Below are 57,671 nucleotides of genomic sequence, written 5' to 3' on the forward strand. Positions count from 1 at the left end.
CTGGCGTTCAAGAGGATGAGCACCTCCGAAGGAGGTTTGAGCCGAGCGTAGCGAGACAACGTTGCTTTAGCAACGGCCCGCAGGGCGGCATCGCAGATGCAAGTAATCCTCTCTCGCCGACCACATTCAAGAAAACCCGCTTTGACGTAGGCAAATCGATATTTATAGTTATGAGTACTGCCGTTAACCGGGGGCTCACATGCAAAATAACCAATTGTATAAATTCAATGTCTGTTAGTTGGATTTTGTCCTGATAGATCAGTTGAGAAGGCACTTCCGTCTCCTTCATGTTGTTTAAAATAACGGCACATTTAGAGTGTTGTTAATGGTGACAACACCTTGTTGCATGACAAATATTTATCCTTTCCCTGTATTTAATTCACTATCCTTATTCCCACTGCTGCGGATTATCCATTATTAAATTAATTCATTGTTGCTCAATAAAACCCGGTTAATAGCGCTATTGTTTTAATGATTATTTTATCTATAGTCTGAATACACGATATGGGAATGATAGATTTTCATCTCGTGGGAAAGATTAATGCTTATTTGTTCATTTTAATCGGCCATGATTATTGCGGAATTGTTTTGCTCTGACAACCGGTGGCCGCCATTAAATATTTTATGTTTATCCTCTCGGAATAAAGGAATCAGTTATGCGCAAATTTAATAAACCGCTGTTGGCGTTGCTGATCGGCAGCACGCTGTGTTCTGCGGCGCAGGCCGCAGTACCGGGCAAGCCTACGCTGGCCTGGGGCAATACCAAGTTCGCCATTGTCGAAGTCGATCAGGCTGCAACGGCTTATAATAATCTGGTGAAGGTTAAAGATGCCGCCGACGTTTCTGTTTCATGGAATTTATGGAATGGCGATACCGGTACCACGGCAAAAGTATTATTAAATGGCAAAGAAGTCTGGAGCGGTGCCTCAACCGGCGCTTCGGGCACGGCAAACTTTAAGGTTAATAAAGGTGGCCGTTATCAAATGCAGGTGGCGTTATGTAATGCCGACGGTTGTACCGCCAGCGATGCCACCGAAATTGTAGTGGCAGATACCGATGGTAGCCATTTGGCACCGTTAAAAGAGCCGCTGCTGGAAAAAAATAAGCCTTATAAACAAGATTCCGGCAAAGTGGTCGGCTCTTATTTTGTTGAATGGGGTGTTTATGGCCGTAATTTCACCGTCGATAAACTGCCGGCGCAGAACCTGACGCATCTGCTGTACGGTTTTATTCCGATCTGCGGCGGTGACGGCATCAACGACAGCCTGAAAGAGATCGAAGGCAGCTTCCAGGCACTGCAGCGCTCCTGCCAGGGCCGCGAAGACTTTAAGGTGTCGATCCACGATCCGTTCGCCGCGCTGCAGAAAGGGCAGAAGGGTGTTACCGCCTGGGACGACCCTTACAAAGGTAACTTCGGTCAGTTGATGGCGCTGAAGCAGGCGCGTCCGGACCTGAAAATCCTGCCGTCGATTGGTGGCTGGACGCTGTCTGACCCGTTCTTCTTTATGGGCGACAAAGTGAAGCGCGATCGTTTCGTCGGTTCAGTGAAAGAATTCCTGCAAACCTGGAAGTTCTTTGACGGCGTTGATATCGACTGGGAATTCCCGGGCGGGCAGGGCGCTAACCCGAAACTGGGCAGTGCGCAGGATGGGGCAACCTATGTGCAACTGATGAAAGAGCTGCGGGCGATGCTGGATCAGCTTTCAGCACAAACCGGTCGCAAGTATGAACTGACCTCCGCGATCAGCGCCGGTAAGGATAAGATCGACAAGGTGGATTACAACACCGCGCAGAACTCGATGGACCACATTTTCCTGATGAGCTACGACTTTTATGGCGCGTTCGATCTGAAAAATCTGGGTCACCAGACCGCGCTGAAAGCGCCTTCCTGGAAACCGGATACGGCGTATACCACGGTGAATGGCGTTAACGCGCTGCTGACGCAGGGGGTGAAGCCGGGCAAAATCGTGGTGGGTACCGCCATGTACGGCCGCGGCTGGACCGGGGTGAACGGCTACCAGAACAACATTCCGTTCACCGGCACCGCGACCGGCCCGGTTAAAGGTACCTGGGAAAATGGCATCGTGGATTACCGCCAAATCGCCAATGAGTTTATGAGCGGCGAATGGCAGTACAGCTATGACGCCACCGCCGAAGCGCCTTATGTGTTCAAGCCTTCGACTGGTGATCTGATTACCTTCGACGATGCACGCTCGGTGCAGGCCAAGGGCAAGTATGTGCTGGATAAGCAGTTGGGCGGGTTGTTCTCCTGGGAGATTGACGCCGATAACGGGGATATTCTGAACAATATGAATACCAGTTTAGGCAACAGCGCCGGCACGCAATAAATCGGTTGTAGCACGTTGCCGGGGGATATCCTTTTGCCCCCGGCTTTTTGACAGACGAAAGTTTTTTCACGGCGAATAGATTGTGGCTCCACTCGGCAAAAAAAAGACGCCAACACCTCACCCTTTCGGGTAAGAGGGCAGCATTTCATCCTGTCTTTTACCTAGATCACAAAAATAACCGTTCAGATATTCATCATTCAGCAATAAACTTTTTTAGTTTTTTATCGGAGTTAAACACCAGTAACTTTCTGTAACACAGCCTATTGAGCTAAAAATGACCGCATAGCATAAGTTTTCATGCTACAACTGTTAAAGAAAGGTTTTTTTTATGTTTGTTTGCTGTTTCTCACAGTCTGTGTAAATCCCCACTGGTTATATTGACGACACCCCAAACAGTTGGCAATTTGGTAGCCTCAGGGGTAAGAGCGAGAGTTGTTTGAGTGAATCCCACAGGCTCAGACGTCCCCACCGGGAGGCGTTCCATCCGGCTCTCTTGCGACTATCCCCCAGCCTTCGGGCACGACTGCACAGGCCGCGCAATAAAAAATACAGGCTCTGGCGGTAATACACACATCACATCACATAATGGAGCACAAACGATGACAAGTTCCTTGGGAAAAACGGGGATTCTGAAATTCGGTATTGGGCTGATTGCGCTGACCGTTGCGGCCAGCGTGCAAGCCAAGACTCTGGTTTACTGTTCTGAAGGTTCCCCGGAAGGGTTCAACCCACAGTTGTTCACCTCGGGTACCACCTACGACGCCAGCTCGGTCCCTATTTACAACCGTCTGGTCGAATTCAAAATCGGCACCACCGAGCTTCAGCCGGGCCTGGCTGAAAAGTGGGATGTTAGCGAAGACGGCAAAATCTACACCTTCCACCTGCGTAAAGGCGTGAAGTGGCAGAGCAGCAAAGACTTCAAACCGACTCGTGATTTCAACGCCGACGACGTGGTGTTCTCCTTCGAACGCCAGCTGGACGCAAATAATGCCTATCACAAAGTCTCCGGTGGCAGCTATGAGTACTTTGAAGGCATGGACATGCCGAAGCTGATTGCCAAAATCGAAAAAGTGGACGACTACACCGTACGCTTTGTGCTGACCCGTCCGGAAGCCCCATTTGTGGCTGACCTGGGCATGGACTTCGCTTCTATTCTGTCTGCCGAATATGCCGACGTGATGATGAAAGCCGGCACCCCGGAAAAAGTTGACCTGAATCCTATCGGTACCGGTCCGTTCCAACTGCTGCAATACCAGAAAGACTCCAAAATTCTCTACAAGGCATTTGACGGTTTCTGGGGCACCAAGCCGAAGATCGACCGTTTAGTGTTCTCCATCACGCCGGACGCTTCAGTGCGTTATGCCAAGCTGCAGAAAAACGAATGTCAGGTGATGCCGTACCCGAACCCGGCCGACATCGCGCGCATGAAGCAGGACAAAACCATCAACCTGATGGAACAACCTGGGCTGAACGTCGGCTACCTGTCGTTCAACGTTGAGAAAAAGCCGCTGGATAACCTGAAGGTGCGTCAGGCGTTGACCATGGCGGTCAACAAGCAGGCGATCATCGACGCGGTGTATCAGGGTGCAGGCCAGGCGGCCAAGAACCTGATCCCACCGACTATGTGGGGCTATAACGATGCGGTGAAAGACTACACCTACGATCCGGTCAAGGCCAAAGAACTGTTGAAAGAAGCGGGCATGGCGGACGGTTTCTCCATCGACCTGTGGGCGATGCCGGTACAACGCCCGTATAACCCGAACGCACGCCGTATGGCGGAAATGATCCAGTCTGACTGGGCGAAAATCGGCGTGAAAGCCAAAATCGTAACCTATGAGTGGGGCGAATACCTCAAGCGCGCCAAAGCGGGCGAGCACCAGACGGTGATGATGGGCTGGACCGGTGACAATGGGGATCCGGACAACTTCTTCGCCACGCTGTTTAGCTGTGCCGCAGCCAAAGACGGTTCCAACTACTCTCGCTGGTGCTACAAGCCGTTTGAAGATCTTATTCAACCGGCACGCGCCGAATCGAACCACGACAAACGCGTAGAACTGTACAAACAGGCTCAGGTAGTGATGCACGATCAGGCTCCGGCACTGATTGTTGCCCACTCCACCGTTTACGAGCCAGTGCGTAAAGAAGTGAAGGGCTACGTCGTGGATCCGCTTGGTAAGCATCACTTTGAGAATGTCTCTCTGGATTAATTCCACTACCGGTTAAGTCAACGCCCTCTCTCCCCAAAGGAGGGGGGGCGTTGTTGCCCGTAGGCAGAGAAACACCAGAAGTGTGTGAGCTTTAATAAGCCTGGCGGACGATGAGCTGCCGGGCATTGATACAGAGAGTTCGGGATATGTTGCAGTTCATACTCCGACGTTTGGGGTTAGTTATCCCAACGTTTATCGGCATTACTTTGCTGACTTTTGCATTCGTCCATATGATCCCCGGTGACCCGGTGACCATCATGGCCGGGGAACGCGGGATCTCCGCAGAACGCCATGCACACCTGATGGCGGAAATGGGGCTGGATAAACCGCTCTATCAACAATATTTCACCTACGTATCCAACGTGTTGCATGGCGATCTGGGTACTTCCCTTAAAAGCCGTATCTCCGTGTGGGAAGAGTTTGTTCCCCGCTTCAAGGCCACTCTGGAACTGGGCCTCTGCGCGATGATTTTCGCCGTGCTGGTGGGCATTCCGGTTGGGGTGCTGGCGGCGGTCAGGCGAGGCTCAGTCTTCGATCATACCGCGGTCGGCATTTCACTGACCGGCTATTCGATGCCGATCTTCTGGTGGGGCATGATGCTGATCATGCTGGTCTCGGTGCAGCTCAATCTGACGCCAGTCTCGGGGCGGGTCAGCGATACGGTATTCCTCGACGATAGTCTGCCGCTGACCGGTTTTATGCTGATCGACACCCTGATCTGGGGCGAACCGGGCGACTTCATCGATGCGGTGATGCATATGATCCTGCCGGCCATCGTGCTAGGTACCATCCCGTTGGCGGTGATCGTGCGTATGACGCGCTCCTCGATGCTGGAAGTGTTGGGCGAAGATTACATCCGTACTGCGCGCGCCAAGGGCGTGAGCCGCATGCGGGTGATTGTTGTGCATGCGTTGCGTAACGCTTTGCTGCCGGTCGTCACGGTGATCGGCCTGCAGGTCGGCACCATGCTGGCCGGTGCGATCCTGACCGAAACCATCTTCTCCTGGCCGGGCCTGGGGCGCTGGCTGATGGACGCGCTGCAACGTCGTGACTATCCGGTTGTTCAGGGCGGCGTGTTGCTGGTCGCCTGTATGATTATTCTGGTTAACCTGCTGGTAGACGTGCTCTACGGCGTGGTCAACCCGCGTATTCGCCACAAGAAATAAGGGGCGCTCTAATGTCTCAAGTCACTGAGTCTGTTGTTAAAGGTGCGCCGAAGCCAATGAGCCCATTCCAGGAGTTCTGGCACTATTTCAAGCGCAATAAAGGGGCCGTTGTTGGCCTGGTATATATCGTTCTGATGTTTGTGATTGCCATCGGGGCCGGGGTGCTGGCACCGCATGCACCGGCGGATCAGTTCCGCGACGCGCTGCTCAGGCCACCGGTCTGGCAGGAAGGCGGCAGTTGGCAATATCTGCTGGGTACCGATGACGTTGGCCGCGATGTTCTGTCGCGCCTGATGTACGGTGCGCGGCTGTCGCTGTTGGTGGGTTGTCTGGTGGTGGTGCTGTCGCTGATCATGGGCGTGGTACTGGGCCTGCTGGCCGGTTACTTCGGCGGTGTGGTGGATGCGATCATCATGCGTATCGTTGATATCATGCTGGCGTTGCCAAGTCTGTTGTTGGCGTTGGTATTGGTGGCGATTTTCGGTCCGTCGATCGTCAATGCTTCCCTGGCGCTAACCTTCGTTGCCTTGCCGCACTATGTGCGTCTGACCCGTGCCGCAGTCCTGGTGGAAGTGAACCGCGACTACGTCACCGCTTCACGCGTGGCCGGTGCCGGTGCGATGCGCCAAATGTTTATCAACATCCTGCCAAACTGCCTGGCACCGCTGATCGTCCAGGCTTCTCTTGGCTTCTCGAACGCTATCCTGGATATGGCCGCTCTCGGCTTCCTGGGTATGGGTGCACAGCCGCCTACGCCGGAGTGGGGCACCATGCTCTCCGACGTGTTGCAGTTCGCACAAAGCGCCTGGTGGGTTGTGACCTTCCCCGGCGTGGCGATCCTGCTGACGGTGCTGGCATTTAACCTGATGGGGGACGGCTTGCGTGATGCTCTCGACCCCAAACTCAAGCAGTAACAGAGGACGAGAGAGATGGCGTTATTAAATGTAGACAAGCTTTCGGTGCACTTCGGTGACGAAGGCACCCCTTTCCGCGCGGTAGACCGAATCAGTTACAGCGTGGAGCAGGGCCAGGTAGTGGGTATCGTCGGTGAATCCGGCTCCGGGAAATCCGTCAGCTCGTTGGCGATCATGGGCCTGATCGACTTCCCCGGTAAGGTGATGGCCGACAAGCTGGAGTTTAACGGCCAGGATCTGCGCAAAATTTCCGAAAAAGAGCGCCGCCAACTGGTGGGCTCAGAAGTGGCGATGATTTTCCAGGATCCGATGACCAGCCTGAACCCGTGTTACACCGTCGGTTTCCAGATTATGGAAGCGCTGAAGGTGCATCAGGGCGGCAACCGCCGTACTCGTCGTCAGCGGGCTATCGATCTGCTGACGCAGGTGGGCATCCCCGATCCGGCCTCGCGGCTGGATGTATATCCACACCAGCTGTCCGGTGGTATGAGCCAACGCGTGATGATCGCCATGGCGATTGCCTGTCGACCAAAGCTGTTGATTGCCGATGAGCCGACCACCGCGCTCGACGTGACCATCCAGGCGCAAATTATCGAACTGCTGCTGGAGTTACAGCAGCGGGAAAATATGGCGCTGCTGCTGATCACCCACGATCTGGCGCTGGTGTCCGAGGCGGCGCATCACATCATCGTGATGTATGCCGGTCAGGTGGTGGAATCCGGCAAGGCATCGGAAATCTTCCGTGCGCCACGTCACCCTTATACTCAGGCGTTACTGCGTGCGCTGCCCGAATTCGCTGCCGACAAGGCGCGCCTGGCCTCGCTGCCGGGCGTGGTGCCGGGCAAATATGACCGCCCAAGCGGTTGTTTGCTCAACCCGCGTTGTCCGTATGCCAATGAGCGCTGCCGTACTGAAGAGCCGGAATTACGCACTATTCCCGGCCGCCAGGTTAAATGTCACACACCGCTGGATGATGCGGGGAGGCCGACCGTATGAGCCAGAACCAACCCTTATTGCAGGCGATTGACCTGAAGAAACACTACCCGGTCAAGAAGGGCATTTTTGCCCCGGAACGGCTGGTTAAAGCACTGGATGGCGTCTCTTTCACCCTTGAGCGTGGCAAAACGCTGGCGGTGGTGGGCGAGTCCGGCTGCGGCAAGTCGACGCTGGGCCGCCTGCTGACAATGATTGAAGTGCCGACCGGCGGTGAGTTGTACTACCAGGGGCAAGATTTGCTGAAGCCGGATGTCACCGCTGAGAAGCTGCGGCGTCAGAAGATCCAGATTGTGTTCCAGAATCCTTACGGATCGCTCAACCCACGTAAAAAGGTCGGGCAGATCCTCGAGGAGCCGTTGCAGATCAATACCGAGTTGAACAGTGCACAGCGTCGTGAGAAAGCGTTGGAAATGATGGCCAAAGTCGGCCTGAAAACCGAACATTACGATCGCTATCCGCATATGTTTTCTGGCGGTCAACGCCAGCGTATCGCTATCGCCCGTGGCCTGATGCTCAACCCGGACGTGGTGATTGCCGATGAACCTGTCTCCGCCCTCGATGTCTCGGTGCGGGCGCAGGTACTGAATCTGATGATGGATCTGCAGCAGGATCTGGGGCTGTCCTATGTGTTCATCTCGCATGATTTGTCGGTGGTGGAGCATATCGCCGACGAAGTGATGGTGATGTACCTCGGCCGCTGCGTGGAGAAGGGCAGTAAAGACGCGATTTTCAACAATCCGCGTCATCCGTATACCCAGGCGCTGTTGTCCGCGACGCCGCGTCTGAATCCGGATATGCGCCGTGAACGTATCAAGCTGACCGGCGAGCTGCCGAGCCCGATGAACCCGCCGCCGGGCTGTGCATTCAATGCCCGCTGCCGTCGTGCTTTTGGGCCATGCACCCAGTTGCAGCCTCAGTTGAAGCAATACGGCGACCAGATGGTGGCCTGCTTTGCGGTCGATCAGGATGAAAATCCTGCGGCATAACTTTGTTATCAATGACTATTACTATCAATGCCGGCATCTACGCCGGCATTTTTTTTGATTTAACCCAAGGGATTATTAATTAGATTATTTAGATAAAAATTAATTTGTATTAATGGCACTTATTTCTCTTAACGAAATCCTGACGAAATAATCGTTAGTTAGGAATCTTCGCACGATCATAATAATTGAATCGCTTAAGTTTAACTTTGCCTGATATCGGCTATAAAAAAGCACGCCCGAAGGCGTGCTTAATAATAACGGGCCAGACTCTTAGCTGCATTTACTGGGGGTAAGGCACCCAATCACCGCCGTTCAAGCGGATGTACGGTTTACCCTGGTATTGCATCACGATGGCGTTGTCATTCTCCGAAATGACCGCCGTCTGCGGCAGGTTCTGCGTCAGCGCCTGCCAGTCGACGCTTGGGGCGGTGAACGCTTTACCGTCGACCAGGCGGGCGACCAACTCGGAAAGCGCCAGGTAGCTGCTCGGCGTCTTAATCTGCAGCGGGCTACCCTGATGTGGCGCTTTCATGCCTACCAGTTTGATGCCCACCGGGGTATGGGTAATGTTCGGGCTTGGGATATCCCGCAGGCCGGACATCTGCATTTTGTCACCCACCAGGGCTGCGCCGTGCTCCGGCACAATTACCACCATCACCTTGCGCCCGGACTTCTCCAACTGATCAAGGAAGGTATTCAACTGGTCGAACAGCTTCTGCGCCCGTGGCTGATAGTCCGCACTCTTGTTTGAACCAACGAAACGGTTACCGTCATGCAACGGAATGATGTTGAAGAAGGTGGCGCTGCGGGTATCACCGCCCTTCTGCTGCTGGCTCAGCCAGCGGGTGAGCAGTTCCAGATCGTTGTAGATCGGCTCGCCGTCAAACGACGCCAGTTCATTGCCGATACCGGCCTGAGACATCAGCGGTGCCTGTATATCACCCTGTTCGCGCAGCTCTTTCAGGAAGTTACCGAACACGCCGGAGTGATCCAGCATCAGCTGTTCTTTGAAGCCCAGCTTGGCCAGATTATCAAACAGATAGCACTGCTGATTCACCGGTTGATACAGGTCGTGGTGCGAGGGCTGGCCGCAGCTGGCGCGCAGCAGACGGATGGCCGCCGGGCCGCTGTAGGCGGTCGCCGAGTTGAAGTTGTCGAACATGATGTCCATCTTCGACCACAGCGGGTGGTTTTCCAGTTTCACCGCATCCATGTCGGCCCAGGCCAGCGAACAGATATTGATCACCAGCAGGTCGAACGGCTGAGCATCGGCAGGCAGGCTGGCCGGGAAGGCGGTGGCGCGGGATTTTTCCTTATCGTAGAACTGGTTCAGATAGGCCGTCAGGTTGGCGCTGGTGGGCGGCGCGCTGTCCGCCGGAGCGCTATCACCGCCAGCCGCCGGGGCTGTCGTTGCCGGCGTGCTGGTGGAGGCGGTGGTGCTGGCCGGCAGCAGTGACACCGCCGGACCGGCAATATTGACCAGGTTCAGCCACACCAACGCGGCGACGGTGAACACCGTCACCCGCACCCACTGGGCCAAAAACAGATAGGCAATCAGCATCACAAAGGCGGCGCCGATCATCTGCCAGTTGATAAAGCGGTTGGTCAGCTCCAGCAGATACTGGGCACTGAAGCCGGTCAGTTGCGAACCCTGACTCATAATGCTGTTGATACCGGGCAGCCAGGTGTCGTGATAGAACAGCGCGATACCTATCGGGATCGCTAGGTAATGGCGCCAACGGTGCACGCGCAGTGCCGGTATCGGCATCAACAGAAACGCCATGAACACCAGGTTTGGCAGCGCATGGAAGTTCAGGTAACCGAACCACAGCAGGGCAAACTTGACCAGGAAGTAGTAGTTCCAGCCGCCCAGCCCACGCCAGTAGCGCCACAGGGAGTTGTCGGATTGCGGGGTGTTTGTTGGCTTCATGGCTGCTTCTTACGTTTAATCTGAGATGAAGAACCTTCGCGCACCCATAATCCGACGGATTTTAAATAGCGCGGTGATAACAACAGATTTTGCCAGTATTGACGCCAGCGCGGGAAACGCCGGTGAAAGGCATAGCCCAGTGGAATGAAAATAAGCGCGCACAGGATAATCAACTGCACAATATCGTTAAGATTCAGCATGCTTGCTATCCTGCGTCGCGGTGGTGAGCGTGAAGGCCACAGGCTGACGGCGCTCCGGCGGGCTGTCGGCCTCGGCGGCGGTCTGGCGTGGCGTCGACGGGGCGGTTGCTGCCGCCAACGGAACCGGGGCGTTGTGCGCCAGCCGTTTGATTTCTGAAATAATGTCCACGTCCTGGTGCCACACCACCCGATTACTGAAGGCTTCGTCCACCGGCAGGCGGAAGATGAATTTCAGGGCGGTATCCAGATCGTTAATCCGGCAGGTAGAAAGGAACAGCACCAGCCGGCCTTGCACCACGGTCATCACGTCGCCAAAGCGGCGCAAAAAACACAGGGTCATCGCCTGTTCGGCACGCAGTCCTGGAGCCGGGCGCAGTGCGACCATCACGCCTTTGCCGTCTTCCGGCAGCAGCGTGTTACCCATCAGCGAAATGACCGCCTGGCTGAAATCCTCCGGCCGCATATAGCCCTTCAGTTGCAACGGCCGCAGCCCGGCCAGCAGGGTATCGATATCTGCCGGGACATGGCGTGAGAAGCGTTGTCCCTGGATGCCTTCAAGCATGGTCAGAAAGCGCGACAGCGGCGCCACGTGCGGCACAATCAGGTTGGCACCACAGGCCAGCAGCAGGCGTTCGTCGCTGTAACGCAGGCTGGCGCTCATCTCGCGCACGACGATTTTCAGTCCGTTACCGCGCTGGCGGCGCAGGCTGTGAATTTGGTGGGCCAGTGCATCGATTTCGTCGCTTTGGTACAGCGCAAAAATCAACGTTGCCGAGAGTGTCAGCATGCCATGCTGCGCCAGCAGTGCGTTGCTTTCCAGCAGTTGCCAGTTGGCCGACAGCGGGGGGGCGCCTTCCAGAATGCTCTGCTGGGCCAGATAAAGGCCCTCGTCGCTGCGGATAGCGGTCGGGGAGGGTTTGTTGTCATCGTCACCCTGCCAGCCGTGCTCACCGACATACAGCGTCAGCAGTTGGTTGGCGTTGATGCCGTTTTCGGTACTCCACCAATTGACCAGATACTGGGCGCTGTCCTGTTGCCATTGCAGGCTGGACAGGCCGTTAAGGATCCGGTGTTGGGCGCTGAGCTGCCCCTTGAGTTTGTTGACGCCGCTGCCGTGGCTGAGGATCAGCAGCGTGCAGCCTTGTCGGCGCAACCAGGCACCGGTAGTGCGGGTCCAGTCACGCAGTTCTTCGCTGGTGAAGGTTTGCCACAGGCTGGCGTGGGCCAACAGGATTAACAAGCGGTTTTGCGGTTTTAAGGCGCGCATCAGGTCGTCGCTGAAATGGGTCAGCGCGGCTTTTTTTTCCGGCAACTGATACAGCGGAATTTTTTTCAGGGCAGGGGAGGCAAGCTCAGCCAGCAGCCGATCGGGTTTTTCTCCGCTGCAAATCAAAGCGACCTGGCTGGTTGCGGCCTGGGCAGCTAAAGTTTGTTGGCAGAGCAGGTTAGCATCGGTCTGACGGTCGATATTCACCCAATACAGACCCGGAGCCTGCATGACAGACAGTTCTTCCCAAATCTGCCGAATACCTAATGAGAAAGATTGCGCCATAGGTTATGTTTCTACTTTCGTTGAAAGTGTCGTCGCGGCCAACTGAGTCTTGCTATTCAGTTATACTATCATTGGGATCAATAATAACAAATCTTACATTCTGTGTAATAATATCTCTTAGGAATCATCTTATTGGCCATGTCTTTTTATTACGTTGCTATAGTTAATTAACATTAGCCTATTTTTAAAGGCGGCAGAATGAATAATCAATTAACGCGCTTTCATGCAGTAGTACCGCCAGAAACACAGGATGATCTACTGGCCCTCAGCCATGCCTTTTCTTTACCAAAATTAAGTTATATCGATATTTCGCGTCAGGAGCGTTTAACGCAGATGATGACGCGCTGGCCGCTGCTGGCCGAACTGGTGCAGACCACGGGGAGTCGCTAATTTATGCCGGTGATTGCGCTGCAGGGTTTGCGAGGCGGAATGGGCGCGACGTCGGTCACTGCGGCGCTGGCGTGGGCATTACAGCAGTTGGGCGAGTCGGTGCTGGCGATAGATTTCGCGCCGGATAACTTACTGCGCCTGCATTTTAATACGCCGTTTGAGCTGGCGCGCGGCTGGGCCCGGGCAGAGCAAGACGGCGGCGATTGGCGGCAGGGCGCGATGCGCTACTGCGAAAACCTCGACTTTCTGCCTTTTGGCCGACTCACTGCGCCGGAACGGTTAAATTTACAACAGCATTGTCAGCAACATCCCGCCCGCTGGCAGGATAATCTGATGCAGCTAAGCGCCAGTACCCAGTACAACTGGATCCTGCTGGATCTGCCTGCGGATGGTGAGGTGCTGGCCCAACAGGCGCTGCCGCTGGCGGATTGTGTGTTTATGCTGATCGCGCCGGATGCCAATTGCCAGGTGCGGCTGCATCAACAGGCGTTACCGGACGACTGCCATTTCCTGATTAACCACTACTTCGCCGCCAGCCAGCTACAGCAGGATTTGCATCAGCTGTGGTTGCAAACGCTGGGCGGGTTATTGCCGGTGGTTATACACCGCGATGAGGCGATGGCCGAAGCATTGGCGGTGAAGCAACCCCTGGGCGAGTACCGACCGGAAAGCCTGGCGGCGGATGAAGTGCTGACGCTGGCCAACTGGTGTTTGATCAATCTGAAGGATACGGCACCATGAGCCGGGTGATGAGCCTGCTGCTGGTACCGCCGGTCCAACAGGCGGTGCAGACGCGTTATCGCGCCTACCGTCGCCATGGCTCATCGGCATTTACCGCCTTTTTCACCACGCTGCTGGTGGCGTTGGGCTGGATTTTCCTGCGCTTTGAATCTCCGGGTTGGCAACGGCTGCGAGCCGGTCGCGCCTATTGGTTCCCGCATCTGTCGTTTAGTCGCCCACGCCCGGCGGATGCGCTGCGCTATCTGGTGCAGGGGGTGTGGCTGTTGGTGTTCCGTACCGACCGCGAACCTCTGGGCCGCAATTATTTCGCCGGCTGGCAGCGCCTGCAATTGCGCTATGCCAACTGGCTGAAAACGGTGCCGCAGCGGCTGGAAAGCGCCGGGCTGGAGCAGCATTCGGTGGCGCGACTGAGCCGGATGAACCGACGCCTGCGTCGCGTACTGTTTATTATTGTCGGTGTTCTGGCGGCGATCCTGGCGATCCTGTGTATTTCGCAGCCGTTCGACCTGTCGGCGCAGTTTGTGTTTGTGCTGTTGCTGTGGGGCATCGCGATGGTGGTGCGTCGGGTGCCGGGCCGTCTGCCGGCGCTGATGTTGATTGTGCTGTCGCTGACCGTCTCCTGCCGCTATTTGTGGTGGCGTTATACCGCCACCCTGAACTGGGACGACCCGCTCAGCCTGACCTGCGGCCTGCTGCTGCTGGTGGCGGAAACCTATGCCTGGGTGGTGCTGGTGCTGGGCTATTTCCAGACCGTCTGGCCGCTTAACCGCCAACCGGTACCGATGCCCGCCGACAGCACGACCTGGCCGACCATTGATCTGCTTGTGCCCACCTACAACGAAGACCTCGGGGTGGTGAAACCCACCATCTATGCCGCGTTGGGTATCGACTGGCCGAAAGAGAAGGTGACCATTTACATCCTCGACGACGGCAACCGACCTGAATTCAAGGCTTTCGCCGAAGAGGTGGGGGTGAAATATATCGCCAGGCCTACCCATGAGCACGCCAAGGCCGGTAACATCAATAACGCGCTGAAACAGGCGACCGGCGAGTTTGTGGCGATTTTCGACTGCGACCACGTACCGACGCGTTCCTTCCTGCAACTGACCATGGGCTGGTTCTTCAAAGACAAAAAGCTGGCGATGCTGCAGACCCCGCATCACTTCTTCTCGCCGGATCCGTTTGAACGCAACCTCGGGCGTTTTCGTCAGACACCGAACGAAGGCACGCTGTTCTATGGGTTGGTGCAGGACGGCAATGACATGTGGGATGCGACCTTTTTCTGCGGCTCCTGCGCCATTCTGCGCCGCAGCGCGCTGGATGAAATTGGCGGTATTGCGGTGGAAACCGTCACCGAAGATGCCCACACCTCACTGCGTTTACACCGTCGCGGCCACACCTCGGCCTATATTCGTATCCCACAGGCCGCGGGGCTGGCGACCGAAAGCCTGTCGGCGCACATTGGCCAGCGCATTCGCTGGGCTCGCGGCATGGTGCAGATCTTCCGGCTGGATAACCCGCTGTTTGGCAAGGGATTGAAGCTGGCGCAGCGGTTGTGTTACGCCAACGCCATGCTGCACTTTCTGTCCGGTATTCCGCGGCTGATCTTCCTCACCGCGCCATTGGCCTTCCTGTTGCTGCACGCCTATATCATCTTTGCTCCGGCGCTGGCGATCGCGCTGTATGTGCTGCCGCATATGATCCACGCCAGCCTGACCAACTCACGCATTCAGGGTAAATACCGCCACTCTTTCTGGAGCGAAATCTACGAGACGGTGCTGGCCTGGTACATCGCCCGTCCGACCACGGTGGCGTTGTTCAATCCGCACAAAGGCAAATTCAACGTGACCGCCAAAGGTGGGCTGGTGGAGGAGGAGCATGTCGACTGGGTGATTACCCGGCCCTATATGTTCCTGGTGATCTTGAATCTGGCCGGGTTGGTCTTCGGCGTCTGGCGGCTGGGCTACGGCCCGGCGGATGAAGTCATGACGGTAGTCATCAGCCTGGTATGGGTGTTGTACAACATGACCATCCTCGGTGGCGCAGTGGCGGTGGCGGTAGAGGCCAAGCAGGTTCGCCAGGCGCACCGGGTGGAGATTGCCATGCCGGCGGCGATCGCTCGCGCCGACGGGCATCTGTTCCCCTGCACGTTACGCGATTATTCCGACGGTGGGGTGGGGATTGAGATGCGCGTAGCGGATGCATTGAAAGACGGTGACAAGGTGTCGCTGTTGCTCAAACGCGGTCAGCAGGAATACAGCTTCCCGTGTGTGGTGACGCGTGCCTTCGGCAGCAAGGTGGGGATCCGCATGGTCGGTCTCAGCACCCGTGAACATATTGATTTTATTCAGTGCACCTTTGCCCGCGCCGATACCTGGGCGTTGTGGCAGGACGGGTTCCCTGAAGATAAACCGATCGAAAGCTTACGTGACGTTCTGGCACTGGGCTTCCGGGGTTATATACGTATGGCGGATTACGCACCGCCGATGGTGCGCCGCCTGCTGGTCGGAACCACGACGCTGATTGGGTGGGTAGTGTCATTTATCCCGCACGGCGTCGGCAGGGCTCCGGCCTTCAGCCAAAAAGAGACAGTGGTATAGGCAAACCGCCCGCTTACTCGCCTGGCCCCCAGGCTCTAACATTGATGATGATACGATGACGAGAAAAATAACCTGGTTTACCGCCCTGGCCTTAGGCATCAGCACCCTGTCTCAGGCTGAAACAGCCACCGCGCCGACCGTTGCCGCACAACCGCCGGTGACGGTGCCTGCCGATGGGCCGGTCACCACGCCGATGGAATCGGCCGCACCCCAGGATCCGAATGCCCCGGTGCGTGACGTGCAATTGCCGTTTGCCAAGATTGCGCCGCCGCCGGGGACTTTCACCCTGCGCGGTACCCGGCCGGATGGTCAGGTCGAGTTTGGCGTGCGCAGCGATGAAGTGGTGTCGCAGGCGATGCTCGATCTTGAGTTCACTCCGTCACCCTCTTTGATCCCGGTGGAATCACAGGTCAAGGTGTACCTCAATGACGAACTGATGGGCGTGACTGCCCTGGCCAAAGAGCAGCTCGGCAAGCCCAATCGCATCCAGATGGCGATCGATCCCCGCTATATCACCGATTTTAACCGTGTGCGGCTGGTATTCGTCGGTCATTACCAGAACATTTGTGAAAACCCGGCCAGCACCACGCTGTGGCTCGAAGTCAGTAAATCCAGCTCGTTGAATTTGCGCTACCAAACCCTGCCGGTGAAGAACGAACTGTCGCATTTCCCGGAGCCGTTCTTTGACAGCCGCGACAATCGGCCGCTGACCTTGCCGATGGTGTTTGCCGGCCAGCCGGATATCACCCAGCAGCGTGCCGCAGGTATTCTGGCCTCGTGGTTCGGCAGTAAAGCCCAGTGGCGTGGCCAGTCGTTCCCGGCGTTGTATAACCAGCTGCCGGAACAGCATGCTATCGTCTTCGCCACCAATAAGCAGCGCCCGGACTTCCTGCGTGATTACCCGCCGGTCAATGGCCCGACGGTGGAGATGATCAGCCATCCGGATAACCCGTACATCAAACTGCTGTTGGTACAGGGCCGCGATGACAACGATTTGATCACCGCGGTGAAAGGCATTGCGCAGGGCAACATCCTGTTCCGTGGTCAGAATGTCACGGTCGACAAAGTGGAACAACTGGCTCCGCGCCAGCCCTACGACGCGCCTAACTGGGTGCGAACCGACCGGCCGATGACCTTTGCCGAGCTGCAACAATACGCTGAACAACTGCAGACCAGCGGCATCGAGCCTGGACCGATCTCGCTGAACATGAACCTGCCGCCGGACCTGTTCCTGATCCGCAGTACCGGCATTGATATGCATCTGAAATATCGCTACACCGCGCCGCGCATTCAGGACGGTTCGCGCCTGAGCGTCAGCCTGAACAACCAGTTTGTTCAGGCCTATTCGCTGGTGCCGGAGCACGAACAGGGCGCGCAATTGCTGCGTTTGCCGCTGACCCAGGGGCTGATCGACTCGGACAAGAGCGTCAATATCCCGGCGCTGCGGCTGGGAGCCACCAACCAACTGCGTTTCGACTTTGACTACACCACCTTGCTCGCCAGCGGTGCCGAAGGACGCTGTGAAACCTATTCCTTCACCGCCAACCATGCGGTGATCGACGGTTCATCGACCATCGATTTTTCCGGTTACCGCCACTTTATGGCGATGCCGGATCTGCGTGCCTTTGCCAACGCCGGTTTCCCTTTCAGCCGTTTGGCCGATCTTTCGCAGACCCTGGTGCTGGTGAACAAACAACCGCAGCCACCGCAGGTCAGCGCATTGCTGAACGCGATGGGCGTTGTTGGCGCCCAGACCGGTTATCCGGCGCTGGCGGTGACGGTGAGTGATGACTGGTCTCAGGCTAAGGAACGCGATGCTGATATTCTGATGATCGGCACTATTCCGCCGGAACTGCGGGACGACAAAAAAATCAACCTGCTGGTCGATGCCACCCAGAGCTGGGTGAAACAGCCGACGCGGCAGTTGCCGCTGCCGACCATGGACGTGCTGGCGGAAGACACCAGGGCGGACAGCAAAACCACCATCAGTTCAGAAGGGGCCATGTCGGCGATTGTCGGCGTGCAGTCACCGTTTAACAATCAGCGCAGCATTGTGGCGTTACTGGCCGACAGCCCGCGTGGCTACGACCTGCTGAACAACGCGCTGCTGGACAGCGGCAAGCGTGCGGCGGTGTTTGGTTCGGTCGCGGTGATCCGGGAATCAGGGGTGAACAGCCTGCGCGTGGGCGACGTTTATTATGTCGGTCACCTGCCGTGGTGGGAGCGTATCTGGCATGCGCTGTCGACCCACCCGGTGTTGCTGGCAGTGATTGCGGTAGTGGTGGTGGTGATCCTGGCGCTGATGTTGTGGCGTGGTTTGAAAGCCTTCAGCCGTCGTCGCCTGTCGCCTGAAGATCGGGATTAATCGCTATGCCTGCGGCATTGAAGCGTCTGACATTCGGCATGTTGCTACTGTGTTCATTCAGCGCGGTAGCCACCTGTGAGTGGCCGGCCTGGCAACAGTACAAACAGTTTTATGTCAGCGAGCAGGGGCGGGTGATCGACCCGAGTAGCCCGAATCGAATCACCACCTCGGAAGGCCAGAGTTATGGCCTGTTCTTCGCGCTGGTGGCCAACGATCGACCTGCTTTCGACCAACTGCTGACGTGGACGGAAAATAATCTGGCGGCGGGCGATCTCAGCGCCCATTTGCCGGCCTGGCTATGGGGTGAGGACGATAAAAAGCAGTGGACGGTGCTGGACAGCAATTCGGCCTCCGATGCCGATCTGTGGATTGCCTATAACCTGCTGGAGGCGGGCCGCCTGTGGAAAAGCCGTCGCTATCAAACTCTCGGTACCTTGCTGTTGCAGCGTATTGCCCGTGAAGAAGTGGCGGATATTCCCGGTCTGGGGCTGATGTTGTTACCGGGTAAGGTGGGGTTTGTGGCGGAAGATCGCTGGCGGCTCAACCCAAGCTACCTGCCGCCGCAACTGCTGGCGCGTTTTGCCGCGTTGAATGGCCCATGGCGTGCGATGCAGCAGACCAATCAGCGATTGTGGCTGGAAACGGCCCCTCACGGCTTCTCGCCGGACTGGGTGGTGTGGCAGGTTGGCAAAGGCTGGCAGCCGGACACCGTCAAACCGAATATCGGCAGTTATGATGCTATCCGGGTTTATTTGTGGGCCGGCATGCTGGCGGAGGACGATCAACACAAGGCGGCGCTGCTCAAGCAGTTGCAGCCGATGGCGCAGCTCACCGTTCAGCAGGGGGTACCGCCGGAGAAAACCGACACCGCCAACGGTAAAACCACGGGTGACGGCCCGGTGGGCTTCTCCGCCGCAATGCTGCCGATGCTGGCGAATCAACCCGAGGCGTTGCAGGTGCAGCGCCAACGCATTAAGCAAAACCCGCCGGGCGACGATGCCTATTTCAACGCCTCGCTGGCGCTGTTTGGCCAGGGATGGGATCAACAACGTTATCGTTTTAATCGGCAGGGTGAACTTCAACCCGCCTGGGGCGGCCAATGCGTAACTTCCGAATAAACTGGCTGGGCCTGGTGCCTTTAAGTCTGGCAATGTTGCCGCAGGCGCAGGGGGCAGAAACCGTCGCGCCGGAGCAATGGCTGTTGGAGCAGGTGCGCGTCGGTGAGGCCAGTAATAAGGATGAACTGGTTCGCCAGTCGCTCTACCGGCTTGAACTGATGGATCCGAACAACCCGGATGTGATTTCGGCGCGCATGCGGCTGGCCTTGCGTCAGGGGAATCAGGCATTGGCACAGCAGCAGTTGGATAAGCTGAAAAAGATTGCGCCGCAGTCCAGCGCCTATCGCCAGGCGGAAATGAACATGTTGCTGACCCAGCCGGAAACCCGGCAAAAGCTGCAGCAGGCGCGGCTGATGGCGACCGCCGGACGTTTGCCGGAGGCGAAGGCGCAGTATGACGCTCTGTTCCATGGGGATCCGCCGACGCTTGAGCTGGCGGTGGAATACTGGCGGCTGGTGGCTCGGCTGCCCGGGCAGGAAGCAGCGGCGCTGAAACAACTGCAGACGTTGGATCAGCAATATTCAGGCAACGTACCGCTGCGCATGTCGCTGGCGCGGATGCTGTTTAGTCAGGATCGCGATGCTCAGGCCTATGATTTACTGCAGAAAGTGGCCGCGGACCCGGCCGGTCGCGGGGATGCCGCCGATCTGTGGCTGGAAAAAGTCAAAGCCATGCCGGTCAGCCCGCAAAGCGTGGCGGCTCTGAACCGTTTTCTCGGGGTATTTGAGACCGGCGATCAGGCGGCCAGCGCCCGGCAGGAGCTGGCGCGACAGCAGGCGTTGTTGTCCGACCCGGCCTATCTGGCGCGGGTGCGCGGGCTGGCGCAGGTCGACAAGGGCGGCAGCCGCGCTGCGATCCCGGAACTGAAGAAAGCGCTGGCGGCTTCTCCCAATGACGCTGAAGTGCTGGGCGCGCTCGGGCAGGCTTATTCCCGAGCAGGTAATCGCCCGCAGGCGCTGAGCCTGTTCCGCCAGGCATTGCAGGCCGATAAAAGCGGCTACGGCAGCAGTAAGTGGCAGAGCCTGATCAAGAGCAACAGCTATTGGCTGGCGGTCGACGAAGGTGACAAGGCGTTGAAAGCCGGCAATTTGGCGCTGGCGCAGCAAAAATACCAACAGGCACGGCAGTTCGACAACACCGACAGCAGTGCGGTGATCGGCCTGGGCGACGTTGCGGTGGCGCGTAAAGATGATGCCGCCGCCGAGCGTTTCTATCAGCAGGCGCTACGGCTGGATCCGGGCAGCGGCAGTGCGGTGCGTGGCCTGGTGAATATCTATCAGCGTCAGTCGCCGGAAAAGGCGCTGGCCTATCTCAACAGCCTGTCGCGCAGCCAGCAAAACAAAATGCGCAGTACGCTCGAGGGTTTGCAGCTCGATATGCTCAAGCAGCAGGCCGAGCAGTTGGCACAGCAAAAGCAGTGGCATCAGGCGGCGGAAAAATATCGCCGTGCCCAGCAGATGGACCCCGATGACGTCTGGCTGACTTACCATTATGCGCAAACGCTGCGTCAGGCCGGGCAGCCACAACAGGCGGATTCCCTGTTCAAGCGACTGGCGCAAAAACAGCGCGGCAACCCGCAGCTGAGCTATGCCTATGCGCTGTACCTCTCCGGCAGCGATCGCGACCGGCAGGCACTGGCGGAGTTGAATTCTTTGCCCGCCGCGCAGTGGAACGACAATATGCGCGAACTGGCACAGCGACTGAAAATGCAGGCGACGCTGGAGCATGCCGAGCAGCTACGTGCCGCAGGTGACGAGCCGGGCGCGATGGCTTATCTGCGCCGACAGCCGGCGGATACCCGCATCGATCTTCAGTTGGCCGACTGGGCGCTGGCGCGGGGTGACTATGACGCCGCACTGGCGGACTATCAGCGGGTACGGACGCGTGAGCCGAATAACCCGGATGCGCGGCTGGGAGAAATTGAGGCCTATGTGGCTCAGGGCAGGCTGAGCGAGGCTCGCCAAGGTTTGCAAACCAAAGCGCCGGAACCGACGCCTTCAGGCAACCGTGAGCGGCGGGAAGCAAACGCCTGGTACGCCGTCGGCGAACCGCAGAAAGCCACCGATATCTTTACCCGGTTGAAAACGGCGGCCCAGCCGGAGCCGGCAAGCCAGTCGAAGGCGCTGATTTATCGCGATGCGGCAAGGCTGGAACGTGACCAATTACAACCGGAGCTGGCGCAACAGGATTATAAACAGGCGATGGTGGCCAGCGGCATTGCGCCGAGCGTACCGCAGGATAACGACAGCTACACCTATTTGACGCGCAATAACCCAGGCGACGACTGGCTCAAGCGCGGTATCCGCTCGGACGCAGCGGATTTGTACCGTCAGCAGGACCTTAACGTCACGCTCGATCACGATTACTGGGGCTCGAGCGGCACCGGCGGTATCTCCGATTACAAAGCGCACGACACCATGCTGCAGGTGGATATGCCGTTGTACGGCGGGCGGGCGTTTTTCCGTTCCGATACCGTGCAGTTGGATGCCGGCAGTTTCTCCACCGACAGCAGCGGCAAATATTACGAGACCTTCGGCACCTGTAATACTCAGGGGTGTAGCGGCGACGAGCATCAGAAAACCACCGGTACCAGCGTGGCGGTGGGTTGGCAGAACGACAGTTGGTCGGGGGATATCGGCACTACCCCGATGGGCTTCGACGTGGTCGACTGGGTCGGCGGGTTGGCCTACAGCAATGACTGGAACCACATTGGCTGGACGCTGGCGGCTTCGCGCCGACCGGTTTCCAGCTCATTACTGGCGTTTGGCGGTACCAAAGACCCGAATACCGGTACCACCTGGGGCGGCGTTCGCGCCACCGGGGTTAGTCTGAGCGGCAGCTACGATCGCGGCGAGGCGCACGGCGTCTGGGCCGATCTCAGTGCGCATCAGTTAACCGGTAAAAACGTTGAGGATAACCAGCGCGAGCGTTTCATGGCCGGTTATTACTACAAGCTGATCAATGAAGATAACCGCCGCGTCACCGTCGGGCTGAACACCATGCTGTGGCACTATCAGAAGGATTTGAGTGGATACTCTCTCGGCCAGGGCGGCTATTACAGCCCGCAGCAATATATGTCGCTGGCGGTGCCGGTCAATTATCGTCAGCGAACCGAGAACTGGTCATGGGAGCTGGGTGGGTCGGTGTCGTTGTCCCATTCGAAAACCAACAGTCAGCAACGTTATCCGCTGCAAGGGCTGATCCCGGACTCGCTGCCGGACAAGTTTGCGGTAGAAGACGGCAGTTCCTCTTCCGGTGTCGGTTATACCCTGCGGGCCATTGTCGAGCGACGCCTCAGCTCGCACTGGACGCTGGGTGCCGGGCTTGATATCCAGCAGGCGAAGGACTATACGCCAAGCCACGCGTTAATCTATCTGCGCTATTCGATGGCCGGTTGGCAAGGCGACCTGGATTTACCGCCGCAGCCGCTGACGCCATACGCCGATTTCAAGTAACCCAACTCAGGTAGATTCAGAGTGTCGGCACAGGGTAGTTTTGCTACCCTGTGTTTATTCCCATTAGGAAAAGACTGAAACCCGCGGTTTTCTTGGTTTTGTCCTGGGTATGGCCAGATAAAAACAGTCAACAATCGAGTATACTCAGACCGGTCCGAGGGATGGGTATTATTCATCCCTTTTTTATTTCAGCCCGAAGTAGCGGAGAGCAGGTTTGCGGGTCAGGCGTTCATTAACGATTAAACAGATGGCAACGGTATCCGGCGTAGCGCTGGTGACAATCTGTATCTTTATCGTGATCCAGTTATTCCATTTTGTGCAGCAGCGCAGGGATGACTATGCCCAGCAACTGGAAAATATTGCTCATTCCGTCCGTCAGCCGCTGGCGGAGGCCGTGTTGCGCATGGATGTGCCGGAAACCAAACGGGTGCTGAATACCCTGTTGCCGGTGGGCATCCTGAGTCGGGCGGATATCGTGTTGCCGAATGAATTCCAGGCGTTACACGCTAATTTCCCGCCGGAACGTCCGGTACCAACGCTGATCGCTCGCCTGTTCGAACTGCCGATCCAGATTTCCGTTCCGCTCTATTCGCTGGAGCGCGTGCCGGCCAACCCGCAGCCACTGGCTTATCTGGTGCTGCAGGCCGATTCGTTCCGCATGTACCAATTCATTCTCAGCATGCTGTCGACCATGTTATCGACCTATTTGCTGTTGGCGCTGATCCTGTCGGTCTCTATTAGCTGGTGTATGAATCGGTTGATGGTGCACCCGCTGCGCGCGATGGCTAAAGAACTGGATAATATTTCGCAGGAAGAAGCGCCTTATCATCAACTGATTCTGCCGGTGTTACACCAGGACGATGAGCTCGGGCTGCTGGTGCGCAACTACAACCGCAATCAACAGCGACTGGCCAAGGCCTATGCCGAGATGAGCCGTATGAGCACCCATCATCCGGTCACCGAGCTGCCCAATCAGGCGTTGTTTACCGCCCTGCTGGAGCAGCATATCGCTTCCAGTCTGCGGCCCGAGCGTTTTAATTTGCTGGTTATTGGCATTGAAACCTTGCACGAGGCCTCCGGCGTACTTAATCCGGCAATGCGTGAAGCGCTGTTGTTGACGCTGGCGAAGAAGCTGCGTGAGTGCATCGATGAAAACGGCGTGCTGGCGCAGCTGAGCAAAACCGAGTTTGCCATTCTGGCCAAAGGCGTAGAGCGTCCGTTCCATGCCATGCAGCTGGCGCGTCGCATCATGGCGCAGATTAACGCTCCACTGAGTTTGCAGGAAATGCCGTTGCGGCCAAGCGCCAGCATCGGTATTGCCCATTATCTTAATTCGGGGGAGAGCGCGGAACAGCTGTTGCGCAGTGCCACCTCGGCGATGATGACGGCACATCGCGAAGGCAAAAATCAGGTGCTGTTCTTCGAGCCAAGCCTGACGGAACGCACTCAGAAGCGACTGACGCAGGAAAGTGAAATCCTGCATGCCATCGAGCAGCGTCGCTTTACCCTGTTTTTACAGCCGCAGGTCGATATGCAGTCCAACGCGGTGATTGGTGCCGAGGCATTGCTGCGCTGGCAGCAGTATGACGGCAGCTTTATCCTGCCGGCAGACGTTATTCCGTTAGCGGAAGAACTCGGCGTGATCGTACCGCTCGGCAACTGGGTACTGGAAGAGGCCTGCCTGATCCTGGCGGATTGGCAGACCCGGGGTATTACGCTGCCGCTGGCAGTCAACGTGTCCCCGATCCAGATGAAGCACGAGGATTTTGTCCCGCACCTGAAGAGCCTGTTGGCGCAGCATCAGATTGACCCGCGCAAGCTGCTGTTGGAAATTACCGAAACGGTACGTATTGACGATCTCGATCGTGCGCTGGCGCTGTTGCGGGAGTTGCACGATTTGGGGCTTTCCATCGCACTGGATGACTTTGGCATGGGATATTCCAGCCTTAATTACCTTAACCGATTGAAATGTTTGCCAATCGACTTGATTAAAATCGACAAGAGCTTTATTCAGGGCCTGCCGACGGACGACGCCATGGTGCGCATCGTCAGTTCGATTTCCGAAGTATTGGCGTTGCCGGTGATGGCCGAAGGCGTCGAAAATGCCGAGCAGCGTGACTGGCTGCTGCAGCACGGTATTCATAGCGGCCAGGGGTTCCTGTTTGCTCGTCCTTTACCGCGCAGTGAGTTTGAAGCCGAGTTCTGCCAGCCTCCAGCCTGAGGTCCTTCCTTGCCTTTTGCCATGGGCGGCATCCGCGTCGCCCGTTAATCCCGTCCGAAAACCTTCACTGGGCATCTACCTCTTTTGCATTAGTGCAAACAAAGGCTTACGTAATTTACAGCCTTACATTCGGGCTGGCGCGTTTCAGCTCTTAAATTCGTATCAACATGTATCTAGTGGTGCAACAAATTATTTCCATGTTGTTAGGTGGGTGTTATTATCCGCGCAAGTGATGAACAGGCGAGATAACTAGACTACCGCCTGGTGTGTGTCTTCCCCCCCAAAGGATGTTCATATGAAACTCACTATCTTTAAGAGCCTCTATTTTCAGGTGCTGACAGCGATTACGCTGGGCGTCCTGCTTGGCCATTTCTACCCTGACATTGGCGCGCAGATGAAACCTCTGGGCGATGGATTCGTTAAGCTGATTAAAATGATCATCGCTCCGGTGATCTTCTGTACCGTGGTGACGGGTATCGCGGGTATGGAGAGCATGAAGGCCGTAGGCCGCACCGGTGCGATTGCACTGCTCTATTTTGAAATTGTCAGCACCATTGCGCTGCTGATTGGGTTGCTGATCGCCAACGTGGTACAGCCAGGGGCCGGGATGAACATCGACCCTGGCACGCTGGATGCCAAAGCGGTCGCGGTCTACGCCGAGCAGGCTCAGCAGCAAGGTATCATTCCGTTCTTGCTGGATATCATCCCTGGTAGCGTCATCGGCGCCTTCGCCAGCGGTAATATTCTGCAGGTGCTGCTGTTTGCCGTGCTGTTCGGTTTTGCCCTGCATCGTCTGGGTGACAAGGGCCAACTGATCTTTAATGTGATCGAAAGCTTCTCCCGCGTGATCTTCGGCATCATCAATATGATTATGCGTCTGGCGCCGTTGGGGGCATTCGGGGCGATGGCGTTTACCATAGGTAAGTACGGTGTGGGCTCGTTGCTACAACTCGGCCAACTGATTGCCTGCTTCTATCTCACCTGTGTGCTGTTTGTGGTGGTGGTGCTGGGCTCGATTGCCCGTGCCAACGGTTTCAGCATTTTCAAGTTTGTCCGCTATATAAAGGAAGAGCTGTTGATCGTACTCGGGACGTCTTCTTCCGAGTCGGTACTGCCACGCATGCTCGACAAGATGGAAAAACTGGGCTGCAAAAAATCGGTGGTGGGATTGGTTATTCCGACCGGCTATTCCTTTAACCTCGATGGTACCTCAATCTACCTGACCATGGCGGCGGTATTTATCGCGCAGGCAACCAACACCCATATGGATGTTATCCATCAGGTGACTCTGCTGGTGGTGCTGTTGCTATCCTCTAAAGGGGCTGCAGGGGTGACCGGCAGTGGCTTTATCGTGCTGGCGGCGACCATTTCCGCCGTGGGCCATCTGCCGCTGGCCGGTCTGGCGCTGATCCTGGGTATTGACCGCTTTATGTCTGAAGCCCGCGCCCTGACCAATCTGGTCGGTAACGGGGTGGCTACGGTGGTGGTGGCAAAATGGTGTAAACAGTTGGATGAAAAACAACTGCATGACACCCTGTCCAACAAGCACGGCTCAGGAGCCGATAAAACGCTGCCTTCAGCCTGATTTTATCGTCAAATCACCGGTTGCAGCCGCAGCCGGTGATGTTTTATCCCCCCGCGTAATGATTTCTTGCATTAAAAACTCGGTTATCCATTATTTTTCACACTAATGAGTGACATCCGCAAAGGCGCGCGGTCTAACTCGATGGTACACTTTCTGCTTTCCGCCCCACTGTGAAACTCAGGGCGTTTTGTAGGCTGTTCGTCGCAGCCTAATATTCCGGTGAATGGAATATCCGCATTTGCATAAAGAAATTGGATAGTCATTAAGTAGGGGTTCACATGCAGGGCACCAGAATTCATCTCATAGCAGGTGGGCTGCTGTTGGCTGCAGCCAACAGCAGCGTGCAGGCTGAAACACTACAACCCGATCCTGCCTGGCAGCAGGGGGCGTTGGCCAACGGGTTTTCATGGCAGATATTAGACACGCCGCAACGACCGAGCGATCGCGTCGAACTGCGGTTGATGGTCAACACCGGCTCGTTAGTGGAGTCTTCGCAACAGATTGGCTTTGCCCATCTGTTGCCGCGCCTGTCTTTGGCGCGTAGCGAAAGCTTTACGCCACCGCAGCTGCGTTCACTGTGGCAACAGAGTGTGGACAGCGAGCGACCTTTACCGCCGGCCATCAGCTCTTATGACTTCACCATTTATAATCTCAGCCTGCCGAATAACCGCCCAGATGTGCTGAAAGAAGCGCTGGCGTGGCTTTCCGACACTACTGGCAAGCTGGCGATCGACGAACATACGGTGCATGCGGTGGTTAATTCCAGCGTTGATCCGGTCGGTACCTTCCCGCCGAATCCGAAAGATGCCTGGTGGCGTTATCGCCTGAAAGGCTCGACGCTGTTGGCGCACGATCCAGCCCAGCCGCCGAAGCGTCCGGTGAATATCGATCAACTGAAAAAATTCTACCAACAATGGTACACCCCGGATGCGATGACGTTGTACGTCGTGGGTAAGGTAGACAGCCGCAGCCTGAGCGAGCAAATCAACAAAGCCTTTTCGCCGCTGCAAGGCAAGCGTGAAACGCCTGCCCTGATGCCAACGCTGACGCCACTGCCACCACAGCCGGTCAGCCTGATCAGCGAACAGGTGAAGCAGGATACGCTGTCGATCATGTGGGATGCCCCATGGCACCCGATCCGGGATTCACAGAATCTGAGCCGCTACTGGCGTGGTGATATGGCCCGCGAAGCCTTGTTCTGGCATCTCCAGCAGGTGCTGGAAAAGAGTGACCAGAAGAACCTGCATCTGGGCTTCGATTGCCGCGTGCAGTATCAACGTGCTCAATGTGCCATCCATCTCGACACGCCTAATAACAACCTGAACAACAGCCTGGGCTTTATTGCCCACGAGTTGGCTAATGTACGTAACAATGGGTTGTCGCAGGACGAGTTTAATGCCCTGCTGGCACAGAAAAACGATCAACTCAGCAAGCTGTTCGCCACCTATGCCCGTACCGATACGGATGTGCTGATGAGTCAGCGCTTGCGCTCGCAACAAAGCGGCGTAGTGGATATCGCGCCGGAGCAGTATCAAAAACTGCGTCAGGAGTTCCTGAGCGGATTGACGTTGGAGGTGCTGAATCAGGAGCTGAAGCTTCAGCTATCCCAGGATGCGACGTTGGTGTTGATGCAACCGAAAGGGGAGCCGGAGATGAGCATGAAGCAGTTACAGGAAACCTATAACGGCATTATGTCCCCAGCCCCGGCTGTGGTATCGGAAGAAGTTAAACCCACCGATACCGCACCCGCGCCAGAGACCAGCGCACAGTAACGAGAGAGGGGGCGCTCGCCCCCTCAGCTACGGTACAGTACTTTGATGATGTGGTAGCCGAACTGGGTCTTCACCGGGCCGTAGGGCTTCAGCAGCGGAATGCTGAACACCGCTTTATCAAAGGCCGCCACCATGGTGCCCTTGTTGAACTCGCCCAGAGAGCCGCCGTTGCGTTTTGATGGGCAAGTTGAGTATTTGCGCGCCAGGGTGTCAAAGCTGACACCGCGTTTAAGCTTGGCCAGCAGTTCGTCGGCCAGTTTTTCGTTATCTACCAGAATGTGCAGGGCGCACGCCGTCTTTGCCATGGTATTGCCTTTATCGATACAGAAATTGCGCTGATTATACCCGTTAAATCTCATCGGCGCTTTCTGCTACAATCCCTTCCCACGTTATAAATTCGAGCAATAAAGCGCCATGCGATTAAACCCCAGCCAACAACAAGCCGTCGAATTCGTTACCGGGCCCTGCCTGGTGCTGGCCGGTGCCGGTTCCGGCAAGACGCGCGTCATCACCAACAAAATCGCTCACCTGATCCACAACTGTGGTTATCAGGCGCGACACATCGCCGCCGTGACCTTTACCAATAAGGCCGCGCGTGAGATGAAAGAGCGTGTGGCGCAAACCATGGGGCGCAAAGAGGCGCGCGGGCTGTTGATTTCCACTTTCCACACGTTGGGGCTGGAGATCATCAAACGTGAATATGTTGCGCTGGGGATGAAGTCCAATTTTTCACTGTTCGACGACCAGGATCAGTTGGCACTGTTGAAAGAGCTGACCGAAAAATGGCTGGAGAATGATAAAACGCTGGTGGCGCAGCTGATTTCCACCATCTCCAACTGGAAGAATGACCTGGTCGATCCCCTGAAGGCGATGGAGCTGGCGCGTTCCGAACGCGACAAGTTGTTTGCCCATTGCTACGGTCTGTATCACGCGCATATGCGTGCCTGTAACGTGTTGGATTTCGACGATTTAATCCTGTTGCCAACTTTACTGCTGCAGCGCAATGAAGAAGTGCGTGAGCGCTGGCAAAACCGCATCCGCTACCTGTTGGTGGATGAATATCAGGATACCAACACCAGTCAGTACGAACTGGTGAAACTGTTGGTGGGGAACCGTGCGCGCTTTACCGTGGTCGGGGACGATGATCAGTCGATTTACTCCTGGCGTGGGGCGCGCCCACAGAACCTGGTGCTGTTGAATGAAGACTTTCCGGCACTGCAGGTGATTAAGCTGGAGCAGAACTACCGTTCCAGCGAGCGTATCCTGAAGGCGGCGAATATCTTGATCGCCAATAACCCGCACGTGTTTGAAAAGCGGCTGTTTTCCGAGCTGGGCTACGGCGAAGAGCTGAAAGTGGTGACCGCCAATAATGAGGATCATGAGGCTGAGCGCGTAGTGGGGGAACTGATTGCCCATCACTTCGTGAAGAAAACCAACTACGGCGATTATGCGATCCTCTATCGCGGCAACCATCAGTCGCGGCTGTTTGAAAAAATGCTGATGCAAAACCGCATCCCTTACAAAATCTCCGGTGGCACCTCGTTTTTCTCGCGGCCGGAAATCAAGGATCTGCTGGCCTATCTGCGCGTTCTGACCAACCAGGATGATGACAGCGCGTTCCTGCGTATCGTTAACACGCCAAAGCGTGAGATCGGCCCGGCGACGTTGCAAAAACTGGGTGAATGGGCAAACCAGCGTAACAAAAGCCTGTTCCGTGCCAGTTTCGATCTCGGCCTGAGCCAGCACCTGACTGGTCGCGGGTTAGAATCACTGCAGCGCTTCACTCACTGGCTGGACGGCATTGCCCAACTGGCGGAGCGTGAACCTATAGCCGCGGTGCGTGACCTGATCCACGGCGTCGATTACGAAAGTTGGCTGTTTGAGACCTCACCCAGCCCGAAAGCCGCCGAAATGAGGATGAAAAACGTCAATACTCTGTTCGGCTGGATGACGGAAATGCTGGAAGGCAGCGAGCTGGATGAGCCGATGACGCTGACCCAGGTGGTAACCCGCTTTACCCTGCGTGACATGATGGAACGTGGTGAGAGCGATGAAGAACTGGACCAGGTTCAGTTGATGACATTGCATGCCTCCAAAGGGCTGGAGTTTCCCTATGTGTTCCTGGTGGGGATGGAGGAGGGGTTACTGCCGCATCAGAGCAGCATTGACGAGGATAACGTCGATGAAGAGCGGCGTCTGGCCTATGTGGGGATCACCCGTGCCCAAAAAGAGCTGATTTTCACCCTGTGTCGCGAACGTCGCCAGTATGGCGAGCTGGTACGGCCGGAACCGAGCCGTTTCTTGCTGGAGTTGCCGCAGGATGATCTGGCGTGGGAAAGTGAACGCAAAGTGGTTAGCCCGCAAGAACGGATGCAAAAAGGGCAGAGCCACCTGGCCAATATTCGTGCTCAGTTGGCCAAGGCGAAAGGCGAAGGTTAAAAGAAAGGGCGCTATTAGCGCCCTTGTCATATCAACGTTGTTCTTCCAGTATCAACGGCCAGTGAACGTAGCTTTGCCAATGACTTTCCTGATCCAGCGCCTCCGCCCGAAGCGGGTGCTGTTCCAGCCAACCTGGCGGCAGGATCACCGTCAACTCGTCATCATTGTTAGCGCGCAGGCGTACCGCGGGCAGCGTGTCGTCGCGACGACGACTGGCAAAGATGATCGCCAGGCGTAAAAGTCGGCATAGACGTTGCGCCATACGCGGCGGCAGGGCGTTTTGCTGGCTCAGCAGTGGCAGATCGATAGTGTTGCTCTGATTTTGCAGCAGGGTGGCCAGCAGTTTTTTCTGTGCCGGAGTGAAACCGGGTAAATCCAGATGGCGAATCAGGTAGGCGGCGTGTTGCGGCGCCTGCTTGAAATCAACGCTGAGGCCAATTTCGTGGATCAGACAGGCGCTGTGCAATAACTCGCGACATCGCGCATCCAGTTGCCATTCATTGCTCACCTGCTGTGAGAAGTTGGCAGCCAACTGGCTGACGCGTTCGGCCTGCTCGGTATCCAACAGGTAACGCCGCTGCAGGTTGCGAATGGTGCGGCTGCGGATGTCCTGTTCAACCGGCAGATGCAGCATGCCATAGACCAGTCCTTCGCGCAGTGCGCCGCCGGCCAGCATCATGCTTTCAATGCCCAGTTCCTGGAAAATTGCCAGCAGGATCGACAGCCCGCTGGGAAACACCAGTGCGCGTTCCAGTGTCAGCCCTTCAATTTCCAACTCTTCCAGTTTGCCACACTGAATGGCACGCTGTTTCAATTGGCGTAGCTTGGACAGGGTGATACGTTCATCCATGCCCTGCGCCACCATGATTTCCTGCAGTGCCTGCACGGTGCCGGAAGCGCCGACGCAGATTTGCCAGCCGTGTTGACGCAGCTGTGGCGCAATAGGACGCACCATTTCACGTGCAGCCTGTTCGGCCCGCTCGAAATTCTCCAGCCCCAGATTACGATCGCTGAAGAACCGTTCCAGCCAGGTGACACAGCCCATCGACAGACTGTACAGCTGAGCCGCCTGTGCGCCGGTACCGGTGACCAGCTCGGTGCTGCCGCCGCCGATATCGACCACTAAACGCTGATCCGGCCCCCCAGTGGTATGGGCAACGCCGTGGTAGATCAGGCGCGCTTCTTCCTCGCCGCTGATCACCTGGATCGGGCAGCCGAGGATCTGCTCGGCGGTCTGCAGGAATTCGTCGGCATTGGATGCCAGACGCAGCGTGGCCGTGGCGACCACACGGATCTGTGCACGGGGAATGTCCTGCAGGCGTTCGGAGAACAGCTTCAGGCATTGCCAGCCGCGCTGCATGGCCTCATGCGAAAGGTGACTGTTCTGATCCAGCCCGGCGGCCAGACGCACTTTGCGCTTGATGCGCGCCAGGGTCTGAATACTGCCGGCCACCTCGCGTACCACCAACATATGGAAGCTGTTGGAGCCAAGGTCGATGGCGGCATAAAGTGCGCTGGAACTGAGCATTATCTATCAGCCTGAACGTTTACGGTTGCTGCGTGGCGCACCGCCACGACGTGGCGCGGAGTTACGGCGTGGGCCGTTGCCGCCGCGTGGGCGTGCCAGGCGTTTCGGCGCAGGCAGGTCACTCATTAACGCATCGCTGTTGTATTTGCTCACCGGAATGCTGTGACCGGTGTAGGTTTCGATCGCCGGCAGGTTGAGTGCGTACTCTTCACAAGCCAGGCTGATGGAATGACCGCTTTCGCCGGCACGACCGGTACGACCGATGCGGTGAACGTAATCTTCGCAGTCGTCAGGCAAGTCGTAGTTGAAGACGTGAGTCACCAACGGGATGTGCAGACCGCGGGCGGCGACGTCGGTGGCGACCAGAATATCGAGGTTGCCCTTGGTGAAGTCATCGAGAATACGCAGACGTTTTTTCTGTGCCACATCGCCGGTCAACAGGCCTACGCGGTGACCATCGGCCGCCAAATGGCCCCAAACGTCTTCACAGCGGTGCTTGGTGTTGGCGAAGATGATGCAGCGGTCTGGCCACTCTTCTTCGATCAACGTCTGCAACAGACGCATCTTTTCTTCGTTGGACGGGTAAAACAGTTCTTCTTTAATGCGGTGGCCGGTTTTTTGTTCCGGTTCCACTTCAACATATTCAGCGTTGTTCATCTGCTCGAAGGCCAACTCGCGTACGCGGTAGGACAGGGTGGCAGAGAACAGCATGTTCAGGCGTTGATCGACCGCAGGCATGCGGCGGAACAACCAGCGAATGTCTTTGATAAAGCCCAGATCGTACATGCGGTCGGCTTCATCCAGCACCACAACCTGGATCGCACCCAGGTCGATATAGTTCTGTTTGGCGTAATCGATTAAACGGCCGGTAGTCCCCACCAGGATATCTACGCCGCTTTCCAGCACTTTCAGCTGTTTGTCGTAGCCATCGCCGCCGTACGCCAGACCCATTTTCAGGCCGGTGAATTGGGAGAGGGCTTCCGCATCGGAGTGGATCTGCACCGCGAGTTCACGCGTTGGCGCCATGATCAAGGCGCGCGGCTGGTTGATCTTGCGATCCTGTTTCGCCGGGTGAGAAAGCAAATAGTGAAAAGTAGACGCTAAAAATGCCAACGTCTTTCCGGTACCGGTTTGCGCCTGACCTGCAACGTCACGCCCAGAGAGCGTGAGCGGCAATGCTAACGCCTGGATAGGCGTGCAATATTGAAACCCTTTCTTTTCAAGGGCTTCAATGACTAACGGGTGCAGGGCGAAGTCGGAAAACTTCTGTTCGGTCAAGTGTGTTTTGCTCATAGTGTGGTAGAATATCAGCTAACTATTGCTTTACGAAAGCGTATCCGGTGAAATAAAGTCACCTTAGGTTGGTTAATGCTACACCAACAAGGTAGACACAATCCTTTGGAGTAGAACATGAGCGATAAAATTATTCACCTGACTGACGGCAGCTTCGACACCGACGTGCTGAAAGCTGAAGGGCCAATCCTGGTCGATTTCTGGGCTGAATGGTGTGGGCCGTGCAAGATGATTGCTCCGATTCTGGATGAGATTGCCGATGAGTTTGAAGGCAAGCTGACCATCACCAAGCTGAATATCGACCAGAACCCGGCAACCGCACCCAAGTACGGTATCCGTGGTATCCCTACGCTGTTGCTGTTCAAGAACGGTGAAGTGGCCGCGACCAAGGTTGGTGCGCTGTCCAAAGGTCAGCTCAAAGATTTCCTTAACGCGAATCTGTAATCGGGCGGGAAGCCCTATACCCACTGGATGTGACGCTGCGGCCGAAAACGCCGCCGCGTGAGAGACAACGGGGATATACAGGCGTCTGGCGGGGATGTTCAATTCACCGCTAGACGCCTGCCAAGAAGCGTGTTAAGTTTAACCATACTGCATATAGAACTTGCCCGAAGTTGTAAATCTAAAGAGTCTAAATCTAAAGCTTTACTCTGTGTTGAACCGCTGGTTTTGAAAGAAAAAATGAACTCAGCCCGCGTTTTAGCAATCAAACAGTTTTGCAAAATCAATTTTAAGGTACCTTCGATCTTAAACCGTCAATGCGCGCGTCCTCTGTAAGCCATTTCTTACCGTGACAGCTCAGCGCCCGGTGATCGAACGTCCAGTAAACAGGCACGAATATCCAATGGATTTCAAGGTGTGGCCAGTCGGCAACCGAACACATCTCCGCAGCTTAGTCCGCTAAGCCCAGAGGTGAGCAAGGCAAGCCAACGCAACCACTAGAAAGACGAAAGATATATCCCGCTGCCATACCATTCACGATACAAGTTCGAGACATACCCCGAGTTTAAGAACCCACCACTATGAATCTTACCGAATTAAAGAATACGCCGGTTTCTGAGCTGATTACTCTCGGCGAAAATATGGGGCTGGAAAACCTTGCCCGCATGCGCAAGCAGGACATTATCTTCTCTATCCTTAAGCAACATGCGAAAAGTGGAGAAGATATCTTCGGCGATGGCGTGTTGGAGATATTGCAGGATGGATTTGGTTTTCTCCGCTCTGGAGACAGTTCCTACCTTGCAGGCCCCGACGACATCTACGTATCCCCTAGCCAAATCCGCCGTTTTAACCTCCGTACAGGTGACTCCGTTTCCGGTAAGATTCGTCCGCCAAAAGAAGGCGAGCGCTACTTTGCCCTGTTGAAAGTTAACGAAGTTAACTACGACAAACCGGAAAACGCCCGTAGCAAGATCCTGTTCGAAAACTTAACCCCACTGCATGCCAACTCCCGTCTGCGGATGGAACGCGGTAACGGCTCAACCGAAGACCTGACGGCACGCGTGCTGGATCTGGCTTCGCCGATTGGTCGTGGCCAGCGTGGTTTGATTGTAGCGCCGCCGAAAGCCGGTAAAACCATGCTGCTGCAGAACATTGCGCAGAGCATTGCTTACAACCACCCAGACTGCGTACTGATGGTGCTGCTGATCGACGAACGTCCGGAAGAAGTGACCGAGATGCAGCGTCTGGTGAAGGGCGAAGTTATCGCTTCTACCTTTGACGAACCGGCTTCTCGCCACGTTCAGGTTGCAGAAATGGTGATCGAGAAGGCCAAGCGCCTGGTTGAGCACAAGAAAGACGTGATCATCTTGCTCGACTCCATCACCCGTCTGGCACGTGCCTACAACACCGTAGTTCCGGCTTCCGGTAAAGTGTTGACCGGCGGTGTGGATGCTAATGCCCTGCATCGTCCTAAGCGTTTCTTCGGTGCGGCACGTAACGTTGAGGAAGGCGGTAGCCTGACCATCATCGCTACCGCGCTGGTTGATACCGGGTCGAAAATGGACGAGGTTATCTACGAAGAATTTAAAGGTACCGGCAACATGGAATTGCATCTGGCGCGTAAAATCGCCGAGAAGCGTGTATTCCCTGCGATCGACTACAACCGCTCTGGTACCCGTAAAGAAGAATTGCTCACCACTTCTGAAGAACTGCAGAAAATGTGGATCCTGCGTAAAATCATTCACCCGATGGGCGAGATTGATGCAATGGAATTCCTCATTAACAAGTTGGCCATGACCAAAACCAACGATGAATTCTTCGATATGATGAAGCGCTCATAATGACGATGCGCTCATAATTGAGTAAAAATTCAAAGAACGCCACGCCTAGTCGTGGCGTTTTTTGCTTTTGGCAGATACGATACGTAACAGAAATGGAAACGTAAGTTATTTTCGTGACTTACTGAGAATTCATCTTATTTGCGGTCGGCGCTTCGTCGTTCGCGCATTGCTACTGTCGAAACAGCAGACAGAGACATTGGAATAAGAATGAATGGCTGTTGTCATAGGAAATGACTGAAAGGTAGCGGGATACCATGGCGCAGCCTGTCGCCCGTGTTAAGCTGCCTTATCTTCTACAAAGATCTTGTTAACTGTGAACTTACTCACTATGAGTACTGAAATTCTATTTGTTTTCCTGTTTTCTTTGGCTTTTCTCTTTGTTGCCCGTAAAGCAGCAAAACGTATTGGTCTGGTTGATAAACCTAATTACCGCAAACGCCATCAGGGGCTGATCCCTCTGGTCGGGGGTATTTCTGTTTACGCCGGGCTGTGCTTTGCCTTCTTTATCTCTGACCAATCGATTGCGCATGGCAAACTCTACCTCGCTTGCGCGGGGATATTAGTGTTCGTTGGTGCTCTTGACGATCGTTTCGATATCAGCGTTAAAATTCGAGCGCTGGTTCAGGCTCTGGTCGGCATTGCGATGATGGTCTTCGCCGGGCTCTACCTGCGCAGTTTTGGCCATGTGCTGGGTGACTGGGAAATGCAGTTGGGGCCGTTCGGCTATCTGGTCACGTTGTTTGCCGTGTGGGCTGCGATCAACGCCTTTAACATGGTAGATGGCATCGACGGTCTGCTGGGGGGGCTCTCGTGCGTGTCTTTCGGTGCGCTGGGCGTGTTGCTGTACCTGAGCGGTCATTCTGACCTGGCTTTCTGGTGCTTCGCGATGATTGCCGCCATCGTTCCTTATATCCTGCTTAACCTCGGCATTCTCGGTCGCCGGTATAAAGTGTTTATGGGGGATGCCGGCAGTACGCTGATCGGTTTCACCGCCATTTGGTTGCTGCTGCAAAGCTCGCAGGGTAAAGCTCATTCCATCAACCCTGTAACCGCACTGTGGATTATCGCTATTCCTCTGATGGACATGATTGCGATCATGTACCGTCGTTTACGCAAAGGGATGAGCCCTTTCTCTCCAGATCGCCAACACATTCATCACCTGATTATGCGCGCGGGCTTTACGCCACGGCAGGCTTTCGTGTTGATTACCCTGGCGGCGGCACTGCTGGCGGCTATTGGCGTGCTCGGCGAACGTCTTACTTTTATCCCTGAGTGGGTAATGTTGGCATTATTCTTGCTTGCCTTCTTTTTATACGGTTACTGCATTAAGCGCGCCTGGCGTGTTGCACGTTACATTAAGCGTATCAAGCGCCGTCTGCGGCGTTCGAACGGCAATAAGCAAGTATCTTAACCAGAGGCTTTTGGGCAGTGATGAATCCAGAAACAATGTCTGACAAGAATATCCCGGCAGTGGATAACGAACTCGATATCCGCGGCCTGTGCTGCACCCTGTGGCGCGGTAAGCCATGGATTATCGGTATAGCGGCGTTATTTGCCGTGGTTGCGCTGATGGTTTCCTACCTGGTGAAACAGGAGTGGAGTGCGGCAGCAATTACCGATCGGCCAACAGTGAATGCGTTGGGGGGTTATTATTCCCAGCAGCAATTCCTGCGTAATCTGGATGTGCGGACGATGCCTGCCGCCAGCGCCGAGCAGCCGGGCATTGCTGACGAAGCCTATAATGAATTCATTATGCAGTTGGCAGCCTACGATACGCGTCGCGATTTCTGGCTGCAGAGCGATTATTACAAACAGCGCCAGGAAGGCGATGCCGCTGCCGATGCGGCATTGTTGGATGAACTGATTAACAACATTCAGTTTACTCCGCGCGATGATAAAAAAGTGCCGAACGACGGCGTGAAGCTGACGGCGGAAACGGCGGCGGATGCCAACCGTCTGTTACGTCAATATGTGGCGTTTGCCAGCCACCGTGCTGCTCAGCATCTGAACGAAGAGATCCAGGGCGCCTGGGCGGCCCGCACCACCTCGATGAAAGCGCAGGTCAAGCGCCAGGAAGCGGTGGCGGCGGCAGTGTATAAGCGTGAGTTGAACACCATTCAACAGGCGTTGAAAATTGCCGAGACGCAGGGTATCAGCCGGACTCAGACCGATACCCCGGCAGAACAACTGCCAGACTCTGACCTGTTCCTGCTGGGCAAACCTATGCTGCAGGCGCGTTTGGAAGGGCTGCAGGCTTCGGGACCGACCTTCGATCTGGATTATGATCAAAATCGTGCGATGCTGTCGACATTGAACGTCGGCCCGACGCTGGACGAGAAGTTTCAGACTTACCGCTATTTGCGGACCCCGGAAGAACCGGTAAAACGTGATAGCCCACGGCGGATATTCTGGTTGATCATGTGGGGCGCGATGGGCGCTTTGGTTGGCGCAGGTGTTGCCCTGGTGCGTCGGCCGCGTAATTAAAAATAATATAATAACTCGCTGATGGGCACGTAAGTGCCCAATTCGCAGGTACGCCTGCGGTTAACCGACCAAAAGAGATTCGCTGTGAAAGTGTTGACTGTTTTCGGCACCAGACCTGAAGCCATCAAAATGGCCCCGCTGGTACATGCCCTGGCTCAGGATGAAGCCTTTGAATCAAGAGTCTGCGTTACGGCACAGCATCGTGAGATGTTGGATCAGGTATTGCGGTTATTTGAGATAGTGCCTGATTACGACCTGAATATCATGAAGCCCGGTCAGGGATTGAGTGAGATCACCTGCCGTATTCTGGAGGGCCTGAAAGGCGTTCTTGAAGAGTTCAAACCGGACGTGGTGCTGGTTCACGGTGATACTACTACCACGCTGGCGACCAGTTTGGCGGCGTTTTACCAGCGTATCCCGGTTGGGCACGTAGAGGCGGGTCTGCGCACCGGCGATCTTTACTCGCCGTGGCCGGAAGAGGCTAACCGCAAACTGACCGGTCATCTGGCGATGTATCATTTTGCCCCGACGGAAAACTCGCGTCAGAACCTGTTGCGCGAACTGCTGCCGGACGATCATATCTTCGTCACCGGCAACACGGTGATTGACGCGCTGTTCTGGGTTCGCGATCGGGTGATGGGTGATGCTGCATTGCATGAAAGCCTGGCACAACGCTACCCGTTCCTGGATGCCAATAAAAAAATGATCCTGGTGACCGGCCACCGTCGTGAAAGCTTTGGTGGCGGGTTTGAGCGGATTTGCAGCGCGCTGGCAGAAATTGCCCGTTCGCATCCAGAGGTGCAGGTCGTGTACCCGGTGCATCTCAATCCCAACGTCAGCGAGCCGGTCAATCGCATTCTGAAAGGGATTGATAACATCATCCTGATCGACCCGCAGGATTACTTGCCCTTTGTCTACCTGATGGCTAACGCTTATATGATCCTGACCGACTCTGGTGGTATTCAGGAAGAAGCGCCGTCATTGGGCAAACCTGTGCTGGTGATGCGTGACACCACCGAACGACCGGAAGCGGTAGATTCGGGTACGGTGCGTCTGGTGGGAACCGACGTAGCCAAAATTGTTGATGCGGTTACCCGGTTGCTGACGGACGAAAACGAATATCACGCCATGAGCCGGGCGCATAACCCTTACGGTGACGGGCATGCCTGCCAACGTATTCTCGAAGCTTTGAAGAATCATCAGGTGACACTATGAGTTTTAACACTATTTCGGTTATCGGCCTGGGTTATATCGGTCTGCCAACGGCGGCGGCGTTTGCCTCCCGCAAGAAAAAGGTGGTGGGCGTAGATGTTAACCAACATGCGGTGGATACCATTAACCGTGGCGCGATCCATATCGTAGAACCCGATCTGGATAAAGTGGTGAAAGACGCGGTCGACGGCGGCTACCTGCAGGCGGTGACCAAACCCCTGGCTGCGGATGCTTTCCTGATCGCGGTGCCAACGCCGTTTAAAGGTGACCATGAGCCGGATCTGGCCTATGTCGAAGCGGCGGCAAAATCACTGGCGCCGGTGCTGAAAAAAGGCGACCTGGTCATTCTGGAGTCGACTTCTCCGGTGGGTGCCACCGAGCAGATGGCGCAGTGGCTGGCCGAGGCGCGTAGCGATCTCAGCTTCCCGCAGCAGGCGGGTGAAGCCGCAGATATCAACATTGCTTACTGCCCAGAGCGCGTGCTGCCGGGGCAGGTGATGGTGGAGCTAATTCAGAACGATCGCGTGATTGGTGGCATGACGCCAAAATGCTCGGAGCGTGCCAGCACGCTGTACAAGATTTTCCTCGAAGGCGAGTGTGTGATTACTAATTCACGCACTGCAGAGATGTGCAAACTGACCGAAAACAGCTTCCGCGATGTGAATATCGCCTTTGCCAATGAGCTGTCATTGATTTGCGCCGATCAGGGTATCAATGTTTGGGAGCTGATCCGTTTGGCAAACCGCCATCCGCGGGTGAATATCCTGCAGCCTGGTCCTGGCGTTGGCGGCCACTGCATCGCGGTCGATCCTTGGTTTATCGTGTCACAGAACCCGCAGCAGGCGCGTTTGATCCATACTGCACGCCTGGTGAATGACGGGAAACCTTTGTGGGTGGTTGATCGCGTCAAAGCGGCAGTGGCCGACTGTCTGGCCGCTACCGATAAACGCGCTTCAGAAGTGAAAATCGCCTGCTTTGGTCTGGCCTTCAAGCCAAATATCGACGATTTGCGCGAAAGCCCGGCAGTGGAAGTGGCGCATCTGATTGCCGATTGGCACGTGGGTGAAACGCTGGTGGTTGAGCCAAACGTCGAACAGCTGCCGAAATCGTTGGTTGGTCACGTGACGCTGAAAGCGCTGGCCGACGCATTACAGCAGGCGGATGTGATCGTGATGTTGGTCGACCATAAGCAATTCAAGGCAATTAAGCCGGAAGAAATAAAACAAGCGTGGGTTGTGGATACCAAAGGAGTATGGCGTTGAAACGTATTTTAGTCACTGGTGGGGCTGGCTTTATTGGCTCAGCGGTCGTGAGGCACATTATCGAAGCCACGCAGGACAGTGTCCTGGTGCTAGACAAACTCACCTATGCGGGCAATCTGGAGTCGCTTTCAGTAGTTGCTGATAACCCACGCTATTCGTTTGAACAGGTAGATATCTGCGATCGCGCGGCGTTGGATCGGGTGTTTGCCGAGTATCAACCGGATGTGATCATGCACCTGGCGGCGGAAAGCCATGTTGACCGTTCTATCGACGGCCCGGCGGCTTTTATCGAAACCAACGTGGTGGGCACTTACAGCATGCTGGAGGCGGCCCGCCATTATTGGCAGCCGCTGGACGCGGAGAAGAAACAAGGCTTCCGCTTCCACCACATTTCCACCGACGAAGTGTATGGCGATCTGCACGGTACGGAAGATTTGTTCACCGAAACCACGCCTTACTCGCCAAGCAGCCCGTATTCGGCCTCCAAGGCTTCCAGCGATCATCTGGTCCGCGCCTGGTTGCGTACTTACGGCCTGCCGACCCTGGTCACCAACTGTTCCAATAACTACGGCCCGTATCACTTCCCGGAGAAGCTTATCCCGCTGGTGATCCTCAATGCCGTGGCCGGTAAGCCATTGCCGGTGTATGGCAACGGGGCGCAGGTGCGTGATTGGCTGTATGTGGAAGACCACGCTCGTGCGTTGTACCAGGTGGTTACCGAAGGTGTGGTGGGGGAAACCTACAATATTGGCGGCCACAACGAGCGCAAGAATATTGAAGTGGTGCACACCATCTGTGATTTGCTGGAAGAGCTGGCACCTAACAAGCCACAGGGCGTGGAGAAATACCGCGACCTGATTACTTACGTCAAGGATCGCCCGGGCCATGATATGCGCTACGCGATCGATGCCGGAAAGATTGACCGTGAATTGGGCTGGCGTCCGCAGGAAACCTTTGAAAGCGGCATTCGCAAAACGGTTTCCTGGTATCTGAACAATGAAACCTGGTGGCGTCGCGTTCAGGACGGTTCCTATACCGGTGAACGTTTGGGTTTATCCGACTAAAATTAGTCAGGGTTGCCTGAGTGGCTGCCCAGTGGATTTTTGGAGTAAGTATGAAAGGTATTATTCTGGCAGGTGGCTCCGGTACTCGGTTGCATCCTATTACCCGCGGCGTCTCCAAGCAGCTGTTGCCTATTTACGACAAGCCGATGATTTATTATCCGATGTCGGTGCTGATGTTGGCGGGGATCCGCGACATTTTGATTATTTCAACACCGGAAGATCTGCCGTCATTCCAGCGTCTGCTGGGGAATGGCGATCAGTTCGGTGTCAATCTCAGCTATGCCGCGCAACCAAAGCCGGAAGGCCTGGCGCAGGCATTCCTGATTGGTGAAGAGTTCATCAATGGCGACTCTTGCTGTCTGGTATTGGGTGATAACATTTTCTTCGGTCAATCTTTCAGTCCTAAATTGAAAAGCGTAGCGACACGTACCGAAGGTGCAACGGTATTTGGTTATCAGGTGATGGATCCTGAGCGCTTTGGCGTAGTGGAGTTTGATGAGAACTTCCGAGCGCTGTCTATTGAGGAAAAGCCGAAAAAACCTAAATCGGATTGGGCGGTGACAGGCCTGTATTTCTACGACAACCAAGTTGTCGAGTTCGCCAAACAGGTTAAGCCTTCGGAGCGTGGCGAGTTGGAGATCACCAGCATCAACCAGATGTATCTGGATCGTGGTGAGCTGACGGTTGAACTGTTGGGGCGTGGTTTCGCCTGGCTGGATACCGGTACGCATGACAGCCTGCTGGAGGCCAGCAGCTTTGTGCAGACGGTGGAAAAACGTCAGGGCTTCAAAATTGCCTGTCTGGAAGAGATCGCCTGGCGTAATGGTTGGCTGGACGATAAAGATCTGAAGCGTGCCGCCAATGCCTTGTCTAAAACCGGTTATGGCAAGTATCTGCAGGACCTGTTGCATGCGCGTCCACGCCACTATTGACCCCCTGGCTTGGGAAACTGAGTTTTTCGCCCTTAACAGCGCCAAACTCAATTTTTCCGCTACGTCCCCGGCGCTCGCCGAGGACGGTCTGGCCGCCTATGCCTTGGTTCAGGCCAAAATTCCGGCACATCAAACTGCTTTGGCGGATGGCTTGGCCCGTTTGGGTTTCCAATTGGTAGAGGGTGAAGTCGATCTGGTGCTGAATACCGGCACGGAATGTGCATTACCTCTTACCGTGACGCCGCAGGCGATTCGTTCGGCGGTACCGGCCGATATCCCGGTGCTGCGTGCGGCGGCTGCCAGCGTATTTACCGCCAGCCGTTTCCGCGCCCCCTGGTATCACTCCCAGGATAGCGGCCGCTTTTATGCCGAATGGATAGAAAAGGCGGTATTGGGGACATTTGACCATCAGTGTCTGCTGGCACTGGACGATACTGGGCAGCCGGAAGGCTTTGTCAGCCTGCGTGAATTGGGTGACCAGGAGGCCCGAATCGGCCTGTTGGCGGCGTTCCCCGGCGTGGCAGGCAAAGGAATCGGCTCGCGATTGATGGCGGCGGCCATTGCAGAGTGCCGGTCGCTGCAGCGCCTGCGGGTTGCGACTCAGCTAGGTAACATCGGCGCACTACGGCTCTATCAACGACAGGGTGCTGTTATTGAAAGCACCTCGTATTGGTTATACAGAGGAAGACATGATCCCATTTAACGCACCACCGGTTGTTGGCACTGAACTTGACTATATGCAGGCTGCGATGGGCAGTGGCAAGCTGTGTGGTGACGGTGGTTTTACCCGTCGTTGCCAGCAGTGGATGGAACAGCGGTTTGGCAGCCCGAAGGTGCTGTTGACGCCGTCCTGTACCGCATCACTGGAGATGGCGGCGATCCTGCTGGATATCCAGCCGGGTGATGAAGTGATCATGCCAAGTTTTACCTTTGTTTCCACTGCCAACGCTTTTGTGCTGCGCGGTGCCACCGTGGTGTTTGTCGACCTGCGTCCGGACACCATGAACATCGATGAGAGCAAGATCGAAGCGGCAATCACTGATAAGACCCGCGCCATTGTGCCGGTGCATTACGCCGGCGTGGCCTGCGAGATGGACACCATCATGGCGCTGGCGAAAAAGTACAAGCTGTTCGTGGTGGAAGATGCCGCGCAGGGCGTGATGTCTACCTACAAGGGGAAAGCGCTCGGTACCATAGGTCATATTGGCTGTTTTAGTTTCCACGAAACCAAAAACTACACCGCAGGCGGTGAGGGCGGTGCCACGCTGATTAACGATCCGGCGTTGATTGACCGGGCTGAAGTCATTCGGGAGAAAGGCACCAACCGCAGCCAGTTCTTCCGCGGCCAGGTGGACAAGTACACCTGGCGTGATATCGGCTCCAGCTATCTGATGTCAGATTTGCAAGCGGCCTATTTGTGGGGCCAATTGGAAGCCGCCGATCGCATAAATCAACGCCGTTTGGCACTGTGGCAGAAGTATTACGACAGTTTCCTGCCACTGGCCAAGGCGGGCCGCATTGTGCTGCCGACCATCCCGGCGGGCTGCGTGCAGAATGCCCATATGTTCTATCTCAAATTGCGCGATGTTGAAGACCGTACGGCGTTTATCGATTACATGAAAGAAGCCGAGATCATGACGGTGTTCCATTACATTCCGCTACATGATTGCCCGGCTGGCGATCGTTTCGGCCGCTTTGCCGGTGAAGACCGCTTCACCAGCCAAGAGAGCGCACGTCTGGTTCGTTTGCCATTGTTCTACAATATGACTGATATCACTCAGCGCACGGTGATCAATACCATTCTCAGCTTCTTCGCCTGATATGTCGCTGGCAAAAGCATCGATTTGGACCGCCGGTTCCACGCTGATCAAGATTGGCGTGGGGCTATTGGTGGTGAAACTGCTGGCGGTGGCGTTTGGCCCCAGCGGGGTTGGGCAGGCGGGTAACTTCCGCCAGTTGATTACCGTGCTGGGCGTGCTGTCCGGTGCCGGGATTTTTAACGGCATCACTAAGTACGTTGCCGAATACCATCAGGATCCGCAGCGGCTACGCTTGGCCGTCGGCACGGCGTCGACTATTGTGCTGGGCTTTTCCACGCTGTTGGCGCTGGTGTTCTTGTTCGCGGCAGAACCGATCAGTATCGGGCTGTTCGGCCATGCTGATTATGTTGGCGTGGTGCGGGCGGTGGCGTTTATTCAGATGGGCATTGCCTACGCCAACCTGTTTATGGCGGTGCTGAAGGGCTACCGTGATGCTATGGGCAATGCGCTGGCGGTGATTGGCGGCAGCCTGATTGGCGTGGTGGCCTACTACCTGTGTTTTAAGCTGGGTGGCTATGAAGGCGCGCTGGCGGGGTTGGCGTTGGTACCGGCATTAGTGGTGTTGCCCGCCGGCTTTATGCTGTGGCGGCGCAAAACCCTGCCGCTGAGCTATCTGGCGCTGGCATGGGACAAGGCGCTGGCCAGCCATCTCGGCAAGTTCACCATCATGGCGCTGATCACTTCAGTGACGCTGCCGGTGGCCTATGTGATGATGCGTAACCTGCTGGCTCGTGATTACGGTTGGGATGAGGTGGGGATTTGGCAGGGTGTCAGCAGCATTTCTGACGCGTATCTGCAGTTTATCACCGCTTCCTTTACGGTCTATTTGCTGCCGACGCTGTCGCGGTTGAAGGAAAAAAGTGCCATCTCTCAGGAGATTGTGCGCTCGCTGAAATTTGTGCTGCCTGCGGTGGCGGCGGCAAGTTTCACCGTCTGGCTGCTCCGCGATTTCGCCATCTGGCTGCTGTTCACGGACAAGTTCGTCGCAATGCGCGATCTGTTCGCCTGGCAACTGGTGGGGGATGTGCTGAAGGTCGGTGCTTATGTGTTTGGTTACCTGGTTATCGCCAAGGCGTCGCTGCGTTTTTATATCCTGACCGAAGTCAGCCAGTTCCTGCTGTTGACGCTGTTCTCGCATTGGTTAATCCCCTTGCACGGCGCGCTGGGTGCGGCACAGGCTTACATGGCAACCTACATTGTGTATTTCACGCTCTGTAGCTGCGTATTTATTCTTTATCGTAGACGAGTATGACTACACTGATTCACGTATTGGGATCTGACATCCCGCATCACAATCAGACGGTGCTGCGTTTCTTCAACGACGTGTTGGCGAAGAGCCTGCCGTCCGATCAGACACGCCATTTCATGGTGGCCGCCAAAGATGCCGCCGCGTTGGGGCCGTTCCCTGAACTGAACATTGAATATCATCCGGATAAGAAAAGCCTGGCGATTGCGGTGATTGCCCGTGCCCAGGCCGATCGCAATGCGCGTTTCTTCCTGCATGGTCAGTTTAACCCGACGCTGTGGCTGGCATTGCTGAGCGGTAAAATCAAAGCCCAGCAGGTGAGCTGGCATATCTGGGGCGCCGATTTGTATGAAAACGCCACCAGTTGGAAATTCCGGCTGTTCTATTTGCTGCGCCGTATTGCACAGGGGCGGGTGGGGCACGTATTCGCGACCCGTGGCGATGTGATCCACTACCAGCAGCGACATGCCCGCGTACCGGCCTCTCTGCTGTATTTCCCGACGCGGATGGATCCGGCGTTGACTGGTGTCAGCGTAGAGAAAAATCTGGCCGGACCGATGACCATTCTGGTGGGGAACTCCGGCGATCGCACCAACCGCCACGTCGAGGCACTGAAAGCGATTCACCAGCAGTTCGGCCCAGATGTGCGTGTGATCCTGCCGATGGGCTATCCGGCTAATAACGACGCTTACATTGAACAGGTTCGCACTGCCGGGCTGGCTCTGTTCAGCGCCAAGAACCTGCAGGTACTAACGCAGCAGGTGGCGTTCGACGACTACCTGAATATCCTGCGTGAGTGCGACCTCGGTTACTTTATCTTTAACCGCCAGCAGGGGATTGGCACGCTGTGTCTGCTGATCCAGTTTGGCGTGCCGTTCGTGCTGAGCCGACAGAACCCGTTCTGGCAGGATCTGGCGGAGCAGCACTTGCCGGTGTTGTTCTATGGTGATTCGCTGGATGAGGCGGTCGTGCGTGAGGCGCAACGCCAGCTGGCGTCCGTCGATAAGCAGGCGATTGCCTTCTTTAATCCCAACTACGTTGATGGCTGGCAACAGGCATTAACTCTGGCGGCAGGGGATAATTCATGACGCTGGCGCAATTTGGCGGGTTATTCGTCGTCTACCTGATCGGTGCGTTGTTTGTTCTGACGTTGACCTACCAGGAGTTTCGGCGCGTTCGCTTTAATTTCAACGTCTTCTTTTCGCTGCTGTATTTGCTGACGTTTTACTTCGGCTTTCCGTTAACCTGCCTGTTAGTGTTTCAGTTTGACGTTGAGGTGGTGCCGGTAGAATTCTTGTTGTACGCCATCCTCTCGGCCACTGCGTTTTATGCGATTTACTACGTCAGCTATAAAACCCGGTTGCGAAAGCGCAGCGTGCAGCCGCGTAAACCGGTATTCAACATGAACCGGGTTGAAACCCATCTGACCTGGATCTTGCTGGCATTGGTGGCGATGGTTACCGTCGGCATTTTCTTCCTGCAAAACGGCTTCCTGCTGTTCAAACTCAATTCTTACAGCCAGATCTTCTCCAGTGACGTGTCTGGCGTAGCGCTCAAGCGGTTCTTCTATTTCTTTATTCCGGCGATGCTGGTGGTGTATTTCCTGAAGCAAGATCTGCGAGCCTGGTTCTTTTTCCTGGCGGCGACGGTGGCTTTTGGCATCCTCACTTATGTGATTGTCGGCGGCACCCGCGCCAACATCATTATTGCCTTCTCACTGTTCCTGTTTATCGGCATTGTGCGCGGTTGGATCTCGCTGTGGATGTTGGTGGCCGCAGGTGTGTTCGGTATTGTCGGCATGTTCTGGCTGGCGTTAAAGCGCTATAGCCTGGACGTCAGTGGCCCCGAAGCGTTTTATACCTTCCTTTATCTGACGCGAGACACCTTCTCGCCGTGGGAAAACCTGGCGTTATTGCTACAAAACTACGACAAGATTGATTTCCAGGGGTTGGCGCCGATAGTGCGTGATTTCTACGTGTTCATTCCAGCCTGGCTGTGGCCGGGCCGACCGGATACGGTGTTGAACACCGCCAACTACTTCACCTGGGAAGTCCTGAATAACCATTCCGGCCTGGCCATTTCACCGACGCTGATTGGTTCGCTGGTGGTGATGGGCGGCGCATTGTTCATTCCTGTTGGCGCGGTGCTGGTGGGGATGATCATCAAATGGTTCGACTGGCTGTATGAAATGGGCAAAAGCGAGTCGAACCCTTATAAAGCCGCCATATTGCAGGGTTTCTGCTTTGGTGCGGTATTCAACATCATCGTATTGGCGCGAGAAGGGGTGGATTCGTTTGTCTCGCGGGTGGTGTTCTTCTGCCTCATTTTCGGCGCCTGTTTGCTGATGGCAAAATTGCTGTATTGGCTGTTTGATACTGCCGGATTGATTAAGGTGCGGGTGCTGCGTTCGCGAACGCTAAGTCGTCCTGCTTCATCCGTGCAGGCCGACGGCCTTTTGTAAGGGTAAGAACAAGATGGAAGCAAAAATCTCGGTGCCCAAATACGAACTGCGCGGTTTCAGCCTGTGGGGATTTCGCGATATGGCGCAGTGCATGGATTTTCTGTTCGACGGTGGCCACGTAAAGCGAGGCACGCTGGTCGCCATGAACGCCGAAAAAATTCTGACGGCGGAACAGGATACTGAGCTGCATGCCTTGCTGGATGAGGCCGAGTACAAGTATGCCGACGGTATCAGCATGGTACGGTCAATTCGCCGGAAGTATCCGGGAGCCGATGTGTCACGCGTAGCCGGAGCCGATCTGTGGGAAGCGCTGATGCAACGCGCCGGGCGCGAGGGTACGCCGGTGTTCCTGATTGGCGGCAAGCCGTCGGTGCTGGCAGAAACCGAACAGAAGCTGCGCAGCCAGTGGAATGTGAATTTGGTCGGTAGCCAGGATGGCTATTTCAAGCCGGAACAGCGTGAGTCGCTGTTTGAGCGTATCCGCGCCAGCGGTGCCGCCATAGTGACGGTTGCCATGGGGTCACCGAAACAGGAAATCCTGATGCGTGACTGTCGCAAGGTACACCCCCAGGCGCTGTATATGGGCGTAGGCGGGACCTACGACGTGTTCACCGGGCATGTGAAGCGTGCACCCAAGGTTTGGCAGAACCTCGGCCTGGAGTGGCTCTATCGGCTGCTCAGTCAGCCGAGCCGCATCGGGCGCCAACTGCGGTTGCTGAAATTCGTGAGTTACTATTATCGCGGCAAGATGTGATGAAGGTGCCGGGGCTGATTATTCTGTCCCGGTGCCACAAGTTGTTCAAATAACCTGCTTTGTGGCCAATTTTCCAACACTCTATAACCTCAGCCGCTAAACCCCCTTGTGTTTATTCCATAAAGTTTTAACTTGCGGTTTGCTTATAGCGGCAAAATGCGAAACGATACCGCCCTGAAATTACCCCCAGCTGTTGGCGCCTTATTCGGCCGCGCTGAACGACGTTTTTCTCGCCGTAAGATAGCCCCATCACAAGTTGATGTCCGCCAACGCGGCGGGAGATGATTTACGCTATTTTTCATTAAAACAATAACGACCGGTAACGGCCGGCAAGCAGACACAATCAAAAGAATATTATCGAGGATTTATGCCACACACTGAAAAACCGCAAGGACTACACCGGGGGCTGGAAGCCCGGCATATCGAGCTGATTGCTCTTGGCGGCACCATTGGTGTCGGCCTGTTTATGGGGTCGGCCAGTACGCTGAAATGGGCGGGGCCGTCGGTGTTATTGGCTTATATCATCGCCGGGCTGTTCGTGTTCTTTATTATGCGTTCGATGGGCGAGATGCTGTTCCTGGAACCGGTCGCGGGCTCCTTTGCCGTTTATGCACATAAATACATGAGTCCGTACTTTGGCTACCTGACTGCCTGGGGCTATTGGTTTATGTGGATTGCCGTCGGGATCTCGGAAATTACCGCCATTGGGGTCTACGTGCAGTTTTGGTTCCCGGAGATCCCGCAGTGGCTACCGGCGCTGATCGCCGTAGCGATGGTGGCGTTGGCTAATGTGGCGGCGGTACGCCTGTATGGCGAGCTGGAGTTTTGGTTTGCCATGATCAAGGTGACCACCATTATTGTGATGATTTTGGTGGGGCTGGGGGTGATCTTGTTTGGCTTTGGTAACGGGGGGCAGCCTATCGGTTTTGCCAACCTGACCGAACACGGTGGTTTCTTTGCCGGCGGCTGGAAGGGCTTCCTGTTTGCGTTGTGTATTGTCGTGGCGTCCTATCAGGGGGTTGAACTGGTCGGTATTACCGCCGGTGAGGCCAAAAACCCGCAGGTCACGCTGAAACGCGCAATTAATAATATCCTGTGGCGCATCCTGATCTTCTACGTCGGCGCCATTTTTGTCATTGTCACCATCTTCCCATGGAACGGTATTGGCACCGCAGGCAGTCCGTTCGTGCTGACCTTTGCCAAAATCGGCATCGTTGCCGCCGCCGGTATCATTAACTTCGTGGTGCTGACCGCCGCACTCTCTGGCTGCAACAGCGGCATGTATAGCGGGGGGCGTATGTTGTACGCGCTTGCCAAGAACCGTCAATTGCCCGCCTCGCTGACCCGACTGTCTGGCAGCGGCGTGCCGGTGAACTGTATTGCCGTGACCATCGCCTGTCTGCTGGTCGGTTCCTGCTTGAATTATCTGATCCCCAATCCGCAGGCGGTGTTCGTCTACGTTTACAGTGCCAGCGTGCTGCCGGGCATGGTGCCGTGGTTTGTGGTGCTGATCAGCCAGCTGTATTTCCGCCGCGCCCATAAGGAAGCGATCAAAACCCACAGCTTTAAGTCGATTATGTTCCCCTATGTGAACTATCTGACCATCGCTTTCTTGGTCTGCGTGCTGATCGGCATGGGAATTAACCCGGATACGCGTATTTCTCTGCTGGTCGGGGCAATATTCTTAGCGGCAGTCAGTCTGTGCTACTTTGCTTTCGGTATGCATAAGAAACATCATCCGGCTGAAAAACGGACAGAAACCCAGCAATAACCGGTCAAAAGGGACTACGGAGAGCCCTTTCCTGCGCGGGAGTGAGCAAAGCGTAATCAAACGCAACATTTCTGCGAAAAAGCACTAGACAGGATTGGGTTAAAACCGTAGTATCCCCTCCCGCAACGGCGCTATGCGCCCGTAGCTCAGCTGGATAGAGCGCTGCCCTCCGGAGGCAGAGGTCTCAGGTTCGAATCCTGTCGGGCGCACCATTAAGTTTGTGTGCAAGAGCTGCGGTGGTAGTATTACCGCGTGAAGTTAAGAAGTAATGGTGGCTATAGCTCAGTTGGTAGAGCCCTGGATTGTGATTCCAGTTGTCGTGGGTTCGAGTCCCATTAGCCACCCCACTTCCTAAGAGAAGTGAAGAATTGTAAGCTGTTTTGTGACTGTGCGAAGGTGGCGGAATTGGTAGACGCGCTAGCTTCAGGTGTTAGTGTTCTTACGGACGTGAGGGTTCAAGTCCCTCTCTTCGCACCACACACAAAATGTCTAATAAATTTAATATTTACATAGACATAAGCGATAAAATTCGGTAGTATCTGCAACAAGAAATCGGCGAGTAGCGCAGCTTGGTAGCGCAACTGGTTTGGGACCAGTGGGTCGGAGGTTCGAATCCTCTCTCGCCGACCACTTTCAGAAAAGCCCGTTCAGCAATGAACGGGCTTTTCGCTTTCTGCCATTCAGTAAACCTCACTTTTAACTTCCTGCTGTCCTGTTTTTGGTTTCTGGAGCCGTGTTGGCTTTCAGCGACATCGGCATGGCGCATTGTCGCCAGGTTGAGACATATAACATAATGATTTAATAAGATAAAAATCACTTTGTCTTAAGTCGTCGTTATAAGGCGACATATCTGCTGGGGTCAGGGAGAGAGTGGGGTAATACCCGATAAGAGGCGATAAATTTAATATGACGTTTAAATTTCTTTTAATTCATGGTTTTAGTTTATTTTCTTCAGGCTAAACGGCATTTCTCCAAAAGTTGGCACGCCATGTGCAATATCTATTCCGTAGATGCTCATTCCACCTCTTATGTTCGCCTTAGGCTTCATAAACCCTGGGAATGACGCAGAGCCGATTTAGGGTGCCTATTGCCCACCAGAACGATGTCAGCGTTGCTTGCAACCCGACATCACACTCCGGGCATAACGTTGAGTGAGGCACCGCCCCTGTTGTCCTAGACCTGATTGCTTTTTTATACACTTGCCACCGCGGCAAGTGTTTTTTTTTGCCGGTAGATAATCGACAGGCGAAAAAAAAGCGCGGCATCAACGCCGCGCTTTGATCACTCGATATTGCCGCTATGAATCGCCGTTCTGCTTCAGGGTCAACATCAGGCCTTCACGACGCATCTGGGCAGCCTCATCGGAGCGGTGCAGCTTATCCAGTACGTCCGCCAGCCAAGCGTAGTCGTAGGCATCCGGACGCTGTTTCAGCGCTTCCCGGAATGCATCGGCAGCCTGTTGCCACTCACCGTGTTTCATCAGCAACTGACCCAGCGTGCTGTTCAGCAGCGGTGTGGCGCCATGCTGTTTCACCTGCTGGCGCAGCGTTTTCTCCAACTGTTGCGGATTGCCGGACTTCAGACGCGGGATCAACAGCACCAGACGCTCATCGTATTGGCGCTTCAGGCTATCGAGCACGATTTCCTGTGCCAGCTCGTGGTCATTGCATTCGATCAGGTGATCCACCATCGCAATTTGCAGTGGAACTTCATGGCGCGTTTTGCGGCTCTGATCTTTCCACCAGCGTTTCAGACCGTCGCTGCCTTCATCTGCCATTGCCTGATTCATCAGGCCAATATAGGCCTGCTGCTGCAGGACCTGCAGTTCAGCCTCGGTATGCAGGTTAATCTTGCTCATCGACGGCAGGATCTCCAGCAACGAGGCAAAAGCGCCGGTGCGCAGATAAGCCAGTTCCGCCAGACGCAACACTTCCGGATGACGCGGTGCCTGGTTCAGCAGGCGATCGACACCGTGACGTGCAGCATGGTTTTCTCCCTGCGCCAGTTGGATGCGCACGCGGGTGATATCTACCGGCAATTGGTCGGTGTCGGCGGCTTCGGCGGCACGTTCCAGGTACTGGTTAGTGCGGAAGTCGTCACCGCGTTGCTGTGCAGCTTCGGCAGCCAGCAGGTAGTTTACCACCGGCTGTTCGGCGTGATCGGCATTGCGCGTCAGCAGTTTTTCGACCTGCTTGTAATCGCCTTCGGCCAGTTTGATCAGCGCGGCCTTGGTTTGCTTGCGCGCGCGGCTGCGTTTACGGCCCAGGAACCAGCCGCGGGTACGTGCGCCGGTGCGGAAGACGCGGCGCAGGATCCATTCGATCACCAGCAGCACGACAAACAGCAGGACGCCCATGATCACCAGGCCGGTGACGCTGGTTTCAATATTGTAGTTATCGGTCTGAATCAGCACATAGCCCTGATGGCCGGCCAACATCGGCCCGACCACAACGCTTGCGATCAGCACCAGGAACAGAAATAGCACGCGTAACATGGCTTATCCCTCCTGGTGGGCTGCAGGGGACTGGGTCATCAGATTGCGCACCCGGGTCTGCATCAGTTTTTCCAGCAGTGGCTGGCTTTTCAACTGATCCGGCACGTCCATGGTGATCGACTGCTGGCTCAGGGTATCCAACTCTTCCAGGAAAGCTTTCGTGGCCGGGTCGGTAGTATCGAAATAGGCGCGGACCCAGGTAGAGATAGTTTCCAGCGACTGTTTATACACTTCGTTCTGGTGGCGTGGAATTGCCTGCGCGGCAACCAGCAGGCGTGAACGGATATTTTCACGCAGGTAAATATCCTGATTCGGTGCCAGCAGCGGTTCGGCACTGCTATCACGGCGGCGAACGGTAATAAAGTCGGCCATAAAGTTGTGCCAGCTTTTGGTCAGGTTTTGCCGCCACTCGCCGATCGAACTGGATAGCTCGCTGCTGTCCTGATCCATCGGAGCTTCGTCATTGTCGTTATCCGCCAGGCGCAGGTTATCAACCTGATTGGATAACTGATTGGTTTTGAGAATGATGCCGTCAAAATCCACCTGAGTCAGGGTGGACAGCGTGCTGACGTCTTCGGTAATCGCCCGGCGCACTTCGAGCAGGCTCGGATCGTTCATGTCTGCCAGGCTGGCATCGGCGCTTTTCAGCAGAGCGGCGGCGGTGGTGACGTCCTGATCGCTCCACAGTTTACGGCCGGCCATTTTCACCAGGAAATCGGCCTGTGCCAGTAACCAGGTCTTGGCATCGCTGCCGGAGATGATGGCGACTTTTTCTTGCAGCTCATTCAGTTGTCGCGTTAGGGTCGCTTGCTCGCGGTCAGCGGCATCCAGCGTTTTACCCTGTTGCTGCAACAGACCTTCCAGCGCGCTTCTTTCCTGCTGTTGGCTCTGCTTCAGCGCTTCCAGCTGTTGCTGCAAGGTTTGATTGGCGGCGATCAACTGCTGTGCCTGTTGATGTGTGTGGTAATAGCCGCCGGCGCCCAGGGCAATGACCAGCACGATGGCGATCGCGCCCAGTACTGGACCGGTATTTTTACCTTTACGCTTGTCAGCGTCGGGTAGCTTGGGGCTATCAGCCACTGGGGTTGGCTCTTCAACCGGGGCGGAGGGGGTATTTTGTTCCGTCATAGTGGCACATCCCATAGTCAGGTTTATTGTAGCGCGCGGATCAGCGCGTCATTATCGGCGTTATCAGCTACCCGAATTGTGCTCCAGCCCAATTCCTGGGCGAGGGTAGCCAGGCGTTCGCTCACCACTACCAGGCGGCAACGCAACAGCCACGATGAACGGTAGTAATCAGGAACTAAAGTATAGAGCTGTTGTAACATTTCACCGCTGGTGACTACCAGCGTATCAACACCGGCACGCTGCCAGTGGGCGCTTTGCTCGCTGCCATCATAGTGCACCGGGCTGCGTTGATAACATTCATAATAGCTGACGGTGGCACCACGCTCACTCAGGCTGTTGCCAAGCAGCTCGCGCCCGCCGTTGCCGCGCAGGATCAGCGCCTGCTTGCCGTCCAGCTTCTGTAAGGCAGGTAATAGAAGCAGCGTTTCGCTGATCTCCTGCTCACGTGGGTACTCCACCGGCAGGCTGCTGATGCGGTGCATCGCCAGCGCAGTGTTGCGACCGATAGCATAATAGGCCAGCCTGGCAGGCCATGGTAGCCCAACACGACCCATCACCGAATTGGCGTAGCTGACCGAATGCTGCGACAGGATAAACACCAAATCGCCATCATTAAGTTGCTGCAGCGCCTGTGGCAGTTTAGGCAGATCGCCGCCTGGGGCGAAATCGATCAGCGGGGCATGATAGGCAACCCGGCCGAGCGCGCGCAGTCGGCTCACCAATTGCTCTCCCGAAGGAGAAGGGCGGGTTACCAGGATCGTCATGCCGGGGGATTCCCTTGATAAACATCCTGCAGAATTTCACGGGCACCCTGTGCCAGCAACTCTTCCGCCAGCTCAATGCCCATCTGTTCCGCTTGCGCGGCGGGGCCGCGACGTTCGCCACGCACCATCTGGCTGCCGTCCGGGGAGCCGACCAATGCACGCAGCCACAGGCTGTCGCCGTCCAGTTCGGCATAGCTGCCGATGGGGACCTGGCAACCGCCTTCCAGTCGGGTATTCATCGCCCGTTCGGCGCGAACACGAGTTTCGGTTACGGCGTGATTGAGTGGAGCCAACAGCGCGCGGGTGGTTTCATCGTCAAGGCGGCATTCAATGCCCACTGCACCCTGACCGACGGCCGGCAAGCACTCTTCCGGGCTCAGCGGGCTACGGATGCGTTGTTCCAGGCCCAGGCGTTTGAGCCCGGCGACCGCCAGAATAATGGCGTCGTAGTCGCCGTTGTCCAGTTTTGACAACCGGGTGCCGACGTTGCCGCGCAGGTCACGCACGATCAGGTCCGGACGACGTTCACGTAATTGGCACTGACGGCGCAGGCTGGAGGTGCCGACCACGCTGCCCAGCGGCAGTTGATCGAGCGAGGCGAAACGATTGGATACAAATGCGTCACGTGGATCGTCACGCTCACAAATGGTCACCAAACCCAGGCCCGCGGGAAAATCTACCGGCACGTCTTTCATCGAATGGACGGCGATATCCGCGCGGCCATCCAGTAACGCCAGCTCAAGTTCCTTAACAAACAGCCCTTTACCGCCGACTTTAGCCAGCGGCGTATCCAGAATAATGTCGCCCCGCGTGACCATCGGTACCAGTTCGACCTGCAGACCAGGGTGGCTGGCCATCAGACGCTGCTGCACATAATGTGCCTGCCAGAGAGCGAGTGGGCTTTGTCGGGTGGCAATTCGAATAATTTTGTCTAACATGCTTGTTACCGTTTTTATAATTCGCTGTTCATCCTACCACTGAGTGTGAAAACTGTCAGTGCTAGAAGCCACAGGCGAATAAAGGACAACGGAATCAACGGGACGTGTGATGTGTTTTGGGGCAGTTAACACTGCGGGTAAATCGTTTGGAGTGGCGCAACAATAATAGTGAAGCGTTACCTCCTTTACGGTCAATCAGCAAGGTGTTAGATTGATCACGTTTCCAGCAATAAGTTGCCAAATATTCTTCCAACACTAACGGCGCTTATGGAATACGGGTTTTTTTCTAAATACCGGGATAATCAGGCGAGACGTCTTGTACCTCTACATCGAGACACTGAAGCAGAGACTGGATGCGATCAATCAATTACGCATCGATCGCGCCCTAGCGGCCATGAAGCCCGCGTTCCAACGGGTATACAGTCTGCTGCCTACCTTACTGCACCACCACCACCCACTGATGCCAGGTTATCTGAACGGTAACGTTCCCCATGGCGTTTGTATCTACACGCCTGATGAAACCCAGCAAGATTACCTCAACGATTTAGAAGACAAATGGGGCAGCCCGTTTGACAAGCTGGCCAGCGGTGAACTGCCGATTACCGGGGTTTATTCGATGGGCAGTACTTCATCGATCGGCCAGAGTTGCAGCTCGGATCTCGACATCTGGGTGTGCCACCAGTCCTGGCTGGATAACGAAGAGCGTAACCGCCTGCAGCAAAAATGCAGCCTGTTGGAAAAATGGGCAGCGTCAATGGGGGTGGAAGTCAGCTTCTTCCTGATTGATGAAAACCGCTTCCGCCATAACGAAAGTGGCAGCCTGGGCGGTGAAGACTGCGGTTCCACCCAACATATCCTGCTGCTGGATGAATTTTACCGCACCGCGGTGCGCCTGGCCGGCAAACGCATTTTGTGGAACATGGTGCCGGGCGAAGAAGAAGCGCATTACGATGAGTATGTGCTGTCGCTGTACTCGCAAGGTGCGCTAACGCCGAATGAGTGGCTGGATCTCGGCGGCCTGAGCACACTGTCGGCGGAAGAATACTTCGGCGCCAGTCTGTGGCAGCTGTACAAAAGCATCGACTCGCCTTACAAGGCGGTGTTGAAGACCCTGCTGCTGGAAGCCTATTCCTGGGAATACCCGAATACTCAGCTGTTGGCGATGGACATCAAGCAGCGCCTGCATCAGGGCGAAATCGTCTGCTTCGGTCTCGACTCCTACTGTATGATGCTCGAACGCGTTACGCATTATC

42 protein-coding genes, 4 tRNA genes and 1 other RNA gene (1 of these 47 running past the window's edge) are annotated in these 57,671 nt (G+C 55.7%); 37 read left to right on the forward strand and 10 right to left on the reverse strand.

Annotated elements, in window-relative coordinates; translation table 11 throughout:
* Positions 1-8: 8 nt before the first annotated feature.
* The 7 genes from F8R23_RS21975 to dppF all read left to right on the forward strand — a co-directional run bounded on the left by F8R23_RS21975 (position 9) and on the right by dppF (position 8,617).
* A non-coding RNA gene (locus tag F8R23_RS21975) (RtT sRNA) lies at positions 9-123 on the forward strand.
* A gap of 533 nt (positions 124-656) precedes the next feature.
* Positions 657-2,348: a chitinase ChiA gene (chiA, locus tag F8R23_RS21980; protein ID WP_099062212.1), complete on the forward strand. Its 1,692-nt coding sequence runs from the start codon at positions 657-659 to the stop codon at positions 2,346-2,348.
* Between the two features lie 599 nt (positions 2,349-2,947).
* The gene (gene dppA / locus F8R23_RS21985; protein ID WP_099062211.1) at positions 2,948-4,555 is read left to right on the forward strand and encodes a dipeptide ABC transporter periplasmic-binding protein DppA; all 1,608 of its coding nucleotides are present in this window, start codon (positions 2,948-2,950) and stop codon (positions 4,553-4,555) included.
* Positions 4,556-4,701: 146 nt separating this feature from the next.
* Complete coding sequence (dppB, locus tag F8R23_RS21990; RefSeq protein ID WP_085115746.1) at positions 4,702-5,721, forward strand: dipeptide ABC transporter permease DppB; 1,020 nt, start codon at positions 4,702-4,704, stop codon at positions 5,719-5,721.
* An 11-nt stretch (positions 5,722-5,732) separates the two neighbouring features.
* Complete coding sequence (dppC, locus tag F8R23_RS21995) at positions 5,733-6,635, forward strand: dipeptide ABC transporter permease DppC (RefSeq protein ID WP_112349393.1); 903 nt, start codon at positions 5,733-5,735, stop codon at positions 6,633-6,635.
* A 15-nt stretch (positions 6,636-6,650) separates the two neighbouring features.
* Positions 6,651-7,631 (forward strand): dipeptide ABC transporter ATP-binding protein, encoded by a 981-nt coding sequence (gene dppD / locus F8R23_RS22000; RefSeq protein WP_099062208.1) that lies wholly within the window; start codon positions 6,651-6,653, stop codon positions 7,629-7,631.
* Positions 7,628-8,617: a dipeptide ABC transporter ATP-binding subunit DppF gene (gene dppF, locus F8R23_RS22005; RefSeq protein ID WP_129936250.1), complete on the forward strand. Its 990-nt coding sequence runs from the start codon at positions 7,628-7,630 to the stop codon at positions 8,615-8,617. Before dppD ends, dppF begins: the two co-directional genes overlap by 4 nt.
* Positions 8,618-8,897: 280 nt before the next feature.
* On the opposite strand, the gene bcsG is transcribed toward dppF, so the two are convergent.
* From bcsG to bcsE, 3 genes are read right to left on the reverse strand one after another with little or no spacing between them, the layout of a single operon-like run.
* A complete protein-coding gene (gene bcsG / locus F8R23_RS22010) occupies positions 8,898-10,547 on the reverse strand; it encodes a cellulose biosynthesis protein BcsG (RefSeq protein ID WP_129936251.1) in 1,650 nt (549 codons plus the stop codon).
* A complete protein-coding gene (gene bcsF / locus F8R23_RS22015) occupies positions 10,544-10,747 on the reverse strand; it encodes a cellulose biosynthesis protein BcsF (RefSeq protein ID WP_085115751.1) in 204 nt (67 codons plus the stop codon). Before bcsF ends, bcsG begins: the two co-directional genes overlap by 4 nt.
* Positions 10,734-12,299, reverse strand: a complete 1,566-nt coding sequence (gene bcsE / locus F8R23_RS22020; protein ID WP_151416031.1) for a cellulose biosynthesis protein BcsE — start codon at positions 12,297-12,299, stop codon at positions 10,734-10,736. Before bcsE ends, bcsF begins: the two co-directional genes overlap by 14 nt.
* Positions 12,300-12,497: 198 nt before the next feature.
* Here bcsE and bcsR point away from each other — a divergent pair, with 198 nt between their 5' ends.
* From bcsR to F8R23_RS22065, 9 genes are all read left to right on the forward strand, one after another.
* Entirely contained in the window at positions 12,498-12,689 is a 192-nt protein-coding gene (bcsR, locus tag F8R23_RS22025) for a cellulose biosynthesis protein BcsR (RefSeq protein WP_099062205.1), read from the forward strand.
* Between the two features lie 3 nt (positions 12,690-12,692).
* Positions 12,693-13,430, forward strand: a complete 738-nt coding sequence (gene bcsQ, locus F8R23_RS22030) for a cellulose biosynthesis protein BcsQ (RefSeq protein ID WP_129936253.1) — start codon at positions 12,693-12,695, stop codon at positions 13,428-13,430.
* Positions 13,427-16,030 (forward strand): UDP-forming cellulose synthase catalytic subunit, encoded by a 2,604-nt coding sequence (bcsA, locus tag F8R23_RS22035; RefSeq protein ID WP_151416046.1) that lies wholly within the window; start codon positions 13,427-13,429, stop codon positions 16,028-16,030. Before bcsQ ends, bcsA begins: the two co-directional genes overlap by 4 nt.
* Positions 16,031-16,085: 55 nt before the next feature.
* Positions 16,086-18,395, forward strand: coding sequence for a cellulose biosynthesis cyclic di-GMP-binding regulatory protein BcsB (gene bcsB, locus F8R23_RS22040; RefSeq protein WP_129937782.1), 2,310 nt, complete (start codon positions 16,086-16,088; stop codon positions 18,393-18,395).
* A gap of 5 nt (positions 18,396-18,400) precedes the next feature.
* Positions 18,401-19,513, forward strand: a complete 1,113-nt coding sequence (gene bcsZ / locus F8R23_RS22045; RefSeq protein WP_151416032.1) for a cellulose synthase complex periplasmic endoglucanase BcsZ — start codon at positions 18,401-18,403, stop codon at positions 19,511-19,513.
* Positions 19,495-22,968, forward strand: a complete 3,474-nt coding sequence (gene bcsC / locus F8R23_RS22050; RefSeq protein ID WP_151416033.1) for a cellulose synthase complex outer membrane protein BcsC — start codon at positions 19,495-19,497, stop codon at positions 22,966-22,968. The genes bcsZ and bcsC overlap by 19 nt, the downstream gene beginning before the upstream one ends.
* 214 nt (positions 22,969-23,182) lie before the next feature.
* Positions 23,183-25,189, forward strand: coding sequence for a biofilm formation regulator HmsP (gene hmsP / locus F8R23_RS22055; protein ID WP_112349384.1), 2,007 nt, complete (start codon positions 23,183-23,185; stop codon positions 25,187-25,189).
* A gap of 295 nt (positions 25,190-25,484) precedes the next feature.
* Entirely contained in the window at positions 25,485-26,774 is a 1,290-nt protein-coding gene (locus F8R23_RS22060) for a dicarboxylate/amino acid:cation symporter (protein WP_151416034.1), read from the forward strand.
* Positions 26,775-27,052: 278 nt separating this feature from the next.
* Positions 27,053-28,546 carry a M16 family metallopeptidase gene (locus F8R23_RS22065; protein WP_129936257.1) on the forward strand — a complete coding sequence of 498 codons (1,494 nt, stop codon included), beginning with the start codon at positions 27,053-27,055 and terminating at the stop codon, positions 28,544-28,546.
* 23 nt (positions 28,547-28,569) lie between these two features.
* Here F8R23_RS22065 and ppiC read toward each other — a convergent pair whose 3' ends face one another.
* On the reverse strand, positions 28,570-28,851 hold the full coding sequence (gene ppiC, locus F8R23_RS22070) for a peptidylprolyl isomerase PpiC (protein ID WP_017891252.1): 282 nt from the start codon (positions 28,849-28,851) through the stop codon (positions 28,570-28,572).
* Positions 28,852-28,960: 109 nt separating this feature from the next.
* Here ppiC and rep point away from each other — a divergent pair, with 109 nt between their 5' ends.
* The gene (gene rep, locus F8R23_RS22075; RefSeq protein ID WP_151416035.1) at positions 28,961-30,985 is read left to right on the forward strand and encodes a DNA helicase Rep; all 2,025 of its coding nucleotides are present in this window, start codon (positions 28,961-28,963) and stop codon (positions 30,983-30,985) included.
* A 31-nt stretch (positions 30,986-31,016) separates the two neighbouring features.
* On the opposite strand, the gene ppx is transcribed toward rep, so the two are convergent.
* Together ppx and rhlB are read right to left on the reverse strand one after the other, a co-directional pair.
* Complete coding sequence (ppx, locus tag F8R23_RS22080) at positions 31,017-32,513, reverse strand: exopolyphosphatase (RefSeq protein WP_129936259.1); 1,497 nt, start codon at positions 32,511-32,513, stop codon at positions 31,017-31,019.
* Between the two features lie 6 nt (positions 32,514-32,519).
* Entirely contained in the window at positions 32,520-33,806 is a 1,287-nt protein-coding gene (rhlB, locus tag F8R23_RS22085; RefSeq protein WP_112349380.1) for an ATP-dependent RNA helicase RhlB, read from the reverse strand.
* 117 nt (positions 33,807-33,923) lie between these two features.
* On the opposite strand from rhlB, the gene trxA reads away from it, so the two are divergent.
* The 19 genes from trxA to F8R23_RS22180 all read left to right on the forward strand — a co-directional run bounded on the left by trxA (position 33,924) and on the right by F8R23_RS22180 (position 51,724).
* A complete protein-coding gene (gene trxA, locus F8R23_RS22090) occupies positions 33,924-34,250 on the forward strand; it encodes a thioredoxin TrxA (protein WP_037422813.1) in 327 nt (108 codons plus the stop codon).
* 578 nt (positions 34,251-34,828) lie between these two features.
* Positions 34,829-36,088: a transcription termination factor Rho gene (gene rho / locus F8R23_RS22095; RefSeq protein ID WP_004950874.1), complete on the forward strand. Its 1,260-nt coding sequence runs from the start codon at positions 34,829-34,831 to the stop codon at positions 36,086-36,088.
* Positions 36,089-36,401: 313 nt separating this feature from the next.
* Positions 36,402-37,499: a UDP-N-acetylglucosamine--undecaprenyl-phosphate N-acetylglucosaminephosphotransferase gene (wecA, locus tag F8R23_RS22100; protein WP_099062194.1), complete on the forward strand. Its 1,098-nt coding sequence runs from the start codon at positions 36,402-36,404 to the stop codon at positions 37,497-37,499.
* Positions 37,500-37,519: 20 nt separating this feature from the next.
* Entirely contained in the window at positions 37,520-38,572 is a 1,053-nt protein-coding gene (gene wzzE / locus F8R23_RS22105) for an ECA polysaccharide chain length modulation protein (RefSeq protein WP_099062193.1), read from the forward strand.
* An 84-nt stretch (positions 38,573-38,656) separates the two neighbouring features.
* Complete coding sequence (wecB, locus tag F8R23_RS22110) at positions 38,657-39,787, forward strand: non-hydrolyzing UDP-N-acetylglucosamine 2-epimerase (protein ID WP_129936260.1); 1,131 nt, start codon at positions 38,657-38,659, stop codon at positions 39,785-39,787.
* Positions 39,784-41,046: a UDP-N-acetyl-D-mannosamine dehydrogenase gene (wecC, locus tag F8R23_RS22115; RefSeq protein ID WP_129936261.1), complete on the forward strand. Its 1,263-nt coding sequence runs from the start codon at positions 39,784-39,786 to the stop codon at positions 41,044-41,046. The genes wecB and wecC overlap by 4 nt, the downstream gene beginning before the upstream one ends.
* A complete protein-coding gene (rffG, locus tag F8R23_RS22120; RefSeq protein WP_176979953.1) occupies positions 41,037-42,110 on the forward strand; it encodes a dTDP-glucose 4,6-dehydratase in 1,074 nt (357 codons plus the stop codon). Before wecC ends, rffG begins: the two co-directional genes overlap by 10 nt.
* A gap of 50 nt (positions 42,111-42,160) precedes the next feature.
* The gene (rfbA, locus tag F8R23_RS22125; RefSeq protein WP_129936263.1) at positions 42,161-43,042 is read left to right on the forward strand and encodes a glucose-1-phosphate thymidylyltransferase RfbA; all 882 of its coding nucleotides are present in this window, start codon (positions 42,161-42,163) and stop codon (positions 43,040-43,042) included.
* Positions 43,020-43,745, forward strand: coding sequence for a dTDP-4-amino-4,6-dideoxy-D-galactose acyltransferase (rffC, locus tag F8R23_RS22130; RefSeq protein ID WP_129936264.1), 726 nt, complete (start codon positions 43,020-43,022; stop codon positions 43,743-43,745). The genes rfbA and rffC overlap by 23 nt, the downstream gene beginning before the upstream one ends.
* Positions 43,732-44,862: a dTDP-4-amino-4,6-dideoxygalactose transaminase gene (gene rffA / locus F8R23_RS22135; RefSeq protein ID WP_112349372.1), complete on the forward strand. Its 1,131-nt coding sequence runs from the start codon at positions 43,732-43,734 to the stop codon at positions 44,860-44,862. Before rffC ends, rffA begins: the two co-directional genes overlap by 14 nt.
* 1 nt (position 44,863) lies before the next feature.
* Positions 44,864-46,114: a lipid III flippase WzxE gene (gene wzxE / locus F8R23_RS22140; protein ID WP_112349371.1), complete on the forward strand. Its 1,251-nt coding sequence runs from the start codon at positions 44,864-44,866 to the stop codon at positions 46,112-46,114.
* Positions 46,111-47,196, forward strand: a complete 1,086-nt coding sequence (locus F8R23_RS22145) for a TDP-N-acetylfucosamine:lipid II N-acetylfucosaminyltransferase (protein WP_129936266.1) — start codon at positions 46,111-46,113, stop codon at positions 47,194-47,196. The genes wzxE and F8R23_RS22145 overlap by 4 nt, the downstream gene beginning before the upstream one ends.
* Positions 47,193-48,569, forward strand: coding sequence for an ECA oligosaccharide polymerase (gene wzyE / locus F8R23_RS22150; RefSeq protein WP_129936267.1), 1,377 nt, complete (start codon positions 47,193-47,195; stop codon positions 48,567-48,569). Before F8R23_RS22145 ends, wzyE begins: the two co-directional genes overlap by 4 nt.
* Before the next feature lie 13 nt (positions 48,570-48,582).
* Positions 48,583-49,323, forward strand: coding sequence for a lipopolysaccharide N-acetylmannosaminouronosyltransferase (wecG, locus tag F8R23_RS22155; RefSeq protein ID WP_099062184.1), 741 nt, complete (start codon positions 48,583-48,585; stop codon positions 49,321-49,323).
* 367 nt (positions 49,324-49,690) lie between these two features.
* Positions 49,691-51,094 carry a bifunctional threonine/serine APC transporter ThrP gene (thrP, locus tag F8R23_RS22160; protein ID WP_112349368.1) on the forward strand — a complete coding sequence of 468 codons (1,404 nt, stop codon included), beginning with the start codon at positions 49,691-49,693 and terminating at the stop codon, positions 51,092-51,094.
* Between the two features lie 135 nt (positions 51,095-51,229).
* Positions 51,230-51,306: transfer RNA gene (locus F8R23_RS22165), tRNA-Arg, on the forward strand.
* 59 nt (positions 51,307-51,365) lie between these two features.
* Positions 51,366-51,441: transfer RNA gene (locus F8R23_RS22170), tRNA-His, on the forward strand.
* A 43-nt stretch (positions 51,442-51,484) separates the two neighbouring features.
* Positions 51,485-51,571 (forward strand) — tRNA-Leu (locus F8R23_RS22175).
* 76 nt (positions 51,572-51,647) lie between these two features.
* Positions 51,648-51,724, forward strand: a tRNA-Pro gene (locus F8R23_RS22180).
* A gap of 667 nt (positions 51,725-52,391) precedes the next feature.
* On the opposite strand, the gene hemY is transcribed toward F8R23_RS22180, so the two are convergent.
* Genes hemY through hemC form a run of 4 tightly spaced genes read right to left on the reverse strand, consistent with a single transcriptional unit; the run spans position 52,392 to position 56,418 of the window.
* Entirely contained in the window at positions 52,392-53,588 is a 1,197-nt protein-coding gene (gene hemY / locus F8R23_RS22185) for a protoheme IX biogenesis protein HemY (RefSeq protein WP_129936268.1), read from the reverse strand.
* A 3-nt stretch (positions 53,589-53,591) separates the two neighbouring features.
* On the reverse strand, positions 53,592-54,716 hold the full coding sequence (gene hemX / locus F8R23_RS22190) for a uroporphyrinogen-III C-methyltransferase (RefSeq protein ID WP_151416036.1): 1,125 nt from the start codon (positions 54,714-54,716) through the stop codon (positions 53,592-53,594).
* A gap of 23 nt (positions 54,717-54,739) precedes the next feature.
* Positions 54,740-55,480, reverse strand: a complete 741-nt coding sequence (hemD, locus tag F8R23_RS22195; RefSeq protein ID WP_129936270.1) for a uroporphyrinogen-III synthase — start codon at positions 55,478-55,480, stop codon at positions 54,740-54,742.
* Complete coding sequence (gene hemC / locus F8R23_RS22200; protein ID WP_129936271.1) at positions 55,477-56,418, reverse strand: hydroxymethylbilane synthase; 942 nt, start codon at positions 56,416-56,418, stop codon at positions 55,477-55,479. Before hemC ends, hemD begins: the two co-directional genes overlap by 4 nt.
* Positions 56,419-56,734: 316 nt before the next feature.
* Here hemC and F8R23_RS22205 point away from each other — a divergent pair, with 316 nt between their 5' ends.
* A protein-coding gene (locus F8R23_RS22205) for a class I adenylate cyclase (protein WP_112349362.1) crosses the window boundary here: on the forward strand, positions 56,735-57,671 show its start. It continues 1,616 nt past the right edge of the window; the window shows 937 of its 2,553 coding nt (coding positions 1-937); it begins with the start codon at positions 56,735-56,737; its stop codon lies off the right edge, out of view.

Origin of the sequence: Serratia proteamaculans (genome assembly GCF_008830365.1) — a bacterium.
GTDB lineage: Bacteria > Pseudomonadota > Gammaproteobacteria > Enterobacterales > Enterobacteriaceae > Serratia > Serratia proteamaculans.

Bases quoted from the DNA above. Each gene is read 5' to 3' on its own strand.
- bcsG (WP_129936251.1), bottom strand. From the start codon at position 10,547: ATGAAGCCAACAAACACCCCGCAATCCGACAACTCCCTGTGGCGCTAC.
- F8R23_RS22065 (WP_129936257.1), top strand. From the start codon at position 27,053: ATGCAGGGCACCAGAATTCATCTCATAGCAGGTGGGCTGCTGTTGGCT.
- rffA (WP_112349372.1), top strand. From the start codon at position 43,732: ATGATCCCATTTAACGCACCACCGGTTGTTGGCACTGAACTTGACTAT.
- chiA (WP_099062212.1), top strand. From the start codon at position 657: ATGCGCAAATTTAATAAACCGCTGTTGGCGTTGCTGATCGGCAGCACG.
- wzyE (WP_129936267.1), top strand. From the start codon at position 47,193: ATGACGCTGGCGCAATTTGGCGGGTTATTCGTCGTCTACCTGATCGGT.
- wzxE (WP_112349371.1), top strand. From the start codon at position 44,864: ATGTCGCTGGCAAAAGCATCGATTTGGACCGCCGGTTCCACGCTGATC.
- wecC (WP_129936261.1), top strand. From the start codon at position 39,784: ATGAGTTTTAACACTATTTCGGTTATCGGCCTGGGTTATATCGGTCTG.
- dppA (WP_099062211.1), top strand. From the start codon at position 2,948: ATGACAAGTTCCTTGGGAAAAACGGGGATTCTGAAATTCGGTATTGGG.
- bcsF (WP_085115751.1), bottom strand. From the start codon at position 10,747: ATGCTGAATCTTAACGATATTGTGCAGTTGATTATCCTGTGCGCGCTT.
- dppF (WP_129936250.1), top strand. From the start codon at position 7,628: ATGAGCCAGAACCAACCCTTATTGCAGGCGATTGACCTGAAGAAACAC.
- dppC (WP_112349393.1), top strand. From the start codon at position 5,733: ATGTCTCAAGTCACTGAGTCTGTTGTTAAAGGTGCGCCGAAGCCAATG.
- ppx (WP_129936259.1), bottom strand. From the start codon at position 32,513: ATGCTCAGTTCCAGCGCACTTTATGCCGCCATCGACCTTGGCTCCAAC.
- wecG (WP_099062184.1), top strand. From the start codon at position 48,583: ATGGAAGCAAAAATCTCGGTGCCCAAATACGAACTGCGCGGTTTCAGC.
- rffC (WP_129936264.1), top strand. From the start codon at position 43,020: ATGCGCGTCCACGCCACTATTGACCCCCTGGCTTGGGAAACTGAGTTT.
- bcsR (WP_099062205.1), top strand. From the start codon at position 12,498: ATGAATAATCAATTAACGCGCTTTCATGCAGTAGTACCGCCAGAAACA.
- bcsZ (WP_151416032.1), top strand. From the start codon at position 18,401: ATGCCTGCGGCATTGAAGCGTCTGACATTCGGCATGTTGCTACTGTGT.
- trxA (WP_037422813.1), top strand. From the start codon at position 33,924: ATGAGCGATAAAATTATTCACCTGACTGACGGCAGCTTCGACACCGAC.
- rfbA (WP_129936263.1), top strand. From the start codon at position 42,161: ATGAAAGGTATTATTCTGGCAGGTGGCTCCGGTACTCGGTTGCATCCT.
- rho (WP_004950874.1), top strand. From the start codon at position 34,829: ATGAATCTTACCGAATTAAAGAATACGCCGGTTTCTGAGCTGATTACT.
- hemY (WP_129936268.1), bottom strand. From the start codon at position 53,588: ATGTTACGCGTGCTATTTCTGTTCCTGGTGCTGATCGCAAGCGTTGTG.
- thrP (WP_112349368.1), top strand. From the start codon at position 49,691: ATGCCACACACTGAAAAACCGCAAGGACTACACCGGGGGCTGGAAGCC.
- dppD (WP_099062208.1), top strand. From the start codon at position 6,651: ATGGCGTTATTAAATGTAGACAAGCTTTCGGTGCACTTCGGTGACGAA.
- rep (WP_151416035.1), top strand. From the start codon at position 28,961: ATGCGATTAAACCCCAGCCAACAACAAGCCGTCGAATTCGTTACCGGG.
- bcsB (WP_129937782.1), top strand. From the start codon at position 16,086: ATGACGAGAAAAATAACCTGGTTTACCGCCCTGGCCTTAGGCATCAGC.
- bcsQ (WP_129936253.1), top strand. From the start codon at position 12,693: ATGCCGGTGATTGCGCTGCAGGGTTTGCGAGGCGGAATGGGCGCGACG.
- hemX (WP_151416036.1), bottom strand. From the start codon at position 54,716: ATGACGGAACAAAATACCCCCTCCGCCCCGGTTGAAGAGCCAACCCCA.
- ppiC (WP_017891252.1), bottom strand. From the start codon at position 28,851: ATGGCAAAGACGGCGTGCGCCCTGCACATTCTGGTAGATAACGAAAAA.
- F8R23_RS22145 (WP_129936266.1), top strand. From the start codon at position 46,111: ATGACTACACTGATTCACGTATTGGGATCTGACATCCCGCATCACAAT.
- bcsA (WP_151416046.1), top strand. From the start codon at position 13,427: ATGAGCCGGGTGATGAGCCTGCTGCTGGTACCGCCGGTCCAACAGGCG.
- rffG (WP_176979953.1), top strand. From the start codon at position 41,037: ATGGCGTTGAAACGTATTTTAGTCACTGGTGGGGCTGGCTTTATTGGC.
- hemD (WP_129936270.1), bottom strand. From the start codon at position 55,480: ATGACGATCCTGGTAACCCGCCCTTCTCCTTCGGGAGAGCAATTGGTG.
- bcsC (WP_151416033.1), top strand. From the start codon at position 19,495: ATGCGTAACTTCCGAATAAACTGGCTGGGCCTGGTGCCTTTAAGTCTG.
- bcsE (WP_151416031.1), bottom strand. From the start codon at position 12,299: ATGGCGCAATCTTTCTCATTAGGTATTCGGCAGATTTGGGAAGAACTG.
- dppB (WP_085115746.1), top strand. From the start codon at position 4,702: ATGTTGCAGTTCATACTCCGACGTTTGGGGTTAGTTATCCCAACGTTT.
- wzzE (WP_099062193.1), top strand. From the start codon at position 37,520: ATGAATCCAGAAACAATGTCTGACAAGAATATCCCGGCAGTGGATAAC.
- hemC (WP_129936271.1), bottom strand. From the start codon at position 56,418: ATGTTAGACAAAATTATTCGAATTGCCACCCGACAAAGCCCACTCGCT.
- F8R23_RS22060 (WP_151416034.1), top strand. From the start codon at position 25,485: ATGAAACTCACTATCTTTAAGAGCCTCTATTTTCAGGTGCTGACAGCG.
- rhlB (WP_112349380.1), bottom strand. From the start codon at position 33,806: ATGAGCAAAACACACTTGACCGAACAGAAGTTTTCCGACTTCGCCCTG.